Below are 57671 nucleotides of genomic sequence, written 5' to 3'. Positions count from 1 at the left end.
ATACTACGCAAGGAATATCAAGTAGATATTGACGCCGTCCCGCACTAGATATAGCCCCTTGTACCTGACCGCAGCTGCAAACAAGTTGACATGCAGCATTATTGATCGCAAACCTTGAGACATTATGAAGTTCAATTTTGCCACATCGCGGACAATACAACGCCAATGTAGAGACAGCGCTAATGACCATTGGATATCCCCCCTTTGCTTCCTGTATTTCGCCACCTACGGTAAAAATCCTGCCTACTTACTACAACTTAGCAACATCAGGTGAAAAGTGAGTGGCCAGCAATAACCCCGGGTAGCTGTGCCCCGGGGTTATCTACCGTTTATTCAGCCAATCATACACCGACGAGTTTCGCCAAAGCTAGTATTAATATTGTCGTGAATAATCTGGCATAGGGACATAATGTCAAATGGTTTGGTGATATAATCACGCATGCCAATCTCCCGGGCCTCATTTACCATGTCTAACTCACCATACGCTGTCATCATAATAACCTGATCCCCCTGCCCCTGGCGTTTCAGCTCTTTTAGCGCCGTAATACCATCCATGCCAGGCATCTTCATATCCATCAAAATAACATTGGGATTAGTATTCTGTGCAGCCTGTATACCCTCGTAGCCATTAGTGGCTGTAATCACTTGATAACCCTCGTCCTGGAGAACCTCAGTCAGCAATCTCCGAATCCCAGGTTGGTCGTCAATTACCAGAATGGTTGCTTGGGAATTACTCATGTAACCACCTTACTTTCTCGCAGTTTTGACGGAAAATTTAATTTATTGTTTCCTAATTTATACCTATTCGTAGTCAATTGAAAATATCCTGCTAAGTCATGGTAAAAATAGGAAATATATTTTGTTTTTTCTAATTTCTGTGAAATAATTTCTAAATTCGGCAAAATTGTGCTAAACTTTGTAGTGAAATCAATTTGCGAGGTAGCTCTATATGCAAAACAAATTACTATTACTACGCAAGCTGTTACCCTGGCTTACCAGCCATAAATCGGCTTTGTTTTTTTCTTTTCTGGTAGTTGCATATGTAACACCTTTTGTTGTTTTACGGCAAAATGCCCATTTTACCATTAATGATAACCTAGATTGGATTACCTCTTGGATAGTGCTTGTCAAAAGCGGTAAGGTATTTGCGCTAACTGGAACCATAAATCAAATGCTGGGAGAACTGCCCCGCAATTGTCTGCCCAGCGGGTTTAATGTAATTACCTGGCTCTATCTTATCCTGCCTCCTTTCCGCGCTTACCTGATCAATCTCTTACTTGTTCATCTTACTGCTTTCATTGGCATGTATCTTTTGCTTAAGCACTATGTTCTGCCGGCTAACCATCAACGTTGGCTGGCTTGGGCCGGTGCCGCTTCGTTCGCTACCCTCCCTTTTTATACAGTCTATGGCCTGTCAATCGCCGGACAGCCTTTACTATTCTATGCTATGCTTAATGCCTATTATGATAGAAAAATAATAGGTAGTGTCCTCATTATTATTACTTTTGCATTGTATTCATCGTTACCACTTGTCGGTGTCTTTATTTTGGCAGCTCTTGGACTAGCTGCTCTCTATGATTACTGGCGCCACCGCAAGCTGCGCCCGAAATTTTTGGGAGCGATCGCCCTCTTAACCGGTTCATATGTTATAACAGAAATATGGCTGATTTATAATGCCTTTTTTAGCTCAGGCTTCGTATCCAGCCGCGAGGAAATTAACCGTTTGCTCTTAGGACAGGCACTGGACTGGCACGGCGTACAAGCACTTATTGTAGAAAATCTGGTTAATGGCCAATATCATGCCGTCAGCCTGCATAAGTACATTCTGGGTATCGCTGTGCCACTGGCGCTGCTTACCGGCTGGCGTCAAAAACGTGAATATAAAGGTATACTGCTGTTACTGACACTCGCACTCTGTATATCGATTTTTTATGGATTTCGCTATTCGGAATTTTTTATTTCAGCCGTAGCAGGCAACAGCTTTTTAAATTCATTCCAAATTCAGCGCTTTCATTGGCTGCACCCGCTGTTATGGTATACCATCTTTGCTTTATGCCTGGCGGTTATCGCTACTGTCCGCTATATTGGCAAAATACTGGCGGTTCTCCTGATTACTTTGCAACTTGGGTTTCTGTTTGGCAATAATATTGAATATGACTTAGTGTTAAAAAAGCAAACAGGCATTTCGGTGATCGAAAACGGTTGGCTTTACGAAAACATTAGCTATGGCGAATTTTTTGCTGACAGCCTATTTAAAAAAATAGACACCTACATTGGCCGTCCAAAAGAGGACTACCGTGTGGCGACTATCGGCATTTATCCGGCTATAACCCAATATCATGGCTTCTATACCCTTGACGGACGGCTTAATATTTACCCGCTTGCTTATAAACACGCCTTCCGCCAGATTATGGCCAGAGAATTAGACAAAAACCAGTTTTGGCAAAAATATTTTGATTACTGGGGTATAACCTGCTACCTCTTTCCCGCTGAACTTGAGTACTATGAGGTACGAAAATCTTATCAATTAAAGCTCAATCATCTGGAGCTGGATAGTCAGGCTTTCAAAAAGCTAGGCGGCGAATACATCTTATCCGCCGCCGAAATAACAAACTATCAGGAAAATGGTCTTGAGTTTTTACAGCATTTTAGTGAAGGCTGGTCAGTCTGGGAAATTTACCTATACCGGGTACGTTAAAAATGAAACGGAAGTTGGACTAAGGCTGAGCCAAGAAAAATTACAACAGCTATAGTAACGCCAATTAACGCTAGCAGGGGAGCAAGAAGCACAAGCATGGCTTTAGAACCAGATAGCCCATGCGCGCCGCGAATAGCGGCTACAATCAAAAACACTGTCCAGATAAATACAATCAAACCGATGATACCAAAAGCTACGCCACTCAGGCCATCTGGCAATAAGGCAGCAATAACGCCTAGTGGTATTACGACTACCCGTGGCAAGTGTGAAAAACCCAGGGCGGCAAACAGGCCGGTAGCCGTTCCCCGACCACCTGCCAATTCAGCAATAAAGTTCAGTACCGAAGCTCCCAGTATCCAAAAAAACAAACTGCCTATAAATTGCAAGGCAAACATACTGCCTAACACCGCTACACCTGGCAAGCCTCTCATTCCCGTATATATTGCCCACACCGGAACAAGCATACCAATAGTGAACATGACCAATGCCTGCCCGGTTAATTTTTTTTCGGCAATATATTCCATGGCTGCTCGCGGTTTAAACAACACATCATAAATAGTTTCCAGAAAATTGCCCATATAAAATCCCCCTTAATAGCTCTGGGGTGCGGCCGCAGGGCCGGCCGAAGAGAGTATTTCTGTAAGCTGTTTAAGCATCAGTTGTTCGGGTTTATGAGTATCTTGCGCACCGAACAACGATTCAATGACATTTTTCTTGCCATATTCAATAATTTCAGGTTCACCCTGAATACCCACCATATTGGCCGCACCGTCAATCGCATCATACATATTGCCTAATTCATCAACAAGCCCCGCCTCTTTGGCTTGCCGGCCAGTATAAATACGGCCATCGGCCAACTCACGCACTTTGTCCGGGTCCAGTTGACGTCCTGCCACAATGACCTCAACAAATTGATTATACATATCGTCAACCATAACTTGAATAATAGCTCTTTCCTCCTCGGTCAGCTGCCGGTCTGGTGATAAGATATCTTTATGCGGGCCGCTTTTAATTTTTTCCTGACGGACTCCGATTTTTTTGTATAATTCCTCCCAATTAGAATAGGGCATATATACACCAAGACTTCCCGTAATGGTAGATGGATTAGCATATATTTTGTCAGTGCATGCAGCCAGCCAATAACCACCGGAGGCTGCCATGTCAGCCATAGAAGTAATGACCGGTTTGCCGGCAGCGCGAATTTTCTTTAGTTCTTCACCTACTTCCTGCGAAGCCGGAACTGTGCCGCCAGGACTGTTAATTCTAAGGATAATAGCCTTAACAGAGGCATCATCGCGAGCCTGATGAAGCTGACGAATGAGAGTATCTGTCCCACCGCCCTCGGTAAATAAACCAACCTGTCCCCGACCACCAACAATCATACCATCAACATAGACAATGGCGATTTTATCATGGCCGGCCAGTTTGCTCTGTTTCACCTTAGGGGCAATGAACAGTGCTCCTAACATAGATATGCCAATAATAACAACCAGCAAAATAACTACTGAGCGTTTAAACATAACCTTACCTCCCTTATGTGACTTATCAACATAGTAAAGACTCTTCACGACTACCTTCTTTTAAACATAATACAACTATTTGTAAAAGAAAGCTGTTGGATAATCTCCAACAGCTTTCTTTTATTATAATCCCCTTAGCGAGTTACTATTACTTCCCCAGCTTATTTGTAAGCGCTGCTTTGATAAAATCCCTAAACAGCGGATGCGGGTTAGTCGGACGCGACTTGAATTCCGGGTGGAATTGCGTACCCACAAACCAGGGATGATCTTTAATTTCTACAATCTCAACCAAACGCCCGTTAGGCAAAGTACCGCCTATAACAAGGCCAGCGGCAGATAGTCTGTCACGATATGCATTATTAAATTCAAAACGATGACGGTGACGTTCATAAATAATCTCGTCCTGATAGGCCTGATAGGTCAGTGTACCTTCCATAACCTTGCAGGGATACACGCCAAGACGCATGGTACCGCCTTTGGCTTCAATAGCTACCTGCTCAGGCATAAGGTCAATAACGGGGTGCGCTGTAGCTGGATTAAACTCAGTGCTGTGCGCATCTGCTAAGCCACATACATTACGGGCAAATTCAATGACAGCAGTCTGCATACCCAGACACAAGCCAAAGAAAGGCACCCTGTTCTCCCGTGCATAGCGAATGGCCTTAAGCTTGCCTTCGATTCCACGGTCACCAAACCCACCAGGTACCAAGATACCGTCAACATCACCTAAATATGCAATTAGATCAGTGCCCTCAGCCTCAATATCTTCGGCGTTAATCCATTTGATCTCAACAGCAGTATCATTAGCAATACCACCATGACGCAAAGCTTCCGACACACTCATATACGCATCCCGCAGGGCAACATATTTACCGACAATGGCAATCTGTACACTATACCGCGGATTCGTGATCTTATCTACCATGTGTTTCCACTGCGTCATGTCGGCTCCAGTTTCTTTCAGATTGAGCTTTTCCATGGCAATACGGTCAAGCCCTTCCTTTTCCAGCATCAGTGGAACCTCATAAATGCTGGCGGCATTTTTGTTCTGGATGACTGCATCACAGTCAATATCACAGAATAAGGCTAGCTTTTCTTTCATATCCTGCGATATCTCATGCTCAGTACGACACACAATGATATCAGGATGAATACCAATACTTCTCAGTTCTTTTACACTATGCTGGGTGGGCTTGGTTTTAAGCTCACCGGCTGCCGAAATGTAGGGTACAAGGGTAACATGAATATAGAGCACACCACCCTTGCCTACTTCCTTTTTAACCTGACGAATGGCCTCTAAAAATGGCTGACTTTCAATATCACCAACAGTACCGCCGATTTCGGTAATAACAACATCAGCATTGTCTTCTTCGCCAACCCGGTAAATGCGTTCTTTAATTTCGTTGGTAATATGAGGAATTACCTGGACCGTGCTACCCAAATAATCTCCTTTACGCTCCTTGCTGATAACTGACCAATATATTTTGCCAGCTGTGACATTTGAGCTTTTGCTTAGGTGAATATCAATAAACCGTTCATAATGGCCAAGGTCAAGGTCGGTCTCGCCACCATCTTCTGTAACAAAAACTTCGCCATGCTGATAAGGACTCATGGTCCCTGGATCAAAGTTGATGTACGGGTCAAACTTCTGAATGGTAACTTTGAGCCCGCGGCTTTTCAAAAGACGCCCAAGTGACGCTGCCGTGATTCCTTTACCAAGTGAAGATACCACGCCGCCTGTAACAAAAATATATTTAGTCATTTAAAAATCCTCCTACTAACTTCCCACAATTAACTGTCTAACAACCCTAATTATGCCAAAGATGCATGTTCTTTATCCGATGACTGAGAGTAGCGGCTTCGTACAACTACACCTCAGTTTCTTCGTTTTCTTCTTCTAATTCACTCTCGCCTTCCAGCAACTGGTCAGGATCAGAGTTACTGACAGTACCCTCATTTTCAAAATCCTGTTGAATAGCAGCAAACAACTTAGCCCGTCTTTGCATATCTGGTTGGGCAGTTGCTGTTTCTTCTGCTTCGGTCACACTTATTCGCTGAGGTGACCATTCATTCAGGCCCCACATACTTTTACCTGTGTGCACAAACCGGCTGTCCAGATTAATCCGCGTATGTACATCAGCAATAGTATGGGCTGATGCACGTACTGTACTACCCTTGGCAGCGATGGCCTGATCAATTAATTCCCGGTAATATAACGGATGTCCTGCTGCTTTTAAAACCTGATATGCTGAATCGACTTCATCAATAGAATTCTTCGGTATAGCCATAATTTTAACCTCCGCACTTAACAATCCGCGTTTTATATTCAACACATAGAGGTAAATTCCTCCCGATTGCTGTAAAACATTCCTGGATAGTAAGCGATTTACATTTTGTTGGGAGCAGCAACCCCCAGGATACCAAGTGATTGTTTTACCGTTGCCCTTACCGCTGTCACAAGTGCCAGACGGGCGGCCTGTAAATCAGGATCAACGCCAATAATCCGGCATTGATTATAAAAGGTATGGAACAGTCCGGCTAATTCATGCGCATAACGGGCAATCCGATGCGGCGCACGCTCACAGGCAGCACTGGCAACCTCTTCTGGGAACATCGCCATTTTTTTGATTAAATCAATTTCTGCCTGCTCTGTTAATAGTTCCAGCTTAATTTGGTCCCAGGCAGCAGGAACAGGTAAGCCCGCATCTGTCATTTGGCGAAAAATACTGGATATCCGGGCATGAGCGTACTGGATGTAATACACCGGATTCTCATTGGAATGAGATTTTGCCAAATCAAGATCAAAATCAAGCTGGCTGTCAGTGGAACGCATAATAAAGAAATACCGGGCGGCATCACGCCCCACTTCCTCAATAAGTTCGCTCAAGGTTACGCCTTGCCCTGTCCGTTTAGACATCTTGACAAGCTGACCATCTTGATATAGGCTTACCATCTGCAAAATCATTACTTCCAGGTTATCTGCATTATACCCCATGGCATTGATAGCGGCCTTGACCCGGCAAATGTAACCATGGTGATCCGCCCCCCAAATATTAATAACCTTGTTAAAACCGCGGGCAAATTTATCACGATGATAGGCAATATCAGCAGCCAAATAGGTAGGCACCCCATTATCGCGAATAACTACCCGGTCTTTATCATCACCATAGACTGTCGATTTTAACCATAAGGCACCATCTTTCTCATAGATATTGCCATTGGCCTTTAACAACTCACAGGTAGCTGCTACAGAACCACTGTTATGTAATGTGCGTTCGCTAAACCATACGTCAAAATTGACGCCAAACTGCTCCAAATCCTCTTTAAGCGCAGCCAGCTTTTCCTTTAGTCCCACTTCCTTGAACGCGGCTAAACGCTCCGCCTCCGGCATACTGATATATTTGTCGCCATGTTTGTCAATAATCCGCTCAGCTGTGTCAATAATATCTTTGCCATGATAGCCATCTTCAGGGAAATCAACTGCTTTCCCCATAAGCTCCAAATACCGGGCGTTGACAGAAGCTGCCAAGTTATCCATCTGATTGCCGGCATCGTTGATATAAAATTCCGCCTCCACCTGGTAACCTGCCACACGAAGCAGATTAACAAGGGCGCTGCCTACGGCCGCCCCCCGGCCATGACCAACATGCAATGGTCCGGTAGGGTTAGCACTGACAAACTCTACCTGTACCCGCTGACCTTGTCCGGCGTTATTCTGGCCGAAATTTTCCCCGGCAGCCAATATATCCGCTAAGTCTTGGTAAAGGATATCTGACTTAAGATAAAAGTTAATAAACCCCGGCCCAGCTAGCAAGGCTTTATCCAGCCATGGTTCATTAAGCCGGTCGATAATCGCCTGGGCAATCACCCGCGGATTCATTTTAGCCGCTTTTGCCGACTGCATGGCAAAGTTAGTCGCATAATCGCCGAACTCCTTTTGTGGCGGCACTTCCAATGCTATCTCAGGCAGATGCCCGGCAACAAATACGCCATCCGCTATTGCTTTGGTCGCTGCTTGTCCAATAGCGGCAATTAGCTGTTGTTTAATGTCCATTCTTCTTATCCCCCTGTATAAGGACAGCAAGTTTATTGGTGCTTTGCCACTGTCCGTCTATTTCCAGTTCATACTCAATATGTATTCCGGTAACCTGGCTATTATCCTCAGCACGGGTTATCGCCAGCCGGGTTGTTTGTATACTAATTTCCATTGTTCCGTAGGGTGTGACATACCTGGAATGTGAGCGCTGCCCAACCCGAAATTCCTGCCGCTGGTCAACGCCGCCCCTCCGCACCAGAATAACATAATCTGCGTAGACTTTTAAGAGTGTTGAGGCGCCTTCCATCCCACTAATCTCGCTTTCCTGATACGTGATATAATGAACCCCATTTTTCGCATACCGGCGCCCATGCGTAAATAATTCAATCGCATCTTCTTCACCATGAGCATCCTGTTGTGAGCCCTTCACAGAAATGAGTACATGGCTAATATCCGTATTACTCTGTTTAATCAGACTCAATCCCTTCACAGAACCTTAACTTTATTATTATAGCGTAGTCGAAAGCTATTGCCAATATTCATAAGCCTAATATTGCAAAAAAATCAAGAAAATAAATTGCGCCGCCTGTCCGTGCGTACCAGACAAGCGGCGCAGTCCCCGGGAGGTAGCCGCCATACTACCTCGCGTAATTAATGTATGCAGATATTACTATAAAATTCATCCATATAAAGTCAGTGAACAATTTTTTTTGCATTCTATAAATCATTGCCATAGCTTTTTCACTTCAGTGCCAGGATAATAATACCTGACAATATCCTCGGCCTGCTTGCCCTCTTTGGCAAAGGTATAGGCACCCCATTGGCACAAACCAACACCATTACCCCAGCCGTTACCCTTAAAAATAAAGTTACCATTTTCAACGTTCATTTCCGTAACTAAGGTAGATTTCAGAACATCATAGCCGATAGCCCTGCGGAAATCAGCACCATACATTTTTTTATTGCCAGCCCCAATATAAAGAATCCGACCAGATGGCCCTTTCTCCAAAATGCGGATATCGGCCGGATTACCAGTATAGCCGATGGCAGCTGCAACCTGGGAAGCCGGAATTTTTACTGTCCAGGATGCTATTTGTTCTGGGGCATAGGTAAAACAATTATCTTTGACAGGCTGGAAATATGGCGTGTCATGAGGAATTTCTTTAGGAAAGCTTTCTTCTTTGGTAGCACCAATTTGCCCATTGCAGGAACTATAGATTGCATTAACAAGTCCACCGGCATATAACAGTACTTCACCGCGTGTCCGGGCCACGGCCTGCCGCACACTGTCGTTAACTTTCTGAGGAGCAAAAGCCTGGAGTTCCTCTTTCGATGTACTGACATCGGCATTATGTAGTTTTTTTATTGTACCAGCCTCAATGGCACTGATTGTCAGGGTACGTGAGGCAATGGCCTGTGCCGCTAAGGCCTCTGTTGGCCAATCCGGCTCCATCTCCTGGGCAATAACCCCTTCAATGTACTTCTCTAACGGCATAGTTTCGATCGATCCTTTGTCTGCCATATAGACTTTTACTTGTGGTTCATTAGCATATTTAGCTGCATCAAAGGGCGCAACTCCTGGAATCGGCTGTGGTACCGGCGCAGGTAGCGCCGGGGCCGGTTCCTGCTCAGTCGGTGCCGGCGTTGGTGCAGGTGTTGGTTTTTGGGCGGGAGGCTTGAGTAGTGTGTATACTCCCGTGAGAAATGCCAGCAAAATTCCTACGACTAGTGCGGTATTCAATGCCTTGTTTTTCATGCTCTCCCACCTCGTGTTTAGTATGTCTGGAAAGTTTCAAGCTTATACGTCAGGCAATCCCCATAGTTCCACTGTTAGCTGAGAACCTGTCTCATCAGTAAAAATACGACTAATCAGGCGATGGCGCGTGGTGTTGATAAAGCGAAAATCTTTATCTGTGTAAGTAGTGGCATCCCTGCCTGGAGGTACATATTTTACTGGTTGCGAATGAGGATGACGCTCGGTAACTGTAAGATTTGCAGCCAATACCGCATTATATAAGGTTGATGATACCTGGCACATGCCACCCCCAAGCCCCTGCACCGTTTTCCCCTTATCGCCAAATACTGCTGCTGGTTGAAAACCCCGGCTGGCCGTCGGTTCGCCTGTTAGTCTGTTGAAGGAAAATTCCTGCCCGGATTCAAGAACTGTGTTGTTGATTAACTTGGCTGTAAGACGGATATTCGCAAGACGCCCCGGGCTATCATCCAAAATCTGTGTAGTATAGCGCCCCAGCCTGTGACTACGAGCCAGCTTATCTTGGGTAATATCAGGCGCAAAATGCTGATACACCGGTGTAACCTGGCTGCCAGGCGCTGCAGCAAGCAATTCGTTCAGAGTGGCTGACACATTGAGACGCTGACCCGGACGTTCAGGAATAACCTCGCCGGTTTCAGGGGCAAAGCCGGCATTTACGGCCGGCACATCTTTGGCCTTGGCCAAGTTAATCAAAACTCTGCTGGCTTCTTCCACCGTCATAGCGCCTACAAGCTGTCCTTCAATGGTAACCTTGTCAGCCACCAGGCGAACTTCCGGTTTGGGAGCAGGCGTTTTTAGGCCACAGCCTGTATTAAGTGCCGTTAGCATAATAAGCATGAGTAACAAAAATTGCAAAAGATTTTTTATCTCGTTCACCTCCTGCCTATAGTGGGAATACCATGGAGTATCTTATTTGCCGACAAGGAGGAAATAATATGCAGGTATTTGAGAATTGGGTTAGCAAAGCAACGGGAATTACCTGCCATTCTGACAAAGTACAGCCAGGATATATTTTTGTGGCGATCTGTGGCCGCGCCGTCGATGGCAATACGTTTGCCCAAGCTGCCGCCGACCGGGGGGCACTGGTAATTGTGAGCGATTGCCCGGACCATCTGCCACCGCTGCCCATTCCGGTACTTGTTGTAGCTAACGCCAGATTGGCCCTGTCTGAGCTGGCTGCGGCCTTTTATAAAAACCCGTCACACAAATTGAACCTTGTAGGTATAACAGGCTCTAATGGAAAAACTACTATTGCCTGCCTGCTTGAACATATTTTTATCCGTAATAGCTTCAAGACCGGGCTTATTGGCACCGTCCGGGTCGATACCGGCAAAAACATTATCCCCAGTACCCTGACAACACCAGATGCGGTTACTCTTCAACACTATCTATCACAAATGCTTAGCAACAAAGTTACTCATGCCGCTATGGAAGTATCCGCACAGGGCGTTGAAATGCATCGCGTTACTCATGTTCGTTTTTCAACAGGCATATTTAGCAATCTATGTGCCGACCACCTCGATTTTCATGGCAATTTTGCCAACTATCTTGCGGCCAAAACTAAGTTTCTGGATTTGCTTCCCCCCCAAACACCCCTGATTATCAATATCGCCGATCCCTACTGCCAGGTTATTGCTTCCCATTTTACCGGCAGGCTTATTTCTGTTGCGGTCAATAGCCCTGCCGACATCTGGGCCAGGATTACCCACCTGACAGCCTATGGCAGCAGCTTTACCCTTACAATCAGCAACCCGTTGGTGGCACTCAATGGCCAACAGTTACCAGCCGGCCAATATCCTATGACATTAGCCATTCCCGGACGCCATAATATCGAAAATGCACTACTGGCTGCTGCCGCCGCCTTGCTGCAAGGCCTGACACCAGCAGTTATTTCCCAGGCGTTGGCCGATTTCCGGGGCGTTGAACGGCGTATGAATATTTTCCATATTGACGGACTTACGGTTGTTGATGATACGGCTTTAAATCCAGGCAGTATTGAAGCTGTATTTGATACAACAAACACATTGCGCTATCAGCGGCTTATTGTGGTTAATGCCATTCGCGGTCAGCGCGGTCCGGCAATTAACGCCGCTAATGCCGCAACCCTTGCCTGTCTCAGTAAAAAATTACCGTTTGAATTAATTATTACCGACAGCGCCGACCAGGTTGGTCCACCTGATGCAGTAACCCCCGAAGAAAGGGTGGCCTTTCTGTCAATACTTAATACACTAAAATCCGACTATACCCACACCAGCACGTTATCTGCAGCGATCAAAGCTGCACTCAGTCATGCCTGTGCCGGTGATCTTATTGTATTAATCGGTGCCCAGGGTATGGATACCGGCCGGCAAGTATTGACCGCAATGATAAAGTCTGCCAAAACGCAAGATCACTGTCAACCCCAGGGTTATCAGCCCTTAGGCTCTTTGTTTATATAACCTGAGAACATCGCCTGCAGCTTGGCCGGTTCTTCGGTTAACGCCAAATACAAATGCAGCGGAATAGTTGCCAAAAAAAACATGGTAATGCCGTAAAAAATAATCCGAATCCCTCCAAGACCGCCAAACGGCCGACTGAGCCAGGCAGCATACTCCGGAAAGAAATACGGTAATGCAGCCGCTCCCGCTAGCAGGGTAGCTAATCCCCAGCAAGTAAATAGTACTTTTTGCCCCGGGTTATAGCGCCCATAATTCGGGTGATTCTCAGTGATAAACAACGCATAGCGAAAAAAGCTGCGCAGGTTGGGATAATCATGCGGCGTAAACAGTACCTCGGTATATTTGCCGGTAACAAGATAGTAGTAAATCTGCCCCCATAAATTTAAAATAAGTATAATACCGGCAATAGTATGTGTTTTGCGTATTACGCCATAAGCTAGCGTCCCCCAGGGGTCATGCAGATACAGTCCTGTTGCAACAAGATAGCTAATGGTAAGAACCATAATCCAGTGAAAAATACGCACAGGCAAGGGATGTAATAATAGTTTCATAAAAATAAAATCCCCCAATTGGGGGATTTTAATGTACTCATAATTTCAAATTGACTTTGGGAATATTTTTCCCATAAAAAATCTCAGCCATTTCTTTTTTAAGGCGCTGTTTAATTTTTTTCTTCTCGCCAGCCATGAGTTCCTTTTTGGCGGTTCCAAATAAATAGTTATCCAGATCAAATTCCTTTAACAACATTTTGGTATGGAAAATGTTTTCTTGATAGACATTAACATCAATCATTTGGTATATATCCCGATTCTCGCTGGAAATATAGTTTTGGATAGAATTTATTTTATGATCAATAAAATACTTTTTGCCATTCACATCGCGGGTAAAACCTCGCACCCGGTAATCAATGGCCGTAATATCAGGCTGGAAAGTATTAATCAAAAAGTTCAAGGCCTTGAGTGGCGAAATATGACCGCAAGTCGATACATCAATATCTGCCCGGAAAGTGCTGATCCCTTCATCCGGATGGCTTTCAGGATAGGTGTGAACAGTGATGTGGCTTTTATCCAGGTGGCAGACAACGGCCTCTGACTTAGGCTCACTGTTAAGCTCATTATTTAGCTCACATTCCCCGCACTCCTCGCTGGTTACAGGCTCTCCCGGTTGGTTAACCGGCTCTTCCGAAATCAGCATGGTAACACTGGCGCCCTGGGGATCATAATCCTGCTTGGCAATATTTAAGATATTAGCTCCAATTATATTGGCTACTTCTGTTAGAATATTGGTCAACCGTTCAGCACTATATTCCTCATCAATATACTCAATATAAGAATGACGATGCTGCGGCGTCTTCGCATAACAGATATCATACATATTAAAGCTGAGTGTCTTAGTAAGATTATTAAAACCATACAGTTTAAGTTTTTTAATTGCTTTAATTTCCATCTTGACCGTCCTTCTCCTCACTGAAATGATTGACTCTAGCCAAAAGTACCAAAAAAACATCTGTTTGCGCCAATAAGAGCAACGAAAAATCCTTTAACGATTATACCACAACCAAGCAAAAAGTATAGCGGTTTACTAAAATTTTTAGACCTGCAGCCCACAGCCACAGGTCTCTTACAATAGTTTACCCGATAGCTGGGTTACTATTTTAGAATAGCAACAAATTTTTCTACCATTTTCACCGGACAATACGATTCCTTGGCTTTGCGCAACCCCTCTAATCCCATATCCTCCTCTCGATTGATATATGACAGTTTTCGCCAGGCATTGGCACAAAATTGTTGATTAATCATCGGATAAACTCCACGAATATCCGGATTGGCTTTTTCGACGTGGATAACTGCAGTATCACTGTTTAGTTGCTCACCAAAGCTAAAAGCCTCCACTTTTTCATTAATATAAATTAAGCCGCCAGTCAACTTAAGCTCGTTCCAGTGGGTAAACACTTCAATAATCGCATCCCGCTCACCTTTTAGCATCGCATCATCATCACAGCCCTTTTTTCTACACCACTCCATTTGGGTTTCAACACAACGCGGCATCCACTCGGACGTTAGCGGTATATACTGATAGTTACTGTAATTGCGGAGAAAACTATTAACATGATTTTTCTTACTATGATATTTACGGCCTTTTAATTCAATCAAATCCTTGCTATTATAAACATAATCGTAATTGTCCCGGTCAGCGGTAATAGCAAACTTCCCTGGCCGCCATTTTTCGAGGATGTCCACCATAAATTTTTCTATCCCCGATAGTCTAAAAATCTGGTTATGCTCTGTACAATAGTTTGCCATCTCCGCAAGGATTCTCTCTATCCCTGCATCAGGGCCAAACGGCTGCAGCATAAACTGTTTCTCGCCGCGACCAGCCTTAATAACCAAGCAGCCATCTACTTCCGCCCATTTAATGGAATATAAATTGCGCCACATATATAAATTAGTAAAATTATAATGAGCATTTTCGTAACGGCGCTGACTAAAACACTTATCAAACAAAGCTTTTTGCCCCAAGGTAATATTCTGGAAGTTGATACTAAGACCCCCCAAATATGTTCAATACTGCTAATTTAAGCAGAAATATGTGCATATTGTTTTTAATTAATACTCTCTATTATATGCTAGTTACAAGCAAGACGCAACCAAAGACGGAGGTGATAGTATGAGCAAACGCGCACCCACTCTATTATCTGGTGATTGTCCTCATCTAAAAAAACGCCACAGCATTATTGCCATTTACCGAGAAACCTATATCCCAAACCAAGCTGTACCGCATTACCAAATCGAAGAAATTGACTGCGATTATAGCGATGAATGCGGCTTAGAAAAATGTCCAATTGCTGAAAACGCGCCCAAACATCCCCCTGGCATCGGTCGGGCCTAACGGTGGATAAAAAAAACCTTGTTTGCGCCAAGCTTTCGACGACAGCAACAGTCGCTATTGCCTGTATCCAGTCCCAACAAAAGCTATACTTTCTATTGGGACGATGAAGAACGGTTCTTGTCTGCTGGATTCCTACACCAGCCCAAACAAGAACCGTTCCTTTTTATCTTAGTAAGCGAGTCAAGACTCCCGCCTCAACAGGCGGCATTAATTCAGGTGGAGTAGACTCTCCACCTAAATCCCCAATGTTTCAGCTATGCTGAAACGAGTTCACTCACTACAGAATTTGTACAAATTCCAATCGTTCACCATCAGGCCCGGTAAAAAATAGAATCTTTTTGCCGTTAACCATCTTGGGATGATCAAATAATAACGTCACATTATGCTGCCGGAGCTTGTCCATTTCGGCAGCAATATCAGTAACCGCAAAGGCAATATGATCAACAATGCCCGCACCACGTACCTTTACACTATCTTCCTGATATTGAATAAGCTCAATTGTTTGCTGACCTGCTTTGATAAATGCCAGGTGAATACGTTCGTCCTTGTAACTCTCCTCTAACGCACATCCTAAAACAGTGGTGTAAAACTTCAGGGATTTATCCATATCTTTAACTACTATCCCAATATGAGTGACATTATACATATAGGTTTCCCCCCCTGCTGCTATTTAAAATAATTGACGCCGGCGCTAAACAGCCGCTGATCTTTGCTGCCTGGAATATTGATGGCAACATGGTCGCCAATACGCTCAGAATGAGCCATTTTCCCAAGTATCCGCCCATCCGGGCTGGTGATTGACTCAATAGCGTGAAAGGATCCATTGGGATTAAAACTAGCGTCATAGGTAGCAAGACCATCAGAATCAACATATTGAGTAGCAATTTGGCCATTAGCTGCCAACTGTGCAATTTCCTCAGCAGTGGCATAAAAGCGTCCCTCGCCATGCGAGGCAGGAATAGCAAATATCTCACCAGCCTCAACATTACTTAGCCATGGTGACAAAGTAGATACTACCTTAGTATTGACCATACAGGAAATATGACGACCAATTTTATTAAAAGTCAGCGTCGGACTATGCTCAGTTAAGTCCTGAATTTCGCCATAAGGAACCAACCCTAATTTAATAAGCGCCTGGAAACCGTTGCAAATGCCAAGCATCAGGCCGTCCCGGCGTTGCAACAATTCAGCAACCGCTTCTTTTACCCGGGGATTGCGAAACATGGTGGCGATAAATTTGCCTGAACCATCAGGCTCGTCGCCGGCGCTGAAACCGCCTGGCAGCATGATAATCTGGGCACCGGCAATACCCCTGGCAAGTGCCGTAATCGATTCTTCAATATGAGTGCCGGAAAGGTTACGAATAACTAGTGATTCGGCAATGGCTCCAGCCTGCTCAAAAACCTTGATAGTATCATATTCACAATTGGTTCCGGGAAATACCGGAATAAGCACCCGTGGCTTAGCGATAGCTGCCCTTGGCCGCCGCTTGTTTCTTTCCGTATAAGCAGCAAAGCTTAGCGGTTGACCGCTAATAAGCTCCGGACGGGTAGGAAATACCTTCTCCAACGGCTGTTCCCAGGCGGCAAACGCTTCCTCCAAAGTGATCGTAACTCCATTAATGTTAATAACCGGGCTTTGCGTTGTCTGGCCAAGTAACTGATATTCTATATTGCCGAATGCCTGGATAAGATCCAGTCCGGCAGGCAGCTCGAGAACCAGTGAACCATAGTCGGGAGTAAACAGATCCTGGACAGCAATTTGTTTCACAAATTCAATCCCAATGCGATTCCCAAAAGCCATTTTGCTGACGGCCTCAGCAATACCGCCTGCTTTAATCGTATAAGCTGAACTTATTTTACCGGTTTGGGCAAGCTCCCTCACTTTGTCGTAGGTGGCTGCTAAAGCAGTAAAATCAGGTAAATCCTCTTTGTCCCGCCTGATGCGGATAACGGCCACCTGGCTGCCGGCTTGTTTAAATTCCTGCGAGATTACTTGCCTAATATCAACCGGAGTTACCGCAAACGCTACCAGCGTCGGCGGCACAGTAAGCTCATTAAAAGAGCCTGACATACTGTCCTTACCGCCAATTGCCGGTATACCCAGCTGTTGCTGAGCGTAAAATGCACCTAACAAAGCGCTAAAAGGCTTACCCCATTTGATGTTGTCTTGTCCCAGTTTTTCAAAATACTCCTGCAAGGTCAGCCGCACGGTCCGGAAATTACCACCTAAGGCCACCACCTTGGCTACAGCCTCCACAATAGCATAGACAGCACCATGAAACGGACTCCAGGTTGAAAGATGGGGATTAAAACCATAGGTCATGATTGTCCCAGTGGTAGTATTGCCTGATACCACAGGCAATTTAGCTACCATGCCTTCGGCAGGGGTAGCCTGGTGTTTGCCGCCAAACGGCATTAAGACAGTACCTGCACCAATGCTGCTGTCAAAGCGCTCCGCCAAGCCCTTTTGACTACCAACATTGATATTTTGCAGAGTCTTCAGCCACACGTCTTTACTATTTTGCGCAGTTACATCACCCCCGATAGGTGTACCGGCAAAATAACTATTACTAACCGGCGCAGTCACCCGTACGTTTGTATGCTGCTTGGCCCCATTGGTGTTTAAAAAATCACGGCTCAGGCTGACAATTGCCTTACCGCGCCACAACATAGTCAGACGATTATCATCAGATACCTCAGCAACCAGAGTAGCCTCCAGATTCTCGGCATCAGCATATTCAATAAATTTTTGCGCATTGTCAGCGGCAACCACTACTGCCATCCGCTCCTGCGACTCCGAGATAGCAAGTTCTGTCCCGTCAAGCCCCTCATATTTTTTGGGAACAGCATCCAAGTTAATTTCCAGACCATCGGTAAGTTCCCCAATGGCCACAGACACACCGCCGGCACCAAAATCATTGCAGCGTTTAATCATCGTGCTAACCGCACTATGACGGAATAACCGCTGGATTTTACGTTCTGTCGGCGGGTTACCCTTCTGGACTTCCGCGCCACAAGTCTCCAGCGATACTTCCGTATGGGCTTTGGAGGAGCCGGTAGCACCGCCACAACCGTCGCGTCCGGTACGACCGCCAACTAATAGGACAATATCGCCAGGCTCTGGTGCTTCACGAACAACCTGGTGTTTGGGAACAGCCGCCATAACAGCACCGATTTCCATGCGTTTAGCGACATATCCTTCATGATAAATTTCGGCCACTTGACCTGTTGCCAAACCAATTTGATTACCATAGGAGCTATAGCCAGCCGCCGCACTGGTAGTAATCTTACGCTGTGACAACTTACCTGGCAGCGTACATTCCAGTGACACACGCGGATCGGCGCTGCCGGTAACGCGCATCGCCTGGTAGGCATAGGCGCGGCCTGACAAAGGATCCCGAATACACCCACCCAGACAAGTAGCCGCCCCTCCGAAGGGTTCGATCTCTGTTGGGTGATTATGTGTTTCATTTTTAAACATAACCAGCCAGTCTTCTGCCTGCCCATCAATATCTGCCTGCACAACAATACTACAGGCATTAATTTCTTCTGATTCATCCAGATCTGTTAAGCGCCCCTGCTTTTTTAATTCTTTCATAGCAGTTGTGGCAATATCCATCAAATTGATATCACGTTGAGCCGCTTTTTCCCCATAAACGTAATTCCTGGCTTTGCGGTATTCTTCCCAGGCCTTGGTAATAGGCTGACTATAATGACCTGCTTCAATTTCAACTTGTCCAATCTTGGTGTGAAAGGTGGTATGGCGGCAATGATCTGACCAATAGGTATCAATGACTTTTATTTCGGTAATTGTCGGATCACGCTTTTCCGCATCACGAAAATAAGCCTGACAGAAAACCAAATCCTCCAGACTCATTGCCAGACCCCGCTCCTGTAAAAACTGAGTCAATGCCGCCTGAGGCAGGTTGGTAAAACCATCTAATACAGCCACATCCTCCGGCATAGTAGCCGGCACCAGCAATGATGCCGGTTTTTGCAATAAAGCTTCTCTGGCCTCAACTGGGTTAATACAGTATTCCTTGATTTTAGTAAGGTCTGTTTCTGAAAGCTGCCCCTCTAACACCAGCACCTTGGCTGTACGAATCTCCGGACGTTCTTTCTGAGTAAGTATCTGAACAGACTGAGCCGCCCAATCGGCCCGTTGGTCATATTGGCCTGGCAAATATTCCATCGCAAACACTTTTGCCCCGGCAGGCACAACAAATTGCTCAAGATAAACAACATCCACAGGTGGTTCAGAAAAAATAGTACGCAGGGAAGCGTTGAATTCAGCTTCGCTTATCCCACTAATGTCATACCGGTGCAAAACACGCACTTCAGTCAACCCAGTTATCCCCAGATGGTGTTTTAAATCAGAATATATTCCTTCGGCCTCAACGGCAAAACCCGGTTTTTTCTCGACAAATATACGACGAACAGTTTCCAAGGCAATACCTCCTTAAAAATACAGGCAAAGAATAGGAAAACCCACTCCTAACCTGGAATATTATTAGTATTGAACAGGATATTATTATCATTATAATGAGTTGGTAATTGAATGGCAAGTTGTAAGAAAGTTATGCATTCTATGAATGCTTATCCTACTTTAAGAAAGCAAACCTTTGCTGTAGGGAAAAAAGCAGCCCCGCTTACGCTGAGCTGCTTTTGCAACTTATAATTTAAAGTTTAGATATGCATGAATAAAGATAAAAATTTATACATCAGTCCACTGGTTATCGCGCTGAACGGAATGGTTAAAACCCAGGCAAACAGCATTTGCTGCGCCACACCCCACCGTACCGCCGTCAAGCGTTTAGAGGAGCCTACTCCCATAATTGAACCAGACACCACATGGGTAGTACTTACCGGCAGGTGAAGATTAGTAGCCGCAAAAATAACAAGTGATGAGTTCAAATCAGCAGCAAAACCGGTAATCGGCTCAAGCTTAAATATCCTGCCCCCCATTGTCTTAATGATTTTCCAGCCGCCAACAGCCGTACCACAAGCCATTGCAGTCGCACAGGAAAATTTCACCCATAAGGGAACCTCCAATGTCGGTATCTGTCCAGAACTTAAAAGCGCCAGCGTAATAATGCCCATAGCCTTTTGCGCATCATTCGAACCATGCGAAAATGACATCATACTGGCAGATAAAAGCTGCATTTTTTTAAATCCGGTATTTAGTTTTCCCGGCTCCTGCCTGCGAAAAATCCACATCATGGCAATCATAATAACATAACCACCGGCCATAGCAAGCAATGGTGATACTACTAGCGACAGTACAATTTTTTCAACGCCATAGACGTTAATGGCTTCAAATCCTGCCCCTACGGTTACCGCCCCTAGAACGCCCCCTACAAGCGCATGAGAGGAGCTGCTGGGAATACCAAACCACCAAGTAATCAAGTTCCAGACAATAGCCCCAAACAGTGCCGAAATTATAACCTGCTGATTAACCATCGAGGCCGATTTCACCAGATCGCCACCAATGGTTTTAGCTACACCAGTACTATAGAGCGCCCCGGCAAAGTTGAGAACTGCCGCCAACATGACGGCATATTGCGGTTCCAATGCCCGGGTCGATACCGAGGTGGCAATAGCGTTGGCCGTATCATGAAAACCGTTGATATAATCAAATGCCAAGGCAAAAAATACGACGACGTAGAGTAACGTCAAATCAGGCATATTTTACAATGACTCCCTTTAACAAATTCGCGATATCCTCGGAAATATCCAGGGTTTCTTCTAATTGAAGCAAAATTTCTTTCCACTTGATGATCTCAATAGGGTCAGTGACTTCCCGAAACAACTTAGCCATTTCCTGACGATACAGCTTGTCACCCAGGATCTCATACTCAATAATCTTGGCACAGCGTTCTTCAACTTTTTCCCGCTGCTTTTTGATTTCAGGCAAATAGGAAAATGACTTGTCAATTTGTTTAGACGCTTTGACAATGAGTGACCCCAGTTCTCTGGCGCCTTCTGATGCAGTGCCCGCATTATATAACTCCATACGTTCAATAACACCCTGGATACAGTCAATCACATCATCCAGTTTGTGGGCAATAGCATAAATGTCCTCCCGATCAAGTGGTGTAATAAAAGTCTTATGTAACAAGCCGATAATTTTGGCAGTATTGACATCAGCACTTTTCTCAAGCTCATCTATCTGAATCATTAATTCAGGTAAATCACCTTCTCGATTTAAAGCCACCTGTAGTACTTCAGCCGCATCGCGAATCAGTTGAGTGTTTTCTAAGAGATACCCGTAAAATTTTTCTTCACGCGGTTTTAAGCCAAATCCCATACTTAGCCTCCTCAATTCGTCGGATATGATCTGATTATAGCATAAAACCCCGACATTTGTTAACTAATTGTAAAAAAATGTTAATATTCAGTTAATTCGTTCGCTATTACGACTTAGCTACCAATATTATGCCGCTTACTATAAGCACAAGTCCACCCAGCCTAAGCAGACTGATTGACTCATGAAAAATAAAATAAGAAGCAATAAATACCAATATATAACCAAGGCTAATCAGTGGGTACGCGTAACTCAGTTCCACTGTACGGAGCGCATAAATCCAGAGCAATGTACTCACACCATAAAGTGCCAAACCCGCGATAAGCGGCCAGGCAGCTATCGCTTTTTCCCATAAGGAACCGGTATCAGGAATTCGCATAGCACCGTATTTTAAGCCAACCTGTCCCACAGCACCAATAAAAACAGAAAGTAATATTATATATAGTTCTTTCATGCCGACACCATCCTACCTGCAAAACCGCTGGCCAAAATTCAAAGTATTTCTAACTTAGTATATTCCCTTCGCAAGCAGGTATTCCTGCCAACTCATGAAATCCTTTTTCCCATGATCAATACCCATTATTATAGTATGTCGTGTATCTATCGTAAATTTTCATTCTTAAGTAAATTAACTCACCCAACAGCCACTGCTTGACGACAATTCAATTGTCATCTATTGTTAGGGTATGATAAGCTACCGCTTGAAGGAGGCTGCCGCCATTGCCACAAACTGCCCGCATCACTGAACTAGATTGTTTACGGGGAATTGCTCTCCTGTTAATGATATCATTTCATATAGTTTTTGACTTAGCCTGCTTTTACAACTGGCCACTTGACTATCTAAATGGTTTTTGGTACTACCAGGGCAAGGCTGCGGCTATTCTATTTATGCTGGTATCCGGAATAAGCAATACTCTCAGTCGCCGGCCAATACGTCGTGGTCTTACTGTGTTCGGCACAGGTATGCTTATTACAATAGTAACGTATTTCTTTAATCCAGCGATGTATATCCAGTTTGGGATATTACACCTGTTGGGATTTGGTATGCTTACCGCCCCCTGGTTAGCCAAGCAATCTGCTCTGCTGCTGACACTGGCAGGCACTACCTTACTTATCACGAGCAACTGGATTGCCAGTCTAACGACAACAACAACCTGGCTGCTGCCACTTGGCATCACCCCCACCGGCTTTGCCTCACTAGACTACTATCCACTACTGCCCTGGTTGGGCGTAGTATTCTATGGTATGGCGGCAGGCAAGCTACTGTATCCTGCCAAACAACCCTTGTGGCCATCAGCCGCCACCTGCGTCCCAATCTGCACCCTAAGCTGGCTGGGCCGCCAGTCGCTGCTTATTTATCTTGTGCATCAGCCGATTATCCTGGTGGTATTGAGCTTTCTTCACTGCAATCTTTCCGGTAAAATGTAGCCGACAAAATTTTTCTTACTCAGTTCTGTAAAGGTCATCTTGTAGATTTCCGATGTGTTCTTGTTCCCCATGAACTCCACCTGGATTTGCCCATTTGCTACTTCCCGGACAATACCAATCCAAACGCTGTTAGGGGCAAAACATGGGGACAGGGACACCGTTTCGGGCAAAACATGGGGACAGGGACACCGTTTCTACGTTAATAGTTGAATAATTAAAACATCCCCCCTGTCCCCGTGTTATCCCTTCAAGCAAGGGGGTTTTACTTTTGGCATTGCCCCAAAAGTAACAAAAAGTCTAGGCCCCAAGCCTCCAAAAGCTGAAAAGCCGGGCGATATTCCTAAAATCCGTAAACTCGCTACGCTCAAACAGTACGGATTTTTTAACGGAATACCGCCCGGCTTTTCTCCTACGGAACGCTTTTTCCGGCAAAGGCCGGGAGGTTACGGGAGGTACGGGGGGCCGGGGCACCACCTTATGGGGGCACAATTTTTTTAAGGCAAGGGGTGGCGACACTATCTTAGGGGGTGACGTTAACAGACAAAACCACCATCAGACCGTGTGAAAACCCCCTTATAATATTAATTGTCGCCGATCTCCCGGCATTTCTGCGCAATTGCAGGTCGATGACATTTTTCTCCTTATAGGTAGGCCCATTTTAGAACAAAATACAATGTAACTCTGCTATAATATTTAAGGAGCAGGATTGCAGCCTGCTCCAAAACAGAATACGGGAGGTGATTCCGATGCGTTTTGAAACCAAGTGGATTAAACTAACGGTTTCAAACGGCGCTTTGTGGATAATTTATCAGATTATCCGCGAAGTGTTCCGTTAACCTCCGGTATTCTCCGAACGTCCCTGCTGGTCACAGGGGCGTTCTTTATGTTCTATGTTTATTATAACCGATTTAGATGCAGTTTAGAAGTTAATTTTAGCTAAATATTTAGCTTTGTTTATCGAAAATAGTGTTAATTTATCAAATAATTTTCTTCTATTTTTGATAGAAAAAGTATTTCACTGCAACAATGATTTTTCACTAGACAAAATTTCCGCACCGACACTAATAAAAAATGAAAATCAGCCTTGCTTATCCCAAAGGCTAGTTCTCGTTTTTCCCGCAATACACACCCTAAGCCGGCTGGGCCGCCAGTCGCTGCTTATTTATCTTGTTCATCAGCCAATTATCCTGGTAGTATTGAGCTTTCTTCACTGCAATCTTTCCGGCAAAATGTAGCCGACAAAATAAAGTCATTTGACCGCACTAGTATTGCTCCAACTGCCGGCTACGATGGATCGCGCATCACTTTCCAACCGGCCTGTTCGGCTTTATCAACCCATTCCTTGGCATTGCCCTGCCAGTTCATTCCTGGCGGCGGAGCAAGTCTAAAACCTTGACAGCGAAAAGTACAGAGTAAAAAAAGCCCAGAATAGCAGTCTACTATTCTGGCTTTTTTGTTAATGTGTAATCAAAGGACCTAGTCTTTTGATCTATTCCCTATTAGAGTACCATCTCCAAAAACATGGGGACAGGGACACAGTTTCTACACTAATAGTTGAATAATTAAAACATCCCCCCTGACCCCGTGTTATCCCTTCAAGCAAGGGGGTTTTACTTTTGGCATTGCCCCAAAAGTAAAAAAAGGTCTATGCCCTAAGCCTCCAAAAGCTGAAAAGCCGGGCGATATTCCTAAAATCCGTAAACTCGCTACGCTCAAACAGTACGGATTTTTTAACGGAATACCGCCCGGCTTTTCTCCTACGGAACGCTTTTTCCGGCAAAGGCCGGGAGGTTACGGGAGGTACGGGGGGTGCCGGGGCACCACCTTATGGAAGTGTCCAGGGGACGGGGTTGTCGACACCGCCCTCATGCTTTTAAAACAATGCCTCTATTAATTCCCGTGAGTCTTTCAATTTGTCGAATTGATAGGTTATGCTGCTGCTTAAGAATTCTTAAGTACGTATTTCTTGTGTGACTATCCAGCCGCTGCAAATCCATTGCAGTTTTTAAATTACATACCGTTTTTATTATTATTTTGGCTTCTTCGTCCATAATTTTCTGCCTGACCTCATTATCAATATCTAAACATTCATCTTCGCTTATTTCATTGATATATTCTATAAATTTGTCTATCATTATTTCTTTATCGTCGTTTATCATCCCAAACAGCACATTTATATTTACCAAATTTGCTTGATTTACATATTCGTGAAAGCTACTCCATTTATATTCTTCAACATGCTTTACTACTCCCGCTTTTACTGGATTTTGATGAATATATCTTAGTACGATTTGAAAGTATTGATCATCTTCTACTGGTTCACTCTTAAAACGGTCTTGAAATAAATTGCCTATTCTTTGATATTTATTATTATACCAATACACATAGCTCCCACATATCCGGCGCATTACTTGTTCTAATGGCTCTATTCCTATCTTCATCAACAAGTGTACATGATTTCCCATCAAACAGTATGCGTAAACCTCATATCCGCTTTTTTCTTTATATTGTTGTAGTACCTCAAGTAATTGGTTGCAATCTTCTTCATCTTCAAAGATTGTCTGACGGTTTATTCCTCGCACAATTATATGGTAGATTCCACTTTTACTCTTTTTTCTTGCTATTCTTGGCATTCATTCACCCCCATCTTTATCTTACTTCGGGGGAAAACATGGGGACAGGGACACCGTTTATACGTTAATAGTTGAATAATTAAAACATTTCCCCTGTCCCCGTGTTTTCTCTTCGCGAGTCTAGCGGTGATTGTCATTTAGGCAGTTCTGCCGGCTCTGGTTCATCGCTTGCCTGAACCTTCCCGGGACTTTCCTCCCAGTGGCATTTCTCAGGCTTGCTCTCCATTACAGTGGCAGTCTTACACTGGACTTCTATTAAGCCCCTCAGAGCACCTATACCGATTGGTATTAAGTTTTGCAGCCATTGACCTACTTGTTCCCAGTAGTGTTGGAGGTATTTGTTATCATTTTTTCAATTCTTCCGGTAATAATAATCCATCTCTCATATTTTTCAGAACACTTTCTGTACTGGGACGGAGACTATCCAATTTTTTCGAAATAAAAGTTTGATTATACATATATTTATTATTTTTAACATCTAAGCCTTTTATATCAGCTTGCATTTTATAATCCCTAGAAATTGAAAATCTACTTACGTATCCTCTCGCATCTATCGGATATATCAAAATAGATATTACATAATCAGAGTCAGTATCTTTCGCATATTGAAAACAATCTTCTTTTTTTATAAATGGTTTTTGATTGGAAAGAAATCTTTCGGTAAACTCTACAAACGCTGAAGATTGCTGTCCTTTCCCAAATATTTCTATATTGTATTTATGTGGATCAAACAGTTTCTCCATGTTGGCGGTTAGAGTATTCATAGTTTTAGTGTCATTACGTATGCTACGAGAAGCAAAGACGACAACTGAAATTTTTTTAGCCGCTATTTGTTCAGAAGCTAACTGAGGAGTATCAATAGTATTGGCAAAGCACATTGTCGTTAGGGAAACCAAAAACGCCAAACTGATTAAAAACAATTTACAAAGTTTGAGCAATGACTAACACCCCTAATATGTTTTCAATGTTTTTTACTACCTAAACAGTTAAATATTTGGTATATTTACAAATATTTCTCCTTCTCATATTAAAACAATACAAAACAAAAATCAACTTAAAAAATAAACTTAATATTGTACATTAAGTTTATTTTATTTTTACTTTATTCAATTTCTACTTTTTGTTTTAAAGGCTTGACTTTAATTAGCTGCTCTTTATCTTGCTCCCCTTGTCTTGTCAAAAAAGCTACTTTTTTTAAAAGGATATCCTAAAAAAATGACGAATTATCGAAACAATAACTATTAAATTGGCGAGGAGAGTTAATTATGCAACATGAGGATCAACCCGTAACCAATGAGGCCATTTTAGCTGCCTTTAAACTGGTTCTCCCATACCTAAATCAAATAGTTAGAGAAGACATGGCTGTTGGACTTACTGATTTAAAAAAATATCTCGGTTATTATCGTGCCAAAAAATTTGAACTAGACCTTCCTACAGGCAAACCTATTCAAGGAATACAAACCGTGGAAGAGTGTATCCGTACCGGTGCTAATACTTATGCGGATATCCCCCCGGAAGTCTACGGGCGTCCAATAAAAACAATTTTTACGCCGATTTATGGGATAAATAAAGAAATTATTGGAACATTAAGTTCAGGCATTGATTTTAATCATAGCCTTAATTTGATTAAAAATGTAGAGGAAATCGTTAGCGCAACCGCCCAGGCAGCTGACAGCGTTCATCAAATTGCAGGCAGTGCCAGTGAACTTGCAGCCTCCGGGCAACGTCTATTCCATTTATCCAGCGATTTGGCAGAAAAAAATAAACATTCTACAGAAATTTTGCAATTCATAAAAAATATTGCAGCGCAAACTAACTTGTTAGGCTTAAATGCAGCCATTGAAGCTGCCCGGGCCGGTGAACACGGCCGGGGCTTTGCCGTTGTTGCCGAAGAAGTCAGAAAGCTTGCCGACCAATCCCAGGAAGCCACAAAGAATATCCAGCGCAATTTACAGGAAATGACCCAAGCTGTTGCTGAGCTTAATACTTCGATAGAAGCAGCTGGGGCAATCAGCCAGGAACAAGCCGCCACCACCCAAGAGATATCGGCTGTATTAGAACGTCTCAATGCCGGTGCTAAAATGTTGGAAACTCATGTAAGCCAATACAGATAGTTGCAGGATGATCCTCTAACGAGCCTACTCTTATCAAAGATAGGCTCTTAAATTTTTACACTTTCCATAAAATCCACGCTACTTTAGCCCGCCATTTCTCGGTGATTAAGCCATTGACCGCAATGCTCTCAAGATAACTGGTAATCCGATTAGTCATATCAGGACTTGTTTGTTTTCTCATTTTTAACATCGCACTATATGATTTTATTGCTTGTTCCATCGTCAACACCTGTTCTATCTCGGTATCATGATATATGATCTCAGGGTAATAACCGGAGAGAAATAGAATATTTAAGGCATAATATAAGTTTTTTCCCCGGCGCATCGGCTCTTTGCCGCTAATAGCGCGGTATAGCTGGTCGGCTACTTCATCTTTCCTATCAATGCATCCGCTCATAAAGCAATAGCCCTTGCTTGCCTCACACATTTTAAGCAAAGTATCGCTGCTGCTAATTCCCGGGGTCATCGACGCGAACACCAAATCGTATTTTTTTTGCCAGCCCCTGGCAGAAAGATCAAAGACTTTCCAGTCTGCAGTTTCATAATAAGCACGATCTAGGTACTCGCCGGCCGTATTTTGTTTTGCAAACTGAATCATTTTTGAAGAAATATCAATTGCTGTTATGTGATTGGCCCTTTTGGCGAACTCACTGGAATATCTTCCCGGACCGCAACCAATATCGAGCACTTTGGTTTCAGCATTTAAAATGTTGCGCTGTTCCAAAAAGTCCAGCAGCTCGTCTGCCTTCGTGTTATATATGGTGTTATTATTGTCGTTAACACGATGGTTAAAATTACTTGCCGCTGAATCCCAAAATTCCTGAGAATTCTCCATGGTGAAAAATTCATTTTCATGCCGCCATATTTGATCAAATTCGTTGATGTTCACAAATCAGTTCCCCTTCCTTTGTTCATAATCATTTTTCTATCAACCACCATCCACATGTCACGTCAATTAACCATAATTTTCTTTTAACATCATATTATATCAACAATTAATTAAAATCAACATAAACAATAATATAAAAACAATTGTTTTTGTCTTTGTTGATTTTGTTTGTTTTCTAAAAGCACAAAAATAACAACAAAGCCACGAATTTCGTGGCTTTGTTACTTTACTCATATTGGTCAGTGATCCCTGAGTCTCGCTATACCCGGACAATTTCGTACCTGTTACTTTTATCCCCAGCTTGGATGTCCGTAGTTTGGTTAAAGGCAAATCCAGGATTAAGAATATTAACAAAGGCAGCCAGCCATTCATTATAGAGCTTTTTCATGATTTTACTGTCAGCCCCGGTCCGTTTCCAGTTGGGTTCCTGCAGACAACCCGCATTCTCCCACACCAGCTTGTCGGCAGTGCTGTCTAAAATAACATCTGCCTGATCACAAGGCATACCATTGAGATAATAATCGTTAATCGCCTTATAAATGCCGGGCGCAGTAGAGGTTTCGTATTTACCCTGAGCATCAGCATGCCGGGCCGCGTGGACCCCATGCTCACGGAAGGCTGTTTGCGCTACCTCAATGGCGGTATCACCACAATTATCTACCAGCGCCTGGATAAAGACGGCTTCCCGGCTTTCGGCCACATTAATCTGCCGCTGCAGCCAGCCATGAATATTGCTGTGGTCAATCTGTTCTTGCAAATCTGTTTCAGGCAAGGGCTCACCATAGCTTTGCCAAGCCTGCGAACGGGCTTCTTCTGCCGTACCGCCGCAAAGGTTTTCTGCCCCCTTGAAGATAAATTGCTCACGTTCAATAACACCGCGGATTTTATTATATAACCAGTAATGGACCGGCGCTAAAAAGGCGCTCATGCTATGTTCCTCCTTGTATTCTGACTAGTTATTGGCTGGAACTACTTTGTTAAGGGCGGTCAACAGCTCAGTCATGTTGATACCATGGATTTCGGCGGCTTGCGTAACAGGTTCACCAGCTGAGGATGGGCAACCAAGACAACCCATGCCGAAAGACCGGAATACAGGAATTGTCTGTGGATATACCCGGATAATGTCACTAATAACACTGTCACCGGTAATCTGATCGCCAAATACCAAGTTTCCTTCTGTCAGACCACCAGGTAGTGGTACAATTTTTTCTCCCGCTGCAGACTGTGACACCTTAGGCTCAATAGCAGTACTTTTTTCACCATAAAATTCTGCCAGCACATCGGTTTTGAATTTTTCCAGGCCGATACGTTCAATGAACTGGCCAATGCGTTCAATGTCCGCATGTTTCTGATAGTAACGCATAACTATGTCAATAATCCGCAAAGTATCCTCATAATCCAGGCTTTCAATGAGCTTATCGGCCAAACGGGGATGTGAACCCGCGCTGCCGCCGACGTAGATATCCCAGCCTGCATCGGTGCCAATGACACCGACATCTTTGACGAACGACTCGGAGCAAGAGTTTAGACAGCCTGATACTCCTAGTTTAATCCGGCTGGGCATTTCTTTTTTGATATACCGTTTGTCAAGTTCTAAGCCCAGCTTAATGCTGTCTTGCTTGCCACGTTTACAAAAAACATTGCCTGGGCAAATTTTGACACTGCGCACACAATTGGCAAAGCCTAAGGCCGGCTGCATCCCCAGATCCTCCCATATACTTTCAATATTCTCAGCTTTAAGCCCGGTTATCATAATCCGCTGGGCAGAAGTCAATTTCATTGTCCCACCATATTTTTTGGTAACATCGACGTATTTTTGCATAACCTCAGGTTTGATAAAACCGCCAGGAAGATGCGGGGTTATCGCATATGTACGGTTTCCCTCTCGAATTTTTTGCAGGTTTGCTCCTTTGGGTAGCATACTGCCACCTCCTCAATTTATTTTTTTTGCTCTTTTTTAACCAGCTATTCGCATTTATTACTTGAAACTATTGTATTATAAAAATGACTGACATTCGTTGGCATATGTCACAGTTTGCTGTGATTCTCATCACAGCATTGTTACCACAATAACTATATCTAGTTTGTCATTTTCAGGTTGAAACTAAACTTTAAAAAACTACTGAAATAATGGACAATATAAGATAAGCCTTGGCTTATGCCAAGTCCTTTAGGACGCCGGCAGAAACCTTCGTCGTTCAATCCAGGGAAAATTAACCTTTCTATCTGGACAAGCCTGTACTTTTCAGCACAGGCTTTTTTGTATATTCTTCATAGAAATGGCACCTTAACTTGCCAGCAGCAACTACATTGTTCCAGTTTCCATAAACCGGCAGTGCCAGGACAACGCTTCCGCTAATAGATGTGGCGTCTGTGCTGCTCCCATCGCAAAATCACCAACAATCCCAGCAATTTTAGTAACCCACCTAATCATATTGGTACTTTCTTATTCAGCATCCAAATTGATTATACATGCGCCAAGTAGTTTGGCCCGCTCAAACAAGCTTTCCACAAGGGCAAATTCTTCCGGGCTATGGTTTCTGCCGCCTTTAACCCCCATGGCGCAAACAGTGGGTACGCCGGCCATTACACTGTACGCCGAATCTGACCCGCCGCCGACCAATTTTGCATACGGAGTCCCCAGCTCCATTTCCTCATAGGTTTTTTGGACGATGGAAAAAAGTTCATCAACACCCGTCGTTCTTTTCATCGGGGCAATACCCGGAATCTCTGCAACCGTGGTAGTCGTTCCCTGGACATAGGTTTTAGCGGCAACTTCCTGCACTTGTCGGCGGATCTCCGGCAATAATGCCGGCTCAAGATACCGAACATCCACGACGATTTTCGCCTGACCTGGTACTGCGTTGGGAACTGTTCCACCCTGAATCAGACCGACATTAAACGTTGTACCTGTTTCCCAGTTTGTCAAATTCTGAATATCGATTACTTTGTGGGCTATTTCCAAAATGGCACTCCGCCCGTTTTCCGGCTCGTTGCCAGCATGTACAGCAACACCTTTAATTTCTATTTCAAATAAAGCGCTCCCCTTTCTCCCGACAACGATCGCATTATCCGTAAATCCTGTTTCACAGTTAAACGCAGCTGCCGCTCCCCGTGCTTCTGCCATAACTGCGTCAGCTGCATTGGATTTCACATGGGCTATCTCTTCATCACCAGCCAAAATCATCTTCAGCGGCCGTGCACTATATTGGGCTGCCTGCAGCGCCTTCATGGCATATAGTGCAGCCACAATCCCGCCTTTCATATCGAGGACACCTGGCCCATAGGCAACACCGTCTCGAATCGTAAATGGACGATTGGCAACAGTCCCCACTGGAAAAACTGTATCCATATGACCAAGAAATAAAACTTTCGGTTTTTTTCTATCAGCGCCAATCTCACCGATCATCATGTTTCCGGCCTGCTCCATTTCAATTATCTGAGTAACTGCCCCTTCGTCTGCCAACACTTGCTAAATTTTGCTTGCAACAGCATCAATTCCCGGCTTATTCTGTGACCCGCTTTCCATGTTGACAAATTCCTGCCACAACGTTAACATTTCATCCCGGTGCTCATCAATAAATTGAAAAACTTGCTCTTTCTGACTATTCATGTACTCACTCCTAACTTTTTTCGGTTAAGTAACGACAACTTGTGCTATTAGCTAAAATCTGTGTCCCTTACATCTTTGAATAATTATGGATAATACCAAAGGCCTTTTAAACTAAAAGGCCTTCGGTATTACATGTTACGTATTTCTATTCATCTTTTGCCATGGAAAGCAGTTTTTGGCCAACATACTTTAATGTTATTACCCTTTCGGTAATAGACTCAGTCGCCTTGGCTTGTTCTTTGGTTATACCCGCTGTTTGCTGAGTATGATTAATAACCATTTCCATCGACGACTTTAACTCCTGGAGTGTAGCCTTAATATCTTTGGCGGAATGCTGACTCTGGTCGGATAGCTTGCGAACCTCTTCAGCTACGACAGCAAACCCTCTGCCGTGCTCACCAACTCTAGCGGCCTCAATAGCGGCATTCAGACCGAGCAGATTCGTCTGACTGGCTATCTGCTGAATGGTTGATATAACAGTATCGGTATTATTGACATTAGCTGACACGCTATCAGATAAATTCGCGACATCCTGCATCGTGGCAGCTAGGTCCTCCTGAGAAGCATTCAATTCCTCGATAGTAGCTGCGATATTTGTGATCGAATCGTTAACTTGCTGGGCTTGATCGAGCAACATTTCCTTGTTTTCCGCCGCCTGTATCTCCCATCGAATGATACCTGTAGCAATTTTCGCGATAGGTTTTGAATAGATAGGGTCTCCGCCTATACCGAAGCTACCGACCCACTCGTTATTATACACAATAGGCAGATGAACACCCATTTTAATAGTCCCACCCGAACGTTGCTCATCTTCAGCGGTTACAATTCGATGCTCGATTTTCTCGGTAAGTACCTTTTGCGATCCACTGTGAATTTTGCCCACTCTGGAAACATCTTTAGCTGCAACAATTATCCCTTCATGGTCACAGATAACCGCACTTAATCCTGTTTCTTGAAAAATAAAATCCATAATTTTGTTAGCAATAACCTTATCCAATATCTCCTCCTTAGAATTATAGATGGGCAATCGCCTCAATTTCAACAGAAACGTCTTTAGGTAACCTAGCTACCTGGACACAGCCCCTAGCCGGAGCATCCTGTGAAAAATATTCTCCATAAACTTGGTTTACTGTTTGAAAATCATTCAAGTCTGTAAGGAACACTGTTGTCTTCACAACATTCCCCAAATTTAGACTTTCGCTTTTCAAAATTGCTGTAATATTATCTAAAACCTTTTTTGTCTGTGCCGCAACATCACTGGACACTACGGTTCCAGTGACGGGATCAACGGGTATTTGACCGGAAATAAACATGAAGCTACCTGCTTTTATTGCCTGAGAATATGGTCCTATCGCCGCAGGAGCTTTATCAGTATTAACAACGCTTTTCATAAAATGATTCCTCCCTTATTGTTTAGCCAATATTCTATACTTTTCCAATCTTTCTTTGGCATCTTGCTCGGTTTTTTCAAATAAAGCCTCAGCCATATCGGGGAATTGCTGTTTCAAGGCTGAATAACGCACTTCACCGAGCAAAAACTCTTTAAAGTTCATGGTTGGCTCTTTAGAATCCAGTGTGAAGGCATTCTTCCCAGCAGCCTTAAGCTCAGGATTATAACGATACATAGCCCAATAACCACTTTCAACAGCACGTTTTGCCTCCAGTTGGCTACAACCCATGCCCACTTTCATCCCGTGATTGATACAAGGAGCATAGGCGATAATCAACGACGGGCCCGGGTACGCTTCGGCCTCGGCAATGGCTTTGAGAGTTTGGTTTTTATCGGCCCCCATAGCAATTTGCGCCACATAGACATAGCCATAGCTCACGGCCATCATACCAAGGTCTTTCTTCTTGGTCTTTTTGCCGCTAGCCGCAAATTTAGCAATGGCTGCAGTTGGCGTAGCTTTGGAGGACTGGCCGCCTGTATTGGAATATACTTCTGTATCAAATACCAGCACATTGACATCTTCACCGGAAGCTAGCACATGATCTAACCCGCCAAACCCGATATCATAGGCCCAACCATCACCACCAAAAATCCATTGGGAGCGTTTAACCAGGAAGTCTCTGTTGTTATAGATTTCATTGAGCAATACGTCATTACCTTTTACTTGTTCTAACAGCACAATCAGTTTATCTGCATGTTCTCTTGTGCCTTCACCCTTATCTTTATTGGCTAGCCAAGTTTCACAAGCAGCCTTAAATTCATCTCCCAAATCTAGTTTAGCAGCCTTTTCAATCGCTTGGGCTACTTGTTTTCTGAGCTGCTTTCCAGCCATTAACATACCTAATCCATATTCGGCATTATCTTCGAACAAGGAGTTTCCCCACGCTGGACCATGACCACGATGGTTGGTGGTATATGGCATAGAGGGAACACTATCAGCCCAAACTGAGGAGCAGCCGGTGGCATTGGCCACCATCATCCGGTCTCCGAATAATTGGGTTACCAGTTTGGCATACGGTGTTTCACCGCAACCGCCACAAGCACCGGAGAATTCTAAGAGCGGTTGTTCAAACTGGCTGCCTTTAACCGTGAAGGGATTGAGCGGATTGGCTTTGGGAGCAATGGTCATGGCATATTCCCATACTGGCGCTTGCTCCAGTTGGGTTGCCAGTGGTTTCATTACCAGCGCCTTTTCTTTTGCCGGGCAAACCTGGGCACAGTTGCCACAGCCAGTGCAATCATAAGGCGAAACGACCATCGTAAAATGCAAACCGTCCTGACCTTTGACTGGTTTTGCCATCAATCCGGCAGGTGCCTGTTGTTTTTCTTGCTCAGTAAGTAGTACCGGCCTGATCGCAGCATGCGGGCAAACAAATGAACATTGATTGCATTGGATGCACACCTCAGCCTCCCATTCTGGCACATCAATCGCAACACCACGTTTTTCGTAAGCAGCCGTTCCCACGGGATACGAACCGTCTTCTAAACCGATAAAGGCGCTGACCGGCAGTTTATCGCCTTCTTGCCTGTTCATCGGGATTAAGACATTTTTAATAAAGGCCGGAACTTCTTTGCTATTGGTTTCGGATTGTTCCTCAGCCGTTTGCCAGGAGGTCGGAATATTGACTTTCACAATGGCGTTTATCCCTTGATCTACAGCCGCATTGTTCATGGCAACTACTTTTTCGCCTTTTTTGCCATAGGACTTTTGAATGGCGTCTTTTAGGTATTTTATAGCATCTTCTTCCGGAATAATGCCGGCAATTTTGAAAAAGGCCGACTGCATAATCATGTTAATCCTGCCGCCAAGACCAATTTCTTGGGCAATTTTCACGGCATCAATGATGTACATCTGAATCAAATTAGCGGCAAGATACCGTTTCATCTCAGCTGGCAGATTTTGGTCTAGTTCGGCTTCACTCCAGCGGCAATTCAACAGGAAGCTGCCACCTTGTTTCAACCCTTCTAAAACATTGTAGTTATACACATAAGACTGATTGTGGCAAGCGATAAAATCCGCTATATTAATGAGATATGGCGATTTTATTGTTTTTTTACCAAATCGCAAATGAGAAATGGTAACACCACCCGATTTTTTGGCATCATAGGCAAAATAGGCCTGGGCATACATGTCGGTGTGATCGCCAATAATCTTGATGGTATTCTTATTGGCCCCGACCGTCCCATCTGAGCCAATCCCCCAAAACTTGCAGGCGGTTGTTCCGGCTGCAGTCGTGTCAATATCTTCGCAAAACGGCAGGGAGGTATGATTTACATCATCGATAATGCCGACAGTAAAGTTGTCTTGGGGCTTGTCGTTTTTAAGGTTTTCAAAAACACTGTGAATATGGCTGGGAATTACGTCTTTGCCGCCAACGCCACAGCGTCCGCCCACAATAACTGGCGGACACTCTTTGCCGTAAAATGCGGTTTTGACATCCAGATAGAGTGGTTCAGCCAACGATCCCATTTCTTTGGTTCTATCCAGCACAGAAATTTTTTCCACAGTTGCCGGTATGTATTTAAAGAAGTGCTCCAGCGAAAACGGCCGATAGAGATGTACTGTCAGCAAGCCTACTTTTTCACCCTTAGCGTTGAGATAATCTACCACTTCTTCAATGGCTTCACACATCGAGCCCATGGCAATAATCATTCTGTCGGCATCAGGAGCGCCATGATAGTTAAACAGATGATATTCTCTACCAGTCAGTTTGCTAATTTCGGCCATATAGTCTTCAACGATGGCCGGAATGTCTTGATGAAAACGATTGGCTACCTCTCTTTGTTGGAAGTGGACATCGATGCCTTGTACTGTACCTTTGGTCAAGGGATGATCAGGATTAAGCGCCCGTTTTCTAAAGATATCGACAGCGTCCCGGTCTAGCAGTTTATTCAATTCTTCATATTCCAAAACTTCAATTTTTTGCACTTCGTGTGAGGTTCTAAAACCATCAAAGAAGTTGAGAAATGGCACTCGACCTTTAATCGCTGACAAATGTGCTACAGCTGCCAAGTCCATGACTTGCTGGACACCGCTCTCAGCCAACAAGGCAAAACCGGTTTGCCTTGTTGCCATGACGTCAGAATGATCGCCAAAAATACTGATGGCGTTTGCGCCGACGACTCTCGCACTGACATGGAATACGCCTGGTAATAGTTCACCAGCAATTTTATACATATTGGGAATCATCAATAGAAGCCCCTGAGAGGCTGTATAAGTAGTAGTCAATGCTCCAGCATGCAGCGAACCATGAACAGCTCCGGCTGCACCGCCTTCTGACTGCATTTCTACAACCTCTACCGTCTGCCCAAATAAATTCTTTTTGCCTTGAGCTGCCCACTCATCCACACTTTCCGCCATATTAGACGACGGCGTAATGGGAAAGATCGCCGCAACATCGGTAAATGCGTAAGATATATATGCGGCTGCCGTATTACCATCCATAGTCTTCATTTTTCTTTTCATATTCTTCGTCACTCCTCCAAATCAAGTACGTATTACGGGCCACTTAAGGGGGCAGGCTTGCCCCCCTCAGCTCTCCCTGTAGAGGTTATCCGTTTAATCCCATAACATTCAAAACCAATCTGGTCAACAACATAACAACCGCAGCATCTACAAGTGGAACACATATTAGCAGCGCATGCCATTTTCTATTGACGTTTGAGACAATTACAATACGCACAAAGTGACCAATCAACGTTCCCATAGTTACACACGCTGGAAACAAGATAGTCGCCTGGGTAGCAGTAATAACGCCTTTAGAATATAAGGTAGCCGCGGTAGCACAGCCTGCGGCCTTGGCAAAGAAGGCAGCAACCAGAGCAAACACAGCCTCCCCCGGCAGACCGAATACTGCCATTACTGGTTCAAGTATGTTACCTACAATCTTCATTAACCCGGTGATATCTAAAAACTGAATGAGTACATACGCCAAAACCATGGCCGGAGCAATCATTTCTGCGCCAATATAAAAACCTTTTTTAGCTCCCGCCACAAATTCTTCAACTATACTGGGTTTAACTTTCTGCAAATCCATTCCTGCGGAATTCTCATTAGCCATTTGCTTCACCCCCTTCTACTTTGTTTTTGGACGCATGCCATTTTAGATACAAGCGGAACAAATTAGCACCCATGACTTTAACAATAAAGATCAGCCCAATAATAATACCCACCGGCAAAACGCTGATTGGCAGCAAGGCGGCTCCAGTGCCGAAGGTATTGGTAACCGGGGCGGACCCGGCATACTGGTAGGCGACAAATACTGCTCGTTCTTCTTCCGTCATCATCTTGTCTTCCACTAATCCCTTAGTCATTACCGCCGCCACATCAGAACTGGTGAAGCTGCTGACAAAGGCCAGCCCGCTAGCACCCGGAATCCCCATGAAAGGCCGTAAAATAGGGCGAAATAATATTTCAGCCGCCCGCAAAGCGCCAAGCGACTCGGCTACTTGAATACATCCCAGTGCAAACATCAGCGTCGGGAAAAGCGTCAAAGCAAACATGAACCCATCTCGTGCCCCGACACCTCCTTTGCCAGTAAAGATTACCCCTTCAGATACTTTCCCGAAGCTTCCCGTAAGCACCTGAAAATCCAGCGCTCTCAAAGGACCATCAACCTTCGCAAACACCCCGGAAAAAGAAATAATCAAAATGATTAATGCTAACCAGCCCTTCCAGGTAACTTTGTACTTTTCCTGATTTTGCTCTGTCATGTGCTCTCCTCCTTAAATTAAAATATCTACTACACTAACAAAAATAATTACTCTAGATCCCAAATTTAGATAACTAAATGTTGTCTAAATTAAGTACGCAGGCAATCAACAGTTTGGCTCTTTCAAACAGGCTTTCGACAATGGCATATTCCTCCGGACTGTGATTGCGGCCGCCTTTTACTCCCATAGCACATACCGTCGGCACCCCTGCCAAAACCGTATAGGCCGAATCGGAAGCACCGCCCACCATCTTCGCATACGGCGTTCCAAAACCGTTTTCTTCATATGCTTTTTTCACTACTTCAAATAACTGTTTAACTCCGTCCGTTGTTTTCATCGGCTTCATACCGTCCATAAAGGTCACCGTGGTGGTCGTACCTTCAATGTAGGTTTTGTTGCCAACGTCTTCGAGCTGTTTAATAAATTCAGGTAAGTTATCCGGGTTTTTATAGCGTACATCGATAAAAATCTTCGCATAATCGGGAATAGCAGTCGAGGTCTTTCCCCCTTGCATTACGCCTACATTAAAGGTGATGCCCTTTTCCCAATCCGTTAATTTTTGTACGTCGATAATCTTATGTGCTATTTCCAGAATTGCGCTCCGACCGTTTTCCGGATCATTTCCTGCATGTGCGGCGACACCTTTCACTTCCATCATAATCCGGGATACACCCTTACGCCCGACAACAATTCCATCGTCTACAAAGCCTGTTTCCATATTAAATGCCGCCCCATAGCCTTTGGCTTCCTTCATTAATAGATCCGGTGCATTAGAATTGGCGTGTAAAACCTCTTCATCCCCCGCCAAAAGGACTTTAATCGGACGTGAATCATAGCCAATGGATTTCAAGGCTTTTACAGCATAAAGAGCAGCCACTATACCGCCTTTCATGTCGAGAACACCCGGTCCATAAGCTTTGCCGTCTTTTATGGTAAAAGGTCGCTCTGCGATTGCACCTGCCGCAATAGCAGTATCCATATGTCCCAGAAAAATTATGCCTGGCTTGGAATGATTTTCGCCAATCTCGCCAATCAGCATGCTACCGGCTTTTTCGAACTCGATCGTACGTGAATTTGCTCCTTCGCCATCCAGAATCTTTTTAAAGCGAGCGGCAACTTTGTTAATTCCTTCTTTTTCATGTGGGCCGCCCTCCATCGTTACAACTTCCTTCCACAGTGATACCATTTCCTCACGATGGTCATCTACAAACTGAAATGCTTCCTGCTTTTTGTTAGTCATTGTTGTCTTGCCTCCTATTATTTTTTATATAAATTGGAACTCTTTATTGAGCACCAATATAAAAACCAACAGCCTGTTTTAATATTTGAAAGTTAATATTTATTCTGTTAATTGCACAGTAATAAAAGGTGCTTCAAATGAAGATGTTCCTCGATATTCTCCATGTAAAGCACCTTTGCTTTAAAATACACCTTTTGGAAACCGTTGATAGATATCACTAAACTACTTAAAATCTAAAATACGGATACCATAGGTCGATATTATTGTTTTTATGTCTTCAATTTTTGCACCATTGGGAGTTGTGAAAGTCTGACTATGAGCTCCAACGGCACTGTACTTCGACTCACCAAAATCATGATAAGGAAGAAGTTCGACATCTTTCACCCGCGTATTTTTCTTAAGAAATTCGCACATACTTTTGATATTTTGCTCATTGGCGTTAACTTCTTCAATAAGCGGAACACGAACAATTGTATTCGGATGTATCTGTGATATCTGTGCGATGTTTTCTAAAATCGTATGGTTACTGACTCCAGTCATTTTCTTATGAGTCTCGTCGTCCATATGCTTGATATCCACAAAAATGCAATCTAAATATTCAATGATGTCTTTTATATGCTCAAAATCAAAGTAACCGCTCGTTTCGACAGCAGTATCTAATCCGAGTTGGTTACAAGCTACCACAAGTTGCCGCAAAAATTCAGGTTGAGCAAATGGTTCTCCCCCGGAAAATGTGACTCCACCTCCGGACTCCCGATAAAAGATAGCATCTCTTTTGATTACTTTTAGAACGTCTTCGACCGTTACTGTAGACCCTATCATCTTACGAGCACCTGTTGGGCATACTTCACAGCACTTAGCACAGCCACAGCATTTTTCACGATTAAAATGATTTATAGCTTTCTCTATGGTAATTGCGTTCGTACTACAAACAGAACTACAGCGATTACAGCCAACACATTTTTCTTGAAAAAACAACACTTCAGGTTTTTTATTCCAAGACTCCGGATTTGCACACCATTTACATCGCAGCGGACAGCCTTTTAGAAAAACAGTACTTCTAACTCCTTCGCCATCATTAATCGACCATCGCTGTATTTGAAATATAGTACCTTTACATTGTTTCATAGGTAGTTCTTTCAATAATCGCATTCTGAGCTTCACGGGATAAGTTGACAAATTGTGTACTATAACCTGCTACTCTGACAAGCAAGTCTTTGTAGTTTTCTGGGTGTTCCTGGGCTTTTCTCAATACTTCAGTGGAAATTACGTTAAATTGAACATGAAAAGCACCAAGTGCAAAATAGGCTCTAATGAGAGATGCCAAATTTTTCAGGTTTCTGTCCGATTTCAATAGATCAGGAGCAAATTTCATATTCATCAATGTACCGCCAGAATGTACATCATGATTGATTTTAGCAACAGAACGCATCGAGGCAGTAGGACTTGTCAAATCAGTACCCGCATGTGGTGAAACTCCTTCAGTCAATGGGGTCTTTGCTTTTCTACCGTCTGGAGTTGCACCAATCACACTTCCACACGGAATATAATTGGAAATTCCCATGAATGCCGAAGTAAAAGGTGTCCCGAAATAATCTTTATAGGAATGTACTTCTCTATAATAAAAGTCAGTTATTTCTACAGCAATTGAGTCAACATAGTCATCATCATTGCCATACTTCGGACAAGCAAGTACTGCTTTTCTTATTTCTTCGTAACCTTCCCAGTCGGCAGCTAACGCTCTGTCAATCTCTTCTACTGTATATTTTTTGTCCTCAAATACTAGTTTCTTAATCGCCGCCAAAGAGTTGGCCGAGTCAGCCACCCCAATTCCGGTAAAGACTGGCGAAAGATTGTATTTAGCACCTCCTTTACTAAGGTCCTTTCCCTTCTCCATACAGCCATCTACCAGCATAGAAATATATGGTCTAGGCACCATTTCGGCATGAACCTGCTGAAGAGTAACTGAGCCGATAGCAGAATGCTTTATCAGGTAAGCAAGTTGTTTATAAAAGGCTGCTTTTACTTCTTCATAGCTCTTTAACTCAGAAGCGGAGACTTCCTGGAGTCCCATATTTTCTCCTGTAATGCGGCTTTTGCCGCCATTCAATGCGTATTCAAGGGCAGCGGCCAAATTAATATTAACTGCTGACGTCCACTGGCCTATTTTTCTAAAATGCGGTACTACACAGCCGCAGTTACTCCAGTCCCGCGCATCTTCAGGTGATAGTCCCTCCGCCAACAGCATTTGGGAACCAACCTTGTCGTTGTGTACTGCTGGAAACCCTGTCCCGACACGAATCAGTTTACACACTGCTAATAGAAATTCATCCGGACTATCAGGATGAATTCGCACACTCAACCCTGGCTGATGTGTTTTTACGTTTTCAGTTGCTTTCAGACACATATAAGAAAGATCATTTGTTGCATCCCGACCATCTCTTGTTCTGCCACCTACGGTCAAATTTTGGAATGCATTATACCCAGCAAAAAATTTAGCCGTGTTACTTGAAATAGCCCATACCCATTCAGAAAGCTTAATCCAAAGTGCCTCAATCAGTTCTTGAGCTTCATCTTTAGTAATAGTACCTGCTTTTATATCATTGGAGTAATATGGATACATATATTGATCGAACCTGCCCAGATTTAATGCCAGGGAGTTTTCAGACAATACTGAGCCCAGTTGAGTAAACCATACGGTCTGCAAAGCTTCGTAAAAATTTTCCGGGGGATGTTCCGGCACTTTCCGGCAAATTCTTGAAATTTCAAGCAATTCTTCTTTCCGACAAGCATCCTTTTCCGTTTGTGCCATTTCCATTGCTTTATCCGAATAGCGATGGGCCAGAGTGACAATTCCATCACAGACCATAATGGCAGCGTTGTAAAAATCAATCTTTTCTATTGCTTCAGCAGTAATCGGTTCCAAACTTGCCAAATGCTTGAGTGCCTCTTCTTTGAGTCCCTCAAACCCTTTTTTGAAAACGATATCTTGATAATCAGCAGTAATTTCGCCAACTGCGTTTCTCCACTTGGAATCATTGTCAATAATTCCGGTATCAATCAAAATTTTCGCCGTTTCTTTATTAAGGCGAGATAGAAAAGTTTCCTCCAGCGACTTGCCTTTCCAGTAAGGAAAAATTTCTTTACGCAATGTATCTTTTGCCTCCGCATCAATGCGATAGGGGTCCTGATCCCGACTTTCAAACGAGTCCATTTCCTCTTCAACCCATTTCCAGGAATATTCAGGACAAACAACACCCGCCTTCAGAAATTCGCCGACGACCCCAACAATAAGTTCATTATCAAAAATGGTTACTGGAATACTTTTACATACAGCTTGAAATGCTTTCGCTCGCCGTATAATAACTGATTCACCTTCAGTATTTTTGTATGATGTCGTAAAAGCCACTGCCCGATGAACACTGATAGACGGCTTGGCATCTATATACGACTTCTTAAAACCTTCAATTCGTTTACTCGACATATATTTGTCCCTCCTTAAATTTGGATACACTTCTCAAAAATATACTAGTGCTAATTATTATTTTCGATTTTCGAAAATCGAAAATAATAATTAAAAAAATACCAAGTTAACCGATTAACTTAAGTATTCAATTAAATTAACACTCGCATCAGCCATATGTTTGCGTAATAATTTTTGAGCACCTTTGATATCGCCTTTAGTGCAAGCATTTAGTAATGCGTGATGCTCTTCTTGCGATTTTGTCTGATAGTGCATCGCTGATAAGTATAAGCGCATATAACGTTCAACATTGTTATGCATATTTTGAATTAACGTAAGTAGTTTTGGCCTATTTGCGGGCCGATACAAAGTTTCGTGAAACTGCCAATTTAGTTCACCCCAGTGTTCACTCTGAGTTTCTTCATCTGCTTTTTTTAAAATTTCGTGCGCCTCAGCTAAATCTACATCAGTCAAATTAGGAGTAGCCAACTCGAGTGCCCCTAATTCTAAAAAAAGCCGTATGTCAAATATCTCCTTAGCTTCATCCGCGGATAATTCACTAACCACCGCCCCGCGGTTAGGATAAAAGCTCACCAATCCCTCTGCTTCCAGGCTTTTCAATGCTTCCCGCAGGGCACTCATGCTTACGTTAAATTTTGTAGCTAATTCCTCCTGCTTGAGCTGAACTCCTCCGCTAAGTTCCCCAGATAGAATGGATTCGCGAAGAATATTGGTAATCATACCAGGTAGCGTACGATATGATGTTTTTATCTGATTATTGAGTTTATAATTTTTCATGTCTTTACTATATAACTTTTTCTTGCGCATGTAAACAACATCTTCGAATGTATACATTATACATTCGAAGATGTTGTTGTATCACAATAACCATCTGTGCTCAAAGACTATTTTTAATAGACAACAACCTCTGGCTCTTAGCTGCCAGAGGTTGTTGTTCACTTATACTGCCTGATAACCAATTTGCAATGCCTGTTTGTTCATTTCCTCAGTACCTTTAGGAACGCGGGCGAGCACGGCTTTTTCCATAGCCTCAAGACTGACAACGCTCGTAAGTTTGGCGATTGTTCCTAAGGCAATAATATTGGCGAACAGTTCCCGGCCACATGTCTCTTTCGCTAATTGGGTAATGGGAACTGTATGGACATTGCTAAACCGCTGCGGTACTTCCCTGACAAGCGTGCTATCTACAATGAGCAATCCTTCGTCCTGTAAATCTGCACCATACTTATTCAGTGCTTCCTGGGTCATGGCCAGCAGCAGATCGGGTTTGGTTACTTTTGGATAATGGATGCGTTTATCACTGATGATAACCTCGGACTTACTAGAACCACCACGGGCTTCCGGCCCATAAGACTGGGACTGTATCGCTTCTTTACCTTCATCAATGGCTGCCTCGGCAAGGATGATGCCGGCAAGAATTAAGCCTTGCCCGCCTGAGCCGCTTAATCTGATTTCCATCATATTAACGCCCCCCTCCCATCGCCTGTTTGATGACCTTGGCATATTCAGTAACATATTCAGGAGCAGCTTCCTCATGCAACAGGCCAATAAGGATTTTTCCGGCCACTTGTTCAGGTGGAAGCTTAGCGGCAGCTTCTACGGAAATCGTATTGTCACGCTGCCAAGCTAGGAGAGCGGTAGGTTTTGCCAGTTTGTTTTGTCTGCCAAAAGAAATTGGGCAGCCCGTCATCGCTTCTACAACCGAAAAGCCTTCATGTAAGATGGCCTTGGCAACAAGCTCGGACAGCTGTTTGGCGTGATAAGTGGTTGACCTGGCGACAAAAGTAGCGCCTGCGCCTTTGGCCAGTTGAGCTAAATCAAAGGCCCGGTCGACATTACCATACGGTGCCGTGGTAGCTTTAGCCATATGGGGCGTTAATGGTGAATATTGTCCGCCAGTCATGCCATAGATATTGTTATTATATACAATAAGCGTAATATCGATATTCCGTCTGGCAGCATGAATAAAATGGTTGCCGCCAATAGCAGTTGCATCGCCATCGCCGCTGATAACGATAACTTTGTGATCAGGTTTAGCCAGCTTAATCCCGGTAGCAAATGGCAGCGCCCGGCCATGAGCGGTGTGCAGCGTATCAAAGTGCAGATAACCGGGTGCCCGTGATGAACAGCCGATACCTGAAACGATAGTTGTTTTATCCTGATCAAGCCCAAGCTTATCAATTGCCTTGACAATGGCGGCTGTTACAATACCATTGCCGCAGCCAGGACACCACATATGCGGCAGCTTGGGACGATAATATTTTTTCAATAATTCTTCCATGGTTGTTTCCTCCTTATTTGGCCTCTTTAATGGCTGTTAACATTTCAGCCGGTGTAATTGGTTCGTTATTCCATTTAGCTAACGATACAACCTTGGCTTGTCCAGCAACAATCCGCTCTACTTCTCCAACATACTGTCCATAGTTAAGTTCGGCCACAATAATGGTTTTAGCCTGTTTTGCCAATGCTTTAAATTGTTTTTCCGGCGACGGCCAGATGGTAATCGGCCGGAACAGGCCTGCCTTAATCCCCTGTTGACGCGCCATTTCAATGGCAGCATAGGCTGTACGGGCAGTGCCGCCGAAAGCAATCACAGCAATCTCGGCATCCTCAAGGCATTCTTCTTCAAAAGTAACAATATCATCAACGTGATCAGTAATTTTTGTATGTAGTCTGGCAATCAGTTCATGAGAAGTGCTGTTGGCGCCACTGGGGAAACCGGTATAATCATGGGCCAATCCCGTAACATGGAAGCGGTAACCGTCACCATAGGCCGGCATCGGTGGTACACCGTCAGCCTCTGGTTTGTAGGGAAGAAACTCGCCTGGCGGCAAGGTCGGTTTTTTACGGTTAACAATTTTCAGACTGGCTTGATCGGGAATCTCAATTTTTTCCCGCATATGGCCTACAATTTCATCAAGCAGCAGTACCACTGGTGTACGGTATTGCTCGGCAAGATTAAATGCTTCTACTGTCAGCGTGTAGCATTCCGGCACACTGGACGGACTGAGCGCAATAACACCCCGGTCGCCGTGTGACCCCCAGCGAGCCTGCATGATGTCGGCCTGGGCCGGTGAAGTCGGCTGACCAGTACTGGGGCCGACCCGCTGCACATTGACAATGACACAAGGAACCTCAGCCATTGATGCATAGCCGATTAATTCTTGTTTTAAAGAAAATCCCGGGCCACTAGTGGCCGTTAGTGACTTAACTCCGGTTAAGGCGGCGCCAATAGTGGCTGCCATACCGGCAATTTCGTCTTCCATCTGGATAAAGGTACCACCAACCTGCGGTAATCGTTTGGCCAACAACTCGGCCACCTCAGTAGATGGTGTTATCGGATAGCCGGCAAAAAACCTGGCTCCGGCGGCAAGCGCGCCTTCTGCACAAGCACTATTTCCCTGCATAAGTAATGCTTTTGCCATAAGTACATTCCTCCGTTCGTTATCAGTTATTTATCTGTAATTAGATAGATAGCATAATCAGGGCATCTGAGTTGACACTGCCCACAAGCAACACAATCGTCAGGTGTGCTAACGACAATCTTGCCAAGTTCATCAAGCTTTAATACCTTTTTAGGGCATAGCTCAACACATATTCCACAACCTTTACAATATTTGGGCACAGTTTTTAGCATTTTGGTTCCTCCAATATAATAATTTCTGACCAACGCAATTAGGCATTAAATAGCTTGCCAGGATTTAATAACCCTTGCGGGTCAATAACTTTTTTGATGGTTTTGCCAGCCGCGAACCCTGTTTCCCCTGTCTCCCATTGTAAGAATGGGGCTTTCATATAACCAATACCATGTTCGCCTGACAGTGTGCCGCCAAGTTCTAAAGCAACTTTGAACAACTCCGCTACAGCTTGTTCTACCCGCTCCATTTCTTCGTAGTCATGCTTATTGCTTAAAATATTGGGATGAAGATTACCGTCACCGGCATGACCAAAAATAACCATCTTCAAGTTGTATTTCTGGGCTATCTCTCGCAGACGACGAACCATGGCCGGAATCTGGCTTCGCGGCACAGTGGCATCTTCGGAAATTTTCGTCGGATTTAACTTGCCGCAGGCTGGAGAAATGGCCCGACGGGCCTGCCACAATTTATCAATTTCTTCCGGCGTGGAAGCAGTCTGGATCTCGGTCGCGCCACATTGTCGGCACACCTTAATGACATGTTCAGCCTGTTTGACGATGGCCTTCGCACTACCATCAACTTCAATTAAGAGAATGGCTTCCGCACTCACCGGCAGCCCAACCTTAAGATAATCTTCTACCGCGCGAATTGTCAGGTTATCCATAATCTCCAGTGTAGTTGGTATCGTCCCTGAGACAATCATCTCGCTTACTGTGCGGGCAGCATCATCCAGGCTGGTGAAAACAGCCAGCAGAGTTTGTTTGGTACTTGGTTTATCAATAAGCTTCAAATAAATTTTAGTAATAATACCCAAAGTTCCTTCCGAACCAACAAACAACATTCCCCAGTCCGGACCGGCCATCTCACTGTCAAATTTATTGCCTAATTCGACTACACTGCCGTCAGGCAAGACTACTTCCATCCCCAATACATAGTCCCGGGTAATACCATACTTAACCCCGCGGGGTCCGCCGGCGCATTCAGCAATATTACCACCGATGGTTGAGGTCTTAGCACTGGCAGGATCAGGTGGATAAAAGAGACCGGCCTGGGTTACGGCATTTACAAAATCCTGGGTAATCACCCCGGTCTCAACTATCGCCACCCGGTTTTCCGTATCAATATCAATAATCTTGTTAAGCCGGGTTAGAACAAGACTAATTCCACCCTTTACCGGAACTGCCCCACCAGATAAACCGGTGGCTGCTCCTCTGGCCGTTATCGGCACATTATATCGCCCGGCTAACTTGACAATAGCTGCAATTTCGGCCACGTTACCTGGTTTAACGACTACGTCAGGGGGAAAGTCCCGGAAGGTGGCGTCAAATGAGTAACAGATTCGATCTTCCAGTTGATCCATAACATATTGAGCGCCAACCAAACGTTTTAGCTCAATAATCACTTGTTGCTGCATCCCTCTCGCCTCCTAATCCAGGCCATAAGCCTTAGCAATAATTTCGGCAGTATGCACTACTTTCATGTGGCTGCCCCGCTGACCTAAGCCGTCAGCAATATGCATTCGACATGCCGAACAACCAGTTGCCAGAATTGTGGCCCCGGTCTCTTCAGCGTTATCTAATTTCCAATCATTGATAGTACGGGAAACATCATAGTGCGCCATACTGAAAGTACCACCTGCACCACAGCATTTGGCAGCATCCTTCATTTCTGCATAGTGTACACCTGGTATAGCCTGCAGTAACTGCCGCGGTTCCTTTGATACCCCCATACCTCTAACAAGATGACAAGGGTCATGGTAAGTAATTTTAGCTCTTACCTCCCGTAAATCCTGCTTGATTCCTCTAGAAACAACAAACTCTGTTATATCTTTTATTTTCTTCGACAGTTCTTCCCATAATTGTTTTACTTTTGGATCTTCAATTATCGCACCATACTCGTGCTTTAAAGCCGCACCACAGGACGCACATCCGGTGATGATACTATCATATTTTCCGGCAGCTAGCAACTTAACATTTTCTTCGGCCAAATACCGTCCAACCCGATAGTCGCCAGAGGTAAAGGCGGGTGTACCGCAGCAGCTTTGTTTAGCAGGAATAATCACCTCGACATCATGAGCCTTAAGAATTTTGACAATGGCTTCACCTGCGTCGGGATAGACATAATTAAGCATACAGCCTGTATAAAACGCCACCCTGGCCTTAGGTGAAGCTACCTTATTGATTTCCGGCAACCGGCTTCGTAACGGCGTAGCAGCTAAAGGGGGAATGATTCGCCGCTGTCCAAGTCCGGCACCAGGCAAAGGAATCCGTGCCAACTTGCCCCGGCCATCAGGAGCGTCTTTAAAGACAATACCCTGGAACAACGAACCCATTTTGAGTCCCAGATCAAATAGCCGGCGGTAGGTCAGACCGGAAAATGCCAGTTTTTTCGCCAGCGGCAGACCATTTTGAGCAGCCAACACTCTCCTGGCGCTTAAGAATAGTTCGTCTGTTTTAACACCTGACGGACAGCCTGCAGCACACGCCTTACATAGTAAGCATTTGGACATTCGGGCTTGTAGTTCCGTAGTTAGCGTCAGTTTCCCTTCACTAACAGCTTCTAATAGTTTAACCTTGCCTCTGGCCGTGGTATTTTCATTATCTGCGACTTGAAATACCGGACAGACAGAGCGGCACGTGCCGCAGCGAATACACTTAACCAGTTGTTGTTGCCATTCTTCGTACTTGTGCTCCATTTATTGAACCTCCTGTAACATCAGGCGATTTAATATCTGTTTTGGGTCAAATGCAATTTTTGCCTGTTGTTCAAGTTCTGCCAGGATACCGCTTGGGCCCTTGCCGGTAAGACGGTCATATTTGCCGGTAGAGATACCGCCAGAGTGTTTAACCGCTGTGACAACTGCCTCAATAAAAGCGCTGTCTGGCCGAGCCGCTGCCAAAGCAATATTGAGCTTGCCTTCCGACACCTGACCAAACATACCGGCTTGAACACCACTGCTGTTAGTTATATCGTAAAATGCTTTAATAAATTCTGCCTGCCGGCTAAAAACCAGTTTGTATTCATCTGTTAACACATACTTGTCTGAAGAGCGATAGAGCTCGCCCCACTTGGCCGGCATTTGCCCGACTCCCTCATAGGATTCCCGGATTGTCCCGTGATACTTCTTGCTAAGAAGTATTGCCCTATGCTGTTGTTCTTCTACGTCTTCCTGCACGCCATCAAACTCCAGCATCACAAGCTGCCCTTGCAGATCATTTTGAAATATAGTTTGCACCTTGCGGTCAACCCACAGCAAGTAGGCAGGAACCATTTGACTTTCCTTCAGGTTTTTGACAAAACCCAGCATTTCTTCCACTCCGGCAAAGGTAAGCGACATACCTTTACGCGTCTCAGGTAAGGGCAGCAGTTTCAATAGAAACGTAGCCGTTATACCATAATCGGTATATGGGGCATTAAAAAAACGGGTGGAATCATAACCAGTAACATTCTTGACGGTTTTTCCACCTGTTTTCAATAAGTCACCTGTCGGCAACACAACCTCTGATCCCATCAGGAAATGCTTGGCACTCCCGTACTTTAGGCTGGATAGGTTAGCACAGCCTTCATAAAATAATTGTCCCACTGTTTTATCCTGATAAAATGGGGTGTCAGCAGGCAAAAAACGCAAACCTTGCGCGGCTAACCTGCCGGCCAGTATGCCTAATTTGACACCTGGTCTGACAGTTGCAACAAGGTTAGCTGCATCAATTTCTAAAATTTCGTCTAGTTTTGACAAGTCGATGGTTATTCCGTCCGGCTTACCTTGCCTGTATACATATAGCAGGCTTCCCGTATCAGATGCCGTCCGTAACACGTGCTGCAGTTCCTCAACAGACTGAGGATATACTAATTGACTCACGTGAATACCTCCTTTTTTCACAAGACAGCCGTACCTTTCGGTACGGCTGTCTTGTTATTAAACTATAAATCCAGTGCCGACATTCCGTCTGGTAATGTTGCTATATTTTTACAAAACGCACTCGCAAAATACCTTCCACACCACCGAGGAAATCCAGCGTCTCTTTGGAAACCACTGAATCAACAGCCAGCACCATCATGGCTTGTTGATCTGTAAGCTTGCGGCCAAGCTGCATTGTGGCAATATTGACCTTGGCAACCCCCAATAAGGTTCCCATTTGTCCGACAACACCTGGTTTATCATGGTTTTCGGCCACCACCATATAGGGGGTGGGATTAACATCAAATTCGAAACCATTGATTTCAACAATTCGCAGCTCTCCTATACCAAAGGTGGTGCCACTAATAGTAAACTCTTTATCTTTGGATATAACCTTAAGCGTAATCAATGTCAGGTAATTTTTCACGGCAGATTCTTTGCTTTCGGTTACAATGACGCCCCGGCTGTCCGCAATGACATTGGCATTTACATAATTTATCCGTTCTTTTAGTACCGGCTCAAACAGACCTTTCAATATGGCAAGAGTGATAACCGAAGTTTCCAGGGCCGCTACTTCTCCCCGATACAAAATCTCCACTTTTTCAATGGCTTCTTTTTCCAACTGATAGTACATCTTGCCCAGGGTCTCACCCAATTTTAAATACGCTTTTATTGTATCAAATTCCTGCATCGGCAAGGTAGGAAGATTGACAGCATTGGGCACGATTTCTCCCCGCAGTGCGGAGATTACCTCTTGCGCCACAGTAATGCCAACATTATCCTGAGCCTCCACCGTGTCAGCGCCAGCATGAGGCGTTACAATGACATTGTCAAGATCGAGCAGCGGGGAAGTGGCGTGAGGTTCTCCCTCTAACACATCAATTCCGGCCCGTTTGACGATTTTTTCTTTCATAGCTTCGATGAGCGCTTCCTCGTTCACAATTCCGGCCCGGGCACAATTGATAACAGTCAGCCCTTTTTTGGCGGCTTTAAATTGTTCTTTGCCAATTATACCATATGTCTCTTCCGTTTTAGGAGTATGCACAGTAAGAATATCGCTCTGCGCCATCAGTTCTTGCAGTTTTTCTTTCTTCTCTACACCATATTTTTTAAAGCGGGCATCACTGATATACGGGTCATAGGCAATAATATTCATTCCAAACGACTTCATTCGCGTTGCGACCAGAGAGCCGATCCGCCCCAGGCCTACAATACCTACTGTTTTACCCTGAAGCTCCATACCTTTCAGACCGGCACGATCCCACACCCGCTCTTTAAGGCGGTTATGGAGCTGCGGAATGTTGCGGCAAGTTGCAAATATCAGACCAATAGTAAGTTCGGCCGCCGACACAACATTTGATTCAGGGGTATTAACAACGACAATACCGCGTTTGGTAGCTCCCTCCATTTCAATATTATCGACACCATTACCCGCACGTCCCACTACTTTTAACCTGGGAGCGTGTTGATATAATTCTTCATTGACTTTGGTATTGCTTCTAACAATAAGACCGTCATATTCACCAATAACTTGCAAAAGTTCCTGCCGCGAGAGGTTTGCCTTTACATCAACGTTCACACCTTCTTGCGTAAGTTTTTCAATACCCTTTTGTGCAATCTGTTCAGAAACTAATACTTTCATAATCTTACCTCCATTTTTATACTCTGCCCTTGGGACCTTGATGTTGCATTAGTTAGATAAAAAACTCACCCCATGAATATTGGGGCGAGCTTTTTAACCCGCGTTGCCACCCAGCTTAGACCGTGGAAACAATATAGGTGTACCATAAGGGAAAATAAAAAAGTTCTCCATCCCTCCAGGGACGAGAACTATTCCCGCGTTGCCACCCATGTTGCCTTTCGGCCAACTTTAGCCGCTGTATTGGGCGGATCCCATTCTGATTCTTCACCAGTCACTCCCAGGCGGAACCTTTCTGTTCGGTGGACCGGCTCGCACCAACCGCCGTCTCTCTGAACACCTTGCATTTGGCTTCCTGTTCATCATGTTGAATATTACGTTGAAATGATTATACCGTGTGTGAAACTGTAAGTCAAGTGTATTTTTCACAAGGGCATTCTTCCGTAAGACTCTCCTTATCTCCCTTGTCATTTACAAGCATTATCTTTCCTGATAACGATCAAGCCTTTTTTTATCCAAAATAATAATCTGCTGTTCAGCAAAGTCAATAATTTTGTCTTTTTTCATAGAACTCAGTACCCGGCTCACAGTCTCACGGGTTGTTCCCACCAAATTAGCTAAATCCTGGCGCGTCATGTCAACAGCAATCTGAACACCACCAGCAACCGGCTGACCATACTGCTGAGATAAGCGAACAAGAATTTGGGCCGTACGGGAAAGAGTATCTGACAGCGCCAGGGTTTTTATCTTTCCTTGCGCATGAATTAGTTTTTTGCTCATCACCTGGATAATATGCAGTGCAATACGGCTATTTTTGGTCACTACGTTTTCCAGGTCATTATTTTTTATCATGCCAATAACAGAATCCTCGATAGCAACTGAAGTAGCCGGATAGAAGCCGTGGTTAAATAGCAATACTTCAGCAAAAACCTCCCCTGGTCCCAGAATATTAATAATATGTTCTCTGCCATCCTGCGAAATCTGGACAATCTTGACCTTACCGCTTTTAATATAGTGAAAGCCTTCACCTGGCTCACCTTCCATAAATATTATCATATTTTTCTTGTAGCGCCGCTCAATAGTCACATCAGCTATGGCAGCCAAATCATTTGGCGGCAATTCCTCAAAAATCGGTATATTTCTCAAATATTCCAACTCTGACACGTAAATCTCTCCTCTCACATTCCCAAAGCATCTCACCCACATTTATCCGATAACCAAGTTGCTCTAAGACTTACTTATAGTTATTATATATTATAAAAGCGCTATCGCGCCCTTGAGGATACGGATCTAACCGCAGAGTACACAGAGAGCGCAGAGGGAAGATGTATATCGAGACATTCCCTCTGCGTACTCTGTGTCTCTGCGGTTCAAAAAACTTATACTTTCTTTATGTATGAAAAAGCCCAGCTCGCAAGCTGGACTTTTATCACATCAGGCAAAACTACTACTCACCTGGACTAATGGCGCCTACCGGACAAGTGTCTTGACACGCACCACAGTCAATGCAAATATCTGGATCAATCTTAAACTGATCATCGCCTTCTGAAATAGCATCCACCGGGCAATCCGGCGCGCAGGCACCGCATTTGACGCATTCGGAACTAATTTTATAGGCCATATTTTTCCCTCCTTTTACTTGCGGCCGTTTACCACGGCCTACGTTAACCATACTTTTCAACAATCCTTGAGTCTGAGACAAAAATCATAGCTTGGTTATTGCCTGCTTAAATAATAGTATCTACAAATTGGCCTGTTTTTAGGAAACCGCAAACAAGGAAATTGTTGCATTTTATGAGATATAATTATATGCCAAAATAATACTACTCAAAGTTTTTGGCGCTGTCGTTTAATTGACATCATAATAAATTTGCGGGCCTCGACCCGGTTAATGGCTTTGCGATTTTCCATATCACGGTCAGCCCTCTCCCAGACTGACGTAAGGCTTTCCCCCCGTTTGGCCGCAGCAACGCCGGTGGTTATACTCAGTGGCAACTCCGGTTGACGTAAATTATGAAGATCAATATAGTAGTTGATATCTTTTTTGAAATCCTCAACCACATCTGACGAAACATCTGTAAGCAACGCAGCAAAACGGTCACCGTCGATACGGGCGGCTGTACAGGCAGGACCGGCAACTGTTTTGAGAATGTCAGCAGCCACGTTAATAAGCTTATCACCTGCCAGGTTGCCTAAAAAATCATTAATTACCTTCATCCCGTCAATACTAAGTACAATGATCGCACTATCAGGCTGCCCTTGTTGGGCAGCTATTTTTTTCTCAAATGCAGCTTGGGTGTATAAGCCTGTTAGATCATCAGTAGCAGGCAAATTTGGCATAAGATCTGGTACTGGTTCTTTAGTTGCGGACTCTATTCCTGTTCCTTTGTAGGCGGCGACCGCCCGCACTCTGTCAATCATCGCCGCCGGTGTCGCCTCAACCATTTCCGCAGCATTTAACTCGGCTATTTTTATGACAGCAGCAGTTTCTAACGTTGTAGCCTCTACAGGCTTTTCTGTCGCAGCAGATATCGGCTCAGCCATGTCAGCAGCAATTATCTCCGTTATTTTTCGGACGGCAATGGCTTCCGGAGTCTCCACAGCTGTTGCATCTGCAAACTTTTTTCCTATTGTAGCCGGTTCTTGGTCCCCGGCAAACGACGGTCTTGGCCTATTAACAGGCGCTTTAACTATTGAATGTTTATTGCTGGCAACCGGCTTGTGGTGATGCAGCAAGTAGACCAACAGCAATAGTGGTATGACTCCTAAGAAGTACACTCCCCCCAGCCATGCCAACCAGCGGCCAATCTCCTGCTGCTCACCATCGCCAGCAGGTACCAGCTTCTCGACCACTGGCGTAATGGTCTCCTGGGGAATAACGCCATAAATGACACCGATTACCGTTCCACTGGCAATAACAGGCACAGCTACTACGATAACATCTCCGTCCAGTTGCCAGTCAGCACCTGATACCTGACCTGTAAATTCCCGCCCGGCAATCGCTTCCTCAAAATAGCTTCGGTTAGTGATATCGCGACCACTACCGCCACTGGTATCAACCTTAACTTTCCCATCATTCCCCGCATAACCAAGGAGCCTAAACTCAGTAGTAAGAAAACTGCGAAATTCGTTATTCACAATCTCCGGCTCATCAACAGTAAGTGCACTTAGTTTTGCAATACCTCTCACATAAGCTGCTTGACTTGACAGCCAGGCATTTTCAGCCTCAACTCTACGGTTTATAAGCTTGTCAAGCTGTACTTGACTACTGTCTTGGGTATGTTGCCTTTCTACATAAGCAACTTCAGCAATAAAAATTAACGGCAGCAGCACAGCTGCAACTACCAGATACTTTACGTATTTACCTGTTGTACCTATTGTTAGCATTTTAACCCCCTGCATCTGCCTCTTCTTTAAAGATATTCAAACTACTATTTGACACCACTGCTTAATATCCTGCCAAAATTAACTTCTAATTTCCTCCCGCATAGAATATATAAGATTATTGGGAGGTGCATATAGTATGGCTTTGTTCCGTGCTTATAAAAAATCGTCTAAACCTAAAATTCTTGCAACAGCCGACCTGGAATGTTCTACAGAAGTTTGCCCCAATCATCCGGATTTATTGCTGCTACGGGATGCTGCCGCCGACGAGCGTAATGCTATTGCCTTTTACCTGGAAGCCGCACGAGCTTCCTGTTTGCCCCGGCTGTTTCTGGATGTAGCTGAAGACGAGATGGAGCATTATGTAGAAATTATGCGGGAAATTTCCCGTTTAGACCCCGTACAGGCTCAAATGCTCAGCGACGTGGGTCTTGATATGCTATTAATGACCCGGCCATTATTTAAACCGAAAACCAAGGCAGCCATCCTCAAAGAAAGCGAAGCCGACGATATCCAGATTGACCCACCAAATCGCAAGGAGATGCCGACCGTAGTTCTTTTGACCAAAGCCCTCAATGATGAACTCCAGGCTACTAATAAATATCAGCGATACATGGAAGCTGCTGAAACACCTGCTGTACAACGATTATTCTGTCACCTAATGAACGAAGAAAAAGAACATATTGCCGAATTTACTGCAGCATTGTTTGATCTCACCCATGAACCACTGCCACTGGAACACGACTAGTAAGTAAAAAGGATAGGCAAAAACCTATCCTTTTTACTTACCACCGCGGTGTACCGGCCGGTTTCCACTTGATTCCGGCTTAGTTTTAACTTTAGCCGGTACTGCTGTTAACATTACCTGATTGCCCTGGCAAGAAACCTTTATTTGATAATCCACAATTCCTTGCTTGTAAAGATTGAGCTTGAGCTCAAGCAGCGCTTTGCCTACCGACTCTTGGAGCTCCGGTGTAAAGTAGGCGCTGTTAATGTCTGCTGCTGAATCTTTCTTTGCCGGCTTGACCGACAGCCGAACAGGCTCATCATCAATTTCGGTCTCAAAAGTTGGTTGTTCATGCCAGCCTTTAAACATATCAGTGTCACTAAGATTTTTTTGGATTTTGGCCACAATAGTTACCTCCTGGAAAACATACCCTTAAAATTTGCAACCACAATTGCTAATTATAAAATATTTATTCTAGTATTTCTTTACTTGCATCAACAAATCCTGCATAAAACAGTTGCAAGTCCTTGCCAAAATCCCCCTACTCACAGTCACCTAATCATCTTCCGGAATAGTACCATCTGTGCCAATTATCACAACACGCCAAGGAATCATCTTGCCGCTCTGTACTAATGCCTCTTTAACCGCATTTTCTAAGCCGCCACAGCAAGGGACCTCCATTCTTACTATAGTAAGACTTTTGATGTTATGCAATTGCAATATCTCGGTTAGCTTAGCAGCGTAATTGACCTTATCCAGTTTTGGACAACCAATAACAGTAATCTTGTTATGCATAAACTCAGCATGTAGATTTGCATAGGCATAAGCCGCACAATCAGCCGCCACTAGCAGGTGAGCATCATTAAAATAAGCAGCATTTGCTGGTACTAACTGCAATTGGCATGGCCATTGCCGCAACTGGGAACCAGTAGCAACAGATTCATTCCGGCTAGTTCCAGCTGCTTTTTTGATCTCTTTGGCCATACTTCCCGGGCAGCCGGGCATTTGCGGTGAACTAGCCGGAAGCTTGCCGGCAATTTGCTGCTGGACAGCTCCTTCATCAAAGGCAGGTGCTTCCCGTTCAATGATATTGATGGCCCCGTGGGGACAATCAGGCAAACAGGCTCCCAGGCCATCACACAGATTGTCTGATACCAATT

The 57671-nt window shown here is 44.3% G+C and carries 56 protein-coding genes and 1 riboswitch (2 of these 57 running past the window's edge); of the genes, 7 read left to right on the top strand and 49 right to left on the bottom strand.

Features of this window, described 5'->3' with window-relative positions:
* Nucleotides 1-190, bottom strand: partial view of a hypothetical protein gene (locus tag AC1ECB_RS25770; protein ID WP_485666464.1) — the 5' end (the start) only. 446 nt of this gene lie to the left of the window's left edge; the window shows 190 of its 636 coding nt (coding positions 1-190); the start codon lies at nt 188-190; its stop codon lies off the left edge, out of view.
* Between the two features lie 143 nt (nt 191-333).
* Complete coding sequence (locus AC1ECB_RS25765) at nt 334-738, bottom strand: response regulator (RefSeq protein WP_485666463.1); 405 nt, start codon at nt 736-738, stop codon at nt 334-336.
* 211 nt (nt 739-949) lie between these two features.
* Between AC1ECB_RS25765 and AC1ECB_RS25760 the strand changes: the two genes are divergently transcribed.
* On the top strand, nt 950-2698 hold the full coding sequence (locus tag AC1ECB_RS25760) for a DUF6044 family protein (protein WP_485666462.1): 1749 nt from the start codon (nt 950-952) through the stop codon (nt 2696-2698).
* Here the strand turns inward: AC1ECB_RS25760 and AC1ECB_RS25755 are convergent.
* The 8 genes from AC1ECB_RS25755 to AC1ECB_RS25720 form a co-directional block, all read right to left on the bottom strand.
* Nucleotides 2695-3276 (bottom strand): Yip1 family protein, encoded by a 582-nt coding sequence (locus AC1ECB_RS25755; protein WP_485666461.1) that lies wholly within the window; start codon nt 3274-3276, stop codon nt 2695-2697. The two genes, AC1ECB_RS25760 and AC1ECB_RS25755, sit on opposite strands and share 4 nt — an antisense overlap.
* Before the next feature lie 12 nt (nt 3277-3288).
* Nucleotides 3289-4218, bottom strand: a complete 930-nt coding sequence (gene sppA / locus AC1ECB_RS25750; RefSeq protein WP_485666460.1) for a signal peptide peptidase SppA — start codon at nt 4216-4218, stop codon at nt 3289-3291.
* A gap of 148 nt (nt 4219-4366) precedes the next feature.
* A complete protein-coding gene (gene pyrG / locus AC1ECB_RS25745) occupies nt 4367-5980 on the bottom strand; it encodes a CTP synthase (protein WP_485666459.1) in 1614 nt (537 codons plus the stop codon).
* Nucleotides 5981-6086: 106 nt separating this feature from the next.
* Entirely contained in the window at nt 6087-6506 is a 420-nt protein-coding gene (rpoE, locus tag AC1ECB_RS25740; protein WP_485666458.1) for a DNA-directed RNA polymerase subunit delta, read from the bottom strand.
* A gap of 98 nt (nt 6507-6604) precedes the next feature.
* A complete protein-coding gene (gene argS, locus AC1ECB_RS25735; protein ID WP_485666457.1) occupies nt 6605-8272 on the bottom strand; it encodes an arginine--tRNA ligase in 1668 nt (555 codons plus the stop codon).
* Nucleotides 8262-8735, bottom strand: coding sequence for a YwiB family protein (locus tag AC1ECB_RS25730; protein ID WP_485666456.1), 474 nt, complete (start codon nt 8733-8735; stop codon nt 8262-8264). The genes argS and AC1ECB_RS25730 overlap by 11 nt, the downstream gene beginning before the upstream one ends.
* Before the next feature lie 243 nt (nt 8736-8978).
* Nucleotides 8979-10010 carry a SpoIID/LytB domain-containing protein gene (locus AC1ECB_RS25725; protein ID WP_485666455.1) on the bottom strand — a complete coding sequence of 344 codons (1032 nt, stop codon included), beginning with the start codon at nt 10008-10010 and terminating at the stop codon, nt 8979-8981.
* Between the two features lie 42 nt (nt 10011-10052).
* On the bottom strand, nt 10053-10904 hold the full coding sequence (locus AC1ECB_RS25720) for a VanW family protein (RefSeq protein ID WP_485666454.1): 852 nt from the start codon (nt 10902-10904) through the stop codon (nt 10053-10055).
* 59 nt (nt 10905-10963) lie between these two features.
* Between AC1ECB_RS25720 and AC1ECB_RS25715 the strand changes: the two genes are divergently transcribed.
* Nucleotides 10964-12466 carry a Mur ligase family protein gene (locus tag AC1ECB_RS25715; protein WP_485666453.1) on the top strand — a complete coding sequence of 501 codons (1503 nt, stop codon included), beginning with the start codon at nt 10964-10966 and terminating at the stop codon, nt 12464-12466.
* On the opposite strand, the gene AC1ECB_RS25710 is transcribed toward AC1ECB_RS25715, so the two are convergent.
* The 3 genes from AC1ECB_RS25710 to AC1ECB_RS25700 form a co-directional block, all read right to left on the bottom strand.
* The gene (locus tag AC1ECB_RS25710; protein ID WP_485666452.1) at nt 12439-13017 is read right to left on the bottom strand and encodes a cytochrome b/b6 domain-containing protein; all 579 of its coding nucleotides are present in this window, start codon (nt 13015-13017) and stop codon (nt 12439-12441) included. The two genes, AC1ECB_RS25715 and AC1ECB_RS25710, sit on opposite strands and share 28 nt — an antisense overlap.
* Nucleotides 13018-13054: 37 nt before the next feature.
* Complete coding sequence (speD, locus tag AC1ECB_RS25705) at nt 13055-13912, bottom strand: adenosylmethionine decarboxylase (protein WP_485666451.1); 858 nt, start codon at nt 13910-13912, stop codon at nt 13055-13057.
* Between the two features lie 203 nt (nt 13913-14115).
* Nucleotides 14116-14970 carry a DUF2156 domain-containing protein gene (locus AC1ECB_RS25700; RefSeq protein WP_485666450.1) on the bottom strand — a complete coding sequence of 285 codons (855 nt, stop codon included), beginning with the start codon at nt 14968-14970 and terminating at the stop codon, nt 14116-14118.
* A 163-nt stretch (nt 14971-15133) separates the two neighbouring features.
* On the opposite strand from AC1ECB_RS25700, the gene AC1ECB_RS25695 reads away from it, so the two are divergent.
* Entirely contained in the window at nt 15134-15355 is a 222-nt protein-coding gene (locus AC1ECB_RS25695) for a hypothetical protein (RefSeq protein WP_021168576.1), read from the top strand.
* 277 nt (nt 15356-15632) lie between these two features.
* Here AC1ECB_RS25695 and AC1ECB_RS25690 read toward each other — a convergent pair whose 3' ends face one another.
* The 5 genes from AC1ECB_RS25690 to AC1ECB_RS25670 all read right to left on the bottom strand — a co-directional run bounded on the left by AC1ECB_RS25690 (nt 15633) and on the right by AC1ECB_RS25670 (nt 22115).
* Entirely contained in the window at nt 15633-16001 is a 369-nt protein-coding gene (locus AC1ECB_RS25690; RefSeq protein ID WP_485666449.1) for a VOC family protein, read from the bottom strand.
* A 20-nt stretch (nt 16002-16021) separates the two neighbouring features.
* Entirely contained in the window at nt 16022-19804 is a 3783-nt protein-coding gene (locus tag AC1ECB_RS25685; protein WP_485666448.1) for a phosphoribosylformylglycinamidine synthase, read from the bottom strand.
* Between the two features lie 239 nt (nt 19805-20043).
* Entirely contained in the window at nt 20044-21042 is a 999-nt protein-coding gene (locus tag AC1ECB_RS25680; RefSeq protein WP_485666447.1) for an anion permease, read from the bottom strand.
* Nucleotides 21035-21664, bottom strand: a complete 630-nt coding sequence (locus AC1ECB_RS25675) for a DUF47 domain-containing protein (protein ID WP_485666446.1) — start codon at nt 21662-21664, stop codon at nt 21035-21037. Before AC1ECB_RS25675 ends, AC1ECB_RS25680 begins: the two co-directional genes overlap by 8 nt.
* 106 nt (nt 21665-21770) lie before the next feature.
* Entirely contained in the window at nt 21771-22115 is a 345-nt protein-coding gene (locus AC1ECB_RS25670) for an EamA family transporter (RefSeq protein WP_485666445.1), read from the bottom strand.
* A 266-nt stretch (nt 22116-22381) separates the two neighbouring features.
* Between AC1ECB_RS25670 and AC1ECB_RS25665 the strand changes: the two genes are divergently transcribed.
* Nucleotides 22382-23089: a heparan-alpha-glucosaminide N-acetyltransferase gene (locus AC1ECB_RS25665; RefSeq protein ID WP_485666444.1), complete on the top strand. Its 708-nt coding sequence runs from the start codon at nt 22382-22384 to the stop codon at nt 23087-23089.
* 1084 nt (nt 23090-24173) lie between these two features.
* A complete protein-coding gene (locus AC1ECB_RS25660) occupies nt 24174-24485 on the top strand; it encodes a hypothetical protein (RefSeq protein ID WP_485666443.1) in 312 nt (103 codons plus the stop codon).
* Nucleotides 24486-24954: 469 nt separating this feature from the next.
* Here the strand turns inward: AC1ECB_RS25660 and AC1ECB_RS25655 are convergent, their stop codons facing one another.
* Nucleotides 24955-25722 carry an REP-associated tyrosine transposase gene (locus AC1ECB_RS25655; protein ID WP_485666442.1) on the bottom strand — a complete coding sequence of 256 codons (768 nt, stop codon included), beginning with the start codon at nt 25720-25722 and terminating at the stop codon, nt 24955-24957.
* A 123-nt stretch (nt 25723-25845) separates the two neighbouring features.
* A riboswitch (cobalamin riboswitch) is annotated at nt 25846-26014 on the bottom strand.
* Nucleotides 26015-26066: 52 nt separating this feature from the next.
* Nucleotides 26067-26660 (bottom strand): hypothetical protein, encoded by a 594-nt coding sequence (locus AC1ECB_RS25650; protein ID WP_485666441.1) that lies wholly within the window; start codon nt 26658-26660, stop codon nt 26067-26069.
* Between the two features lie 327 nt (nt 26661-26987).
* On the opposite strand from AC1ECB_RS25650, the gene AC1ECB_RS25645 reads away from it, so the two are divergent.
* Nucleotides 26988-27836 (top strand): methyl-accepting chemotaxis protein, encoded by an 849-nt coding sequence (locus AC1ECB_RS25645; RefSeq protein ID WP_485666440.1) that lies wholly within the window; start codon nt 26988-26990, stop codon nt 27834-27836.
* Between the two features lie 55 nt (nt 27837-27891).
* On the opposite strand, the gene AC1ECB_RS25640 is transcribed toward AC1ECB_RS25645, so the two are convergent.
* From AC1ECB_RS25640 to AC1ECB_RS25510, 27 genes are all read right to left on the bottom strand, one after another.
* Complete coding sequence (locus tag AC1ECB_RS25640; RefSeq protein ID WP_485666439.1) at nt 27892-28725, bottom strand: class I SAM-dependent methyltransferase; 834 nt, start codon at nt 28723-28725, stop codon at nt 27892-27894.
* 259 nt (nt 28726-28984) lie between these two features.
* On the bottom strand, nt 28985-29653 hold the full coding sequence (locus tag AC1ECB_RS25635) for a hypothetical protein (protein WP_485666438.1): 669 nt from the start codon (nt 29651-29653) through the stop codon (nt 28985-28987).
* Nucleotides 29654-29677: 24 nt separating this feature from the next.
* A complete protein-coding gene (locus AC1ECB_RS25630) occupies nt 29678-30646 on the bottom strand; it encodes a DUF1858 domain-containing protein (RefSeq protein ID WP_485666437.1) in 969 nt (322 codons plus the stop codon).
* A 384-nt stretch (nt 30647-31030) separates the two neighbouring features.
* A complete protein-coding gene (locus tag AC1ECB_RS25625; protein ID WP_485666436.1) occupies nt 31031-31159 on the bottom strand; it encodes a hypothetical protein in 129 nt (42 codons plus the stop codon).
* Between the two features lie 12 nt (nt 31160-31171).
* On the bottom strand, nt 31172-32137 hold the full coding sequence (locus AC1ECB_RS25620; RefSeq protein ID WP_485666435.1) for a M20/M25/M40 family metallo-hydrolase: 966 nt from the start codon (nt 32135-32137) through the stop codon (nt 31172-31174).
* 60 nt (nt 32138-32197) lie between these two features.
* Complete coding sequence (locus tag AC1ECB_RS25615) at nt 32198-32338, bottom strand: hypothetical protein (RefSeq protein WP_485666434.1); 141 nt, start codon at nt 32336-32338, stop codon at nt 32198-32200.
* A 145-nt stretch (nt 32339-32483) separates the two neighbouring features.
* On the bottom strand, nt 32484-33335 hold the full coding sequence (locus AC1ECB_RS25610; protein WP_485666433.1) for a methyl-accepting chemotaxis protein: 852 nt from the start codon (nt 33333-33335) through the stop codon (nt 32484-32486).
* Nucleotides 33336-33351: 16 nt separating this feature from the next.
* Nucleotides 33352-33729 (bottom strand): RidA family protein, encoded by a 378-nt coding sequence (locus tag AC1ECB_RS25605; protein ID WP_485666432.1) that lies wholly within the window; start codon nt 33727-33729, stop codon nt 33352-33354.
* Nucleotides 33730-33744: 15 nt separating this feature from the next.
* Entirely contained in the window at nt 33745-37254 is a 3510-nt protein-coding gene (gene nifJ, locus AC1ECB_RS25600; protein WP_485666431.1) for a pyruvate:ferredoxin (flavodoxin) oxidoreductase, read from the bottom strand.
* An 85-nt stretch (nt 37255-37339) separates the two neighbouring features.
* Complete coding sequence (locus AC1ECB_RS25595; RefSeq protein ID WP_485666430.1) at nt 37340-37849, bottom strand: nucleoside recognition domain-containing protein; 510 nt, start codon at nt 37847-37849, stop codon at nt 37340-37342.
* Complete coding sequence (locus AC1ECB_RS25590) at nt 37842-38501, bottom strand: nucleoside recognition domain-containing protein (protein ID WP_485666429.1); 660 nt, start codon at nt 38499-38501, stop codon at nt 37842-37844. The genes AC1ECB_RS25595 and AC1ECB_RS25590 overlap by 8 nt, the downstream gene beginning before the upstream one ends.
* 73 nt (nt 38502-38574) lie before the next feature.
* The gene (locus tag AC1ECB_RS25585) at nt 38575-39741 is read right to left on the bottom strand and encodes a M20 family metallopeptidase (protein ID WP_485666428.1); all 1167 of its coding nucleotides are present in this window, start codon (nt 39739-39741) and stop codon (nt 38575-38577) included.
* Between the two features lie 222 nt (nt 39742-39963).
* Nucleotides 39964-40869: a glycyl-radical enzyme activating protein gene (locus tag AC1ECB_RS25580; RefSeq protein WP_485666427.1), complete on the bottom strand. Its 906-nt coding sequence runs from the start codon at nt 40867-40869 to the stop codon at nt 39964-39966.
* Nucleotides 40856-43225, bottom strand: a complete 2370-nt coding sequence (locus AC1ECB_RS25575) for a glycyl radical protein (protein WP_485666426.1) — start codon at nt 43223-43225, stop codon at nt 40856-40858. Before AC1ECB_RS25575 ends, AC1ECB_RS25580 begins: the two co-directional genes overlap by 14 nt.
* 114 nt (nt 43226-43339) lie before the next feature.
* Nucleotides 43340-44032, bottom strand: a complete 693-nt coding sequence (locus tag AC1ECB_RS25570; protein WP_485666425.1) for a GntR family transcriptional regulator — start codon at nt 44030-44032, stop codon at nt 43340-43342.
* 132 nt (nt 44033-44164) lie between these two features.
* Nucleotides 44165-44686: a 2-oxoacid:acceptor oxidoreductase family protein gene (locus AC1ECB_RS25565; protein ID WP_485666424.1), complete on the bottom strand. Its 522-nt coding sequence runs from the start codon at nt 44684-44686 to the stop codon at nt 44165-44167.
* A gap of 1 nt (nt 44687) precedes the next feature.
* Entirely contained in the window at nt 44688-45506 is an 819-nt protein-coding gene (locus AC1ECB_RS25560; RefSeq protein ID WP_485666423.1) for a 2-oxoacid:ferredoxin oxidoreductase subunit beta, read from the bottom strand.
* Between the two features lie 13 nt (nt 45507-45519).
* Complete coding sequence (locus AC1ECB_RS25555) at nt 45520-46650, bottom strand: 2-oxoacid:acceptor oxidoreductase subunit alpha (protein WP_485666422.1); 1131 nt, start codon at nt 46648-46650, stop codon at nt 45520-45522.
* A 26-nt stretch (nt 46651-46676) separates the two neighbouring features.
* Nucleotides 46677-46862 carry a 4Fe-4S dicluster domain-containing protein gene (locus AC1ECB_RS25550; protein ID WP_021168561.1) on the bottom strand — a complete coding sequence of 62 codons (186 nt, stop codon included), beginning with the start codon at nt 46860-46862 and terminating at the stop codon, nt 46677-46679.
* Between the two features lie 38 nt (nt 46863-46900).
* Nucleotides 46901-48277, bottom strand: a complete 1377-nt coding sequence (locus AC1ECB_RS25545; protein ID WP_485666421.1) for an FAD-binding oxidoreductase — start codon at nt 48275-48277, stop codon at nt 46901-46903.
* Between the two features lie 12 nt (nt 48278-48289).
* A complete protein-coding gene (locus tag AC1ECB_RS25540; RefSeq protein ID WP_485666420.1) occupies nt 48290-49558 on the bottom strand; it encodes a (Fe-S)-binding protein in 1269 nt (422 codons plus the stop codon).
* Nucleotides 49559-50722 (bottom strand): FAD-binding oxidoreductase, encoded by a 1164-nt coding sequence (locus tag AC1ECB_RS25535; RefSeq protein WP_485666419.1) that lies wholly within the window; start codon nt 50720-50722, stop codon nt 49559-49561.
* Between the two features lie 100 nt (nt 50723-50822).
* On the bottom strand, nt 50823-52403 hold the full coding sequence (serA, locus tag AC1ECB_RS25530; protein WP_485666418.1) for a phosphoglycerate dehydrogenase: 1581 nt from the start codon (nt 52401-52403) through the stop codon (nt 50823-50825).
* A gap of 188 nt (nt 52404-52591) precedes the next feature.
* Nucleotides 52592-52747, bottom strand: coding sequence for a hypothetical protein (locus AC1ECB_RS25525; RefSeq protein WP_485666417.1), 156 nt, complete (start codon nt 52745-52747; stop codon nt 52592-52594).
* A 133-nt stretch (nt 52748-52880) separates the two neighbouring features.
* Nucleotides 52881-53564, bottom strand: coding sequence for a Crp/Fnr family transcriptional regulator (locus AC1ECB_RS25520; RefSeq protein WP_485666416.1), 684 nt, complete (start codon nt 53562-53564; stop codon nt 52881-52883).
* A 283-nt stretch (nt 53565-53847) separates the two neighbouring features.
* Nucleotides 53848-54021 carry a DUF362 domain-containing protein gene (locus tag AC1ECB_RS25515; protein WP_485666415.1) on the bottom strand — a complete coding sequence of 58 codons (174 nt, stop codon included), beginning with the start codon at nt 54019-54021 and terminating at the stop codon, nt 53848-53850.
* 206 nt (nt 54022-54227) lie between these two features.
* On the bottom strand, nt 54228-55787 hold the full coding sequence (locus AC1ECB_RS25510; RefSeq protein ID WP_485666414.1) for a GGDEF domain-containing protein: 1560 nt from the start codon (nt 55785-55787) through the stop codon (nt 54228-54230).
* A 136-nt stretch (nt 55788-55923) separates the two neighbouring features.
* Between AC1ECB_RS25510 and AC1ECB_RS25505 the strand changes: the two genes are divergently transcribed.
* Nucleotides 55924-56532: a ferritin family protein gene (locus AC1ECB_RS25505; RefSeq protein WP_021168552.1), complete on the top strand. Its 609-nt coding sequence runs from the start codon at nt 55924-55926 to the stop codon at nt 56530-56532.
* Nucleotides 56533-56565: 33 nt separating this feature from the next.
* Here AC1ECB_RS25505 and AC1ECB_RS25500 read toward each other — a convergent pair whose 3' ends face one another.
* Both AC1ECB_RS25500 and AC1ECB_RS25495 read right to left on the bottom strand, forming a co-directional pair.
* On the bottom strand, nt 56566-56916 hold the full coding sequence (locus AC1ECB_RS25500) for a hypothetical protein (protein WP_485666413.1): 351 nt from the start codon (nt 56914-56916) through the stop codon (nt 56566-56568).
* A 150-nt stretch (nt 56917-57066) separates the two neighbouring features.
* Nucleotides 57067-57671, bottom strand: the 3' portion of a protein-coding gene (locus AC1ECB_RS25495; RefSeq protein ID WP_485666412.1) for an ATP-binding protein. Its footprint extends 106 nt past the window's final position; the window shows 605 of its 711 coding nt (coding positions 107-711); the start codon falls outside the window, past its right edge — the gene reads right to left on this strand; it ends in the stop codon at nt 57067-57069.

This window comes from Sporomusa sp. 246TCP1, assembly GCF_057319775.1.
The sequence above is the reverse complement of the archived record's forward strand: the minus strand, read 5'-3'. Positions and strand labels throughout refer to the sequence as shown.

Excerpts from the sequence above, each read along its gene's own strand:
- AC1ECB_RS25765 (WP_485666463.1), bottom strand. The coding sequence starts at position 738 with ATGAGTAATTCCCAAGCAACCATTCTGGTAATTGACGACCAACCTGGG.
- AC1ECB_RS25760 (WP_485666462.1), top strand. The coding sequence starts at position 950 with ATGCAAAACAAATTACTATTACTACGCAAGCTGTTACCCTGGCTTACC.
- AC1ECB_RS25755 (WP_485666461.1), bottom strand. The coding sequence starts at position 3,276 with ATGGGCAATTTTCTGGAAACTATTTATGATGTGTTGTTTAAACCGCGA.
- sppA (WP_485666460.1), bottom strand. The coding sequence starts at position 4,218 with ATGTTTAAACGCTCAGTAGTTATTTTGCTGGTTGTTATTATTGGCATA.
- pyrG (WP_485666459.1), bottom strand. The coding sequence starts at position 5,980 with ATGACTAAATATATTTTTGTTACAGGCGGCGTGGTATCTTCACTTGGT.
- rpoE (WP_485666458.1), bottom strand. The coding sequence starts at position 6,506 with ATGGCTATACCGAAGAATTCTATTGATGAAGTCGATTCAGCATATCAG.
- argS (WP_485666457.1), bottom strand. The coding sequence starts at position 8,272 with ATGGACATTAAACAACAGCTAATTGCCGCTATTGGACAAGCAGCGACC.
- AC1ECB_RS25725 (WP_485666455.1), bottom strand. The coding sequence starts at position 10,010 with ATGAAAAACAAGGCATTGAATACCGCACTAGTCGTAGGAATTTTGCTG.
- AC1ECB_RS25715 (WP_485666453.1), top strand. The coding sequence starts at position 10,964 with ATGCAGGTATTTGAGAATTGGGTTAGCAAAGCAACGGGAATTACCTGC.
- AC1ECB_RS25710 (WP_485666452.1), bottom strand. The coding sequence starts at position 13,017 with ATGAAACTATTATTACATCCCTTGCCTGTGCGTATTTTTCACTGGATT.
- speD (WP_485666451.1), bottom strand. The coding sequence starts at position 13,912 with ATGGAAATTAAAGCAATTAAAAAACTTAAACTGTATGGTTTTAATAAT.
- AC1ECB_RS25695 (WP_021168576.1), top strand. The coding sequence starts at position 15,134 with ATGAGCAAACGCGCACCCACTCTATTATCTGGTGATTGTCCTCATCTA.
- AC1ECB_RS25690 (WP_485666449.1), bottom strand. The coding sequence starts at position 16,001 with ATGTATAATGTCACTCATATTGGGATAGTAGTTAAAGATATGGATAAA.
- AC1ECB_RS25680 (WP_485666447.1), bottom strand. The coding sequence starts at position 21,042 with ATGCCTGATTTGACGTTACTCTACGTCGTCGTATTTTTTGCCTTGGCA.
- AC1ECB_RS25675 (WP_485666446.1), bottom strand. The coding sequence starts at position 21,664 with ATGGGATTTGGCTTAAAACCGCGTGAAGAAAAATTTTACGGGTATCTC.
- AC1ECB_RS25670 (WP_485666445.1), bottom strand. The coding sequence starts at position 22,115 with ATGAAAGAACTATATATAATATTACTTTCTGTTTTTATTGGTGCTGTG.
- AC1ECB_RS25655 (WP_485666442.1), bottom strand. The coding sequence starts at position 25,722 with ATGCCAAGAATAGCAAGAAAAAAGAGTAAAAGTGGAATCTACCATATA.
- AC1ECB_RS25645 (WP_485666440.1), top strand. The coding sequence starts at position 26,988 with ATGCAACATGAGGATCAACCCGTAACCAATGAGGCCATTTTAGCTGCC.
- AC1ECB_RS25635 (WP_485666438.1), bottom strand. The coding sequence starts at position 29,653 with ATGAGCGCCTTTTTAGCGCCGGTCCATTACTGGTTATATAATAAAATC.
- AC1ECB_RS25630 (WP_485666437.1), bottom strand. The coding sequence starts at position 30,646 with ATGCTACCCAAAGGAGCAAACCTGCAAAAAATTCGAGAGGGAAACCGT.
- AC1ECB_RS25625 (WP_485666436.1), bottom strand. The coding sequence starts at position 31,159 with ATGATTAGGTGGGTTACTAAAATTGCTGGGATTGTTGGTGATTTTGCG.
- AC1ECB_RS25620 (WP_485666435.1), bottom strand. The coding sequence starts at position 32,137 with ATGATGATCGGTGAGATTGGCGCTGATAGAAAAAAACCGAAAGTTTTA.
- AC1ECB_RS25615 (WP_485666434.1), bottom strand. The coding sequence starts at position 32,338 with ATGAATAGTCAGAAAGAGCAAGTTTTTCAATTTATTGATGAGCACCGG.
- AC1ECB_RS25605 (WP_485666432.1), bottom strand. The coding sequence starts at position 33,729 with ATGAAAAGCGTTGTTAATACTGATAAAGCTCCTGCGGCGATAGGACCA.
- nifJ (WP_485666431.1), bottom strand. The coding sequence starts at position 37,254 with ATGAAAAGAAAAATGAAGACTATGGATGGTAATACGGCAGCCGCATAT.
- AC1ECB_RS25595 (WP_485666430.1), bottom strand. The coding sequence starts at position 37,849 with ATGGCTAATGAGAATTCCGCAGGAATGGATTTGCAGAAAGTTAAACCC.
- AC1ECB_RS25590 (WP_485666429.1), bottom strand. The coding sequence starts at position 38,501 with ATGACAGAGCAAAATCAGGAAAAGTACAAAGTTACCTGGAAGGGCTGG.
- AC1ECB_RS25585 (WP_485666428.1), bottom strand. The coding sequence starts at position 39,741 with ATGACTAACAAAAAGCAGGAAGCATTTCAGTTTGTAGATGACCATCGT.
- AC1ECB_RS25580 (WP_485666427.1), bottom strand. The coding sequence starts at position 40,869 with ATGAAACAATGTAAAGGTACTATATTTCAAATACAGCGATGGTCGATT.
- AC1ECB_RS25575 (WP_485666426.1), bottom strand. The coding sequence starts at position 43,225 with ATGTCGAGTAAACGAATTGAAGGTTTTAAGAAGTCGTATATAGATGCC.
- AC1ECB_RS25570 (WP_485666425.1), bottom strand. The coding sequence starts at position 44,032 with ATGCGCAAGAAAAAGTTATATAGTAAAGACATGAAAAATTATAAACTC.
- AC1ECB_RS25565 (WP_485666424.1), bottom strand. The coding sequence starts at position 44,686 with ATGATGGAAATCAGATTAAGCGGCTCAGGCGGGCAAGGCTTAATTCTT.
- AC1ECB_RS25560 (WP_485666423.1), bottom strand. The coding sequence starts at position 45,506 with ATGGAAGAATTATTGAAAAAATATTATCGTCCCAAGCTGCCGCATATG.
- AC1ECB_RS25555 (WP_485666422.1), bottom strand. The coding sequence starts at position 46,650 with ATGGCAAAAGCATTACTTATGCAGGGAAATAGTGCTTGTGCAGAAGGC.
- AC1ECB_RS25550 (WP_021168561.1), bottom strand. The coding sequence starts at position 46,862 with ATGCTAAAAACTGTGCCCAAATATTGTAAAGGTTGTGGAATATGTGTT.
- AC1ECB_RS25545 (WP_485666421.1), bottom strand. The coding sequence starts at position 48,277 with ATGCAGCAACAAGTGATTATTGAGCTAAAACGTTTGGTTGGCGCTCAA.
- AC1ECB_RS25540 (WP_485666420.1), bottom strand. The coding sequence starts at position 49,558 with ATGGAGCACAAGTACGAAGAATGGCAACAACAACTGGTTAAGTGTATT.
- serA (WP_485666418.1), bottom strand. The coding sequence starts at position 52,403 with ATGAAAGTATTAGTTTCTGAACAGATTGCACAAAAGGGTATTGAAAAA.
- AC1ECB_RS25525 (WP_485666417.1), bottom strand. The coding sequence starts at position 52,747 with ATGCAAGGTGTTCAGAGAGACGGCGGTTGGTGCGAGCCGGTCCACCGA.
- AC1ECB_RS25515 (WP_485666415.1), bottom strand. The coding sequence starts at position 54,021 with ATGGCCTATAAAATTAGTTCCGAATGCGTCAAATGCGGTGCCTGCGCG.
- AC1ECB_RS25510 (WP_485666414.1), bottom strand. The coding sequence starts at position 55,787 with ATGCTAACAATAGGTACAACAGGTAAATACGTAAAGTATCTGGTAGTT.
- AC1ECB_RS25505 (WP_021168552.1), top strand. The coding sequence starts at position 55,924 with ATGGCTTTGTTCCGTGCTTATAAAAAATCGTCTAAACCTAAAATTCTT.